The 57671-nt window shown below is 71.3% G+C and carries 24 protein-coding genes and 3 pseudogenes (2 of these 27 only partly in view); 17 read left to right on the top strand and 10 right to left on the bottom strand.

Annotated elements, in window-relative coordinates:
- Positions 1 to 1900, top strand: the 3' portion of a protein-coding gene (locus tag ACIA8F_RS10280; protein WP_399377834.1) for a BTAD domain-containing putative transcriptional regulator. Its footprint begins 362 nt before the window's first position; only the last 1900 of its 2262 coding nucleotides appear in the window; the start codon falls outside the window, past its left edge; the stop codon is at positions 1898 to 1900.
- Here ACIA8F_RS10280 and ACIA8F_RS10275 read toward each other — a convergent pair.
- The 3 genes from ACIA8F_RS10275 to ACIA8F_RS10265 form a co-directional block, all read right to left on the bottom strand.
- Positions 1887 to 2243 (bottom strand): nuclear transport factor 2 family protein, encoded by a 357-nt coding sequence (locus ACIA8F_RS10275; RefSeq protein WP_399377833.1) that lies wholly within the window; start codon positions 2241 to 2243, stop codon positions 1887 to 1889. The genes ACIA8F_RS10280 and ACIA8F_RS10275 overlap by 14 nt on opposite strands.
- 148 nt (positions 2244 to 2391) lie before the next feature.
- Positions 2392 to 19524 (bottom strand): SDR family NAD(P)-dependent oxidoreductase, encoded by a 17133-nt coding sequence (locus ACIA8F_RS10270; RefSeq protein WP_399377832.1) that lies wholly within the window; start codon positions 19522 to 19524, stop codon positions 2392 to 2394.
- A gap of 59 nt (positions 19525 to 19583) precedes the next feature.
- The gene (locus tag ACIA8F_RS10265; RefSeq protein WP_399377831.1) at positions 19584 to 21209 is read right to left on the bottom strand and encodes an aspartate aminotransferase family protein; all 1626 of its coding nucleotides are present in this window, start codon (positions 21207 to 21209) and stop codon (positions 19584 to 19586) included.
- 312 nt (positions 21210 to 21521) lie between these two features.
- Here ACIA8F_RS10265 and ACIA8F_RS10260 point away from each other — a divergent pair.
- From ACIA8F_RS10260 to ACIA8F_RS10215, 10 genes and pseudogenes are all read left to right on the top strand, one after another.
- Positions 21522 to 26354, top strand: a pseudogene (locus tag ACIA8F_RS10260) (SDR family NAD(P)-dependent oxidoreductase); the annotation flags it as partial.
- A 64-nt stretch (positions 26355 to 26418) separates the two neighbouring features.
- Positions 26419 to 32088, top strand: a pseudogene (locus ACIA8F_RS10255) (thioester reductase domain-containing protein); the annotation flags it as partial.
- Positions 32075 to 33421 (top strand): FAD-dependent oxidoreductase, encoded by a 1347-nt coding sequence (locus ACIA8F_RS10250; protein WP_399377830.1) that lies wholly within the window; start codon positions 32075 to 32077, stop codon positions 33419 to 33421. The pseudogene ACIA8F_RS10255 and the gene ACIA8F_RS10250, both read left to right, overlap by 14 nt.
- Before the next feature lie 189 nt (positions 33422 to 33610).
- Entirely contained in the window at positions 33611 to 34036 is a 426-nt protein-coding gene (locus tag ACIA8F_RS10245) for a YybH family protein (RefSeq protein WP_399377829.1), read from the top strand.
- Positions 34037 to 34152: 116 nt separating this feature from the next.
- A complete protein-coding gene (locus ACIA8F_RS10240) occupies positions 34153 to 35046 on the top strand; it encodes an NAD(P)-dependent oxidoreductase (protein ID WP_399377828.1) in 894 nt (297 codons plus the stop codon).
- Between the two features lie 228 nt (positions 35047 to 35274).
- Positions 35275 to 36723, top strand: coding sequence for a flavin monoamine oxidase family protein (locus ACIA8F_RS10235; protein ID WP_399377827.1), 1449 nt, complete (start codon positions 35275 to 35277; stop codon positions 36721 to 36723).
- Between the two features lie 41 nt (positions 36724 to 36764).
- Positions 36765 to 37946, top strand: coding sequence for a cytochrome P450 (locus ACIA8F_RS10230; protein ID WP_399377826.1), 1182 nt, complete (start codon positions 36765 to 36767; stop codon positions 37944 to 37946).
- A 247-nt stretch (positions 37947 to 38193) separates the two neighbouring features.
- Positions 38194 to 38961: a thioesterase II family protein gene (locus ACIA8F_RS10225; RefSeq protein ID WP_399377825.1), complete on the top strand. Its 768-nt coding sequence runs from the start codon at positions 38194 to 38196 to the stop codon at positions 38959 to 38961.
- A gap of 12 nt (positions 38962 to 38973) precedes the next feature.
- The gene (locus tag ACIA8F_RS10220; protein ID WP_399377824.1) at positions 38974 to 39876 is read left to right on the top strand and encodes a metallophosphoesterase family protein; all 903 of its coding nucleotides are present in this window, start codon (positions 38974 to 38976) and stop codon (positions 39874 to 39876) included.
- The gene (locus tag ACIA8F_RS10215; protein WP_399377823.1) at positions 39873 to 40604 is read left to right on the top strand and encodes a 4'-phosphopantetheinyl transferase; all 732 of its coding nucleotides are present in this window, start codon (positions 39873 to 39875) and stop codon (positions 40602 to 40604) included. Before ACIA8F_RS10220 ends, ACIA8F_RS10215 begins: the two co-directional genes overlap by 4 nt.
- A gap of 219 nt (positions 40605 to 40823) precedes the next feature.
- Here the strand turns inward: ACIA8F_RS10215 and ACIA8F_RS10210 are convergent, their stop codons facing one another.
- The 3 genes and pseudogenes from ACIA8F_RS10210 to ACIA8F_RS10200 all read right to left on the bottom strand — a co-directional run bounded on the left by ACIA8F_RS10210 (position 40824) and on the right by ACIA8F_RS10200 (position 43163).
- Positions 40824 to 41306: an SMI1/KNR4 family protein gene (locus ACIA8F_RS10210; RefSeq protein WP_399377873.1), complete on the bottom strand. Its 483-nt coding sequence runs from the start codon at positions 41304 to 41306 to the stop codon at positions 40824 to 40826.
- A gap of 178 nt (positions 41307 to 41484) precedes the next feature.
- Positions 41485 to 41676 (bottom strand): annotated as a pseudogene (locus ACIA8F_RS10205) (CorA family divalent cation transporter); the annotation flags it as partial.
- Positions 41677 to 41987: 311 nt separating this feature from the next.
- The gene (locus ACIA8F_RS10200) at positions 41988 to 43163 is read right to left on the bottom strand and encodes a hypothetical protein (protein WP_399377822.1); all 1176 of its coding nucleotides are present in this window, start codon (positions 43161 to 43163) and stop codon (positions 41988 to 41990) included.
- A 462-nt stretch (positions 43164 to 43625) separates the two neighbouring features.
- On the opposite strand from ACIA8F_RS10200, the gene ACIA8F_RS10195 reads away from it, so the two are divergent.
- The 5 genes from ACIA8F_RS10195 (at position 43626) to ACIA8F_RS10175 (ending at position 48513) form a co-directional block, all read left to right on the top strand.
- Complete coding sequence (locus ACIA8F_RS10195; RefSeq protein WP_399377821.1) at positions 43626 to 44615, top strand: hypothetical protein; 990 nt, start codon at positions 43626 to 43628, stop codon at positions 44613 to 44615.
- Positions 44612 to 45229: a hypothetical protein gene (locus ACIA8F_RS10190; RefSeq protein ID WP_399377820.1), complete on the top strand. Its 618-nt coding sequence runs from the start codon at positions 44612 to 44614 to the stop codon at positions 45227 to 45229. The genes ACIA8F_RS10195 and ACIA8F_RS10190 overlap by 4 nt, the downstream gene beginning before the upstream one ends.
- A 209-nt stretch (positions 45230 to 45438) precedes the next feature.
- Positions 45439 to 46497, top strand: coding sequence for a HesA/MoeB/ThiF family protein (locus ACIA8F_RS10185; RefSeq protein ID WP_399377819.1), 1059 nt, complete (start codon positions 45439 to 45441; stop codon positions 46495 to 46497).
- A complete protein-coding gene (locus tag ACIA8F_RS10180; protein WP_399377818.1) occupies positions 46443 to 46979 on the top strand; it encodes a Mov34/MPN/PAD-1 family protein in 537 nt (178 codons plus the stop codon). The genes ACIA8F_RS10185 and ACIA8F_RS10180 overlap by 55 nt, the downstream gene beginning before the upstream one ends.
- Positions 46980 to 47037: 58 nt before the next feature.
- Positions 47038 to 48513: an SAVED domain-containing protein gene (locus ACIA8F_RS10175; RefSeq protein ID WP_399377817.1), complete on the top strand. Its 1476-nt coding sequence runs from the start codon at positions 47038 to 47040 to the stop codon at positions 48511 to 48513.
- 628 nt (positions 48514 to 49141) lie between these two features.
- Here ACIA8F_RS10175 and ACIA8F_RS10170 read toward each other — a convergent pair.
- The 3 genes from ACIA8F_RS10170 to ACIA8F_RS10160 form a co-directional block, all read right to left on the bottom strand.
- The gene (locus ACIA8F_RS10170) at positions 49142 to 50056 is read right to left on the bottom strand and encodes a hypothetical protein (protein ID WP_399377816.1); all 915 of its coding nucleotides are present in this window, start codon (positions 50054 to 50056) and stop codon (positions 49142 to 49144) included.
- Positions 50053 to 54711, bottom strand: a complete 4659-nt coding sequence (locus ACIA8F_RS10165; protein WP_399377815.1) for an AAA domain-containing protein — start codon at positions 54709 to 54711, stop codon at positions 50053 to 50055. Before ACIA8F_RS10165 ends, ACIA8F_RS10170 begins: the two co-directional genes overlap by 4 nt.
- Before the next feature lie 455 nt (positions 54712 to 55166).
- On the bottom strand, positions 55167 to 56525 hold the full coding sequence (locus ACIA8F_RS10160; RefSeq protein WP_399377814.1) for a hypothetical protein: 1359 nt from the start codon (positions 56523 to 56525) through the stop codon (positions 55167 to 55169).
- 266 nt (positions 56526 to 56791) lie between these two features.
- On the opposite strand from ACIA8F_RS10160, the gene ACIA8F_RS10155 reads away from it, so the two are divergent.
- Positions 56792 to 57493, top strand: coding sequence for a restriction endonuclease (locus ACIA8F_RS10155; RefSeq protein ID WP_399377813.1), 702 nt, complete (start codon positions 56792 to 56794; stop codon positions 57491 to 57493).
- A 55-nt stretch (positions 57494 to 57548) separates the two neighbouring features.
- Here the strand turns inward: ACIA8F_RS10155 and ACIA8F_RS10150 are convergent, their stop codons facing one another.
- Positions 57549 to 57671, bottom strand: the 3' portion of a protein-coding gene (locus tag ACIA8F_RS10150) for a hypothetical protein (protein WP_399377812.1). Its footprint extends 903 nt past the window's final position; the window shows 123 of its 1026 coding nt (coding positions 904–1026); its start codon lies beyond the right edge, outside the window; it ends in the stop codon at positions 57549 to 57551.

Here is a 57671-nt window from a genome sequence, read left to right as displayed (position 1 = left end):
CGGGCTCCCGGCCGAGGCCGCCGTGATCCTGCGGGACGCGCTGGACCTGTGGCGCGGAGACCTCCTGGCCGATCTCGTGGAAGCCGGGATCGTCTGGCCCGAGTCGAACATCGTCGAGAACTCGCGCATCGACGCCCAGGAGCTGTACTTCGAGGCCAAGCTGGACTGCGGCCATCACCGTGAAGCGATCAGCGGCATCGAGGCGCTGGTGGAGGCCGAGCCGCTACGGGAACGGGCCCGCGGGCTGCTCATGCTGGCCCTGTACCGTGCCGGCCGGCAGAGCGAGGCGCTGAACGTCTATCAGCGCACGCATAGCGAACTCGTGGACCGGCTCGGTCTGGAGCCCGGGCCGTGGCTGCGGGACCTGCAGCGCCGCATCCTGTCGCACGACCCGACGCTCAACGAGTTCTCCCAGGCAGAGCCGGGAGCCGAGGAGGGCGGCTGGACCGGCCGACCGGCAGACGTGAGTGCGCGGCCCGCTCCGGAGCCGCCTCCCGATCACGACGGACCCGTGCCCAGCCTGCTGAACACGACCGGCCGGTCGCAGCCTCCGGCCGGTTCCCCGGAGCGTTCGCACCGGCGCGAGGTGACGGTCATGATCGTCCGGGCGCATGTCGGAGCAGGGGCGGGAACTCCGCACCTCGTGGGTGTGGACGATCTCCTCGACGGGATACACACCCTCGTCAGGGCAGGGGTGGAGTGTTGCGGGGGAGAGGTGCTCGCATCCGTGGGCTCCGCGACGATCGCTCTCTTCGACCTCGACGATCCACGGGAGGGCGCCGCGCGCGCGGCGCAGCTCGCCCTGCTGCTGCGGGACAGCCTCGACGCGTCGGACGAGAACCGCCATGGCATCACGATCAGGGCCATGGTGGCGACCGGCGACCTCCAGCGGCACTTCGACCCGGCGCCCCGGCGCAACCGGGTCTCGGCCAACGGCACGCTGCTGGACCAGTGCTGGGAGATCTTCCCGCGGGTACCGGCCGGCATGATCTGGGTGTCCGACCGCACCAGGGCGCTGACCCTGGACCAGGTGTCCTACCTGACCATGGTCGCCGAGGAACTGCCGTACTGGATCGCCGCATCGCATGCGGTGGAGTACCCGGTCGACACCGAGCCCTTCATGGACCGGGATCACGAGATGGAGATCCTGCAGCGGACCTTCCAGCGGGTGGAAGAGCGCGGCCTTCCCCACCTCGTGACCATCCTCGGCGACCACGGGACGGGGAAGAGCCGGCTCCTGATGGAGTTCTGCCGACTGCTCGAGGAAGAGGCCCGCACCGCTCCCTTCGTCGTGAAGTACCGGGTGAGCAGGTCGGTGAGCATCGACCCGGCATCGGTCGTCGCTCAACTGCGGTCGCTCTTCCGCGAGACCAGCCCGCTGGGCCCGGTCGGCGCCGCCCGTCCGGACGGCCCGGAGGCTGGGGGCGGTGTGTACGAGGCGGAGCGCCTCGTGTACGAAATCGCCCGGAAGCACCCGGTCGTCATCGCGGCCGATGATCTGCACCTCGCCGACGAAGCCACGCTCGAATTCTTCGAAAGGCTCGTATCGGGAAGCCAGTCCGGGATGCTGCTCATCGTGGCCTGCGCGAACGAGGATTTCCACCGCAGCTCCCCCCAGTGGGGGCTGGGCCAGCTGAACAGCACCCGGATCCTACTCGAAACCCTGTCGGTCGATTCGGTCACCCGGCTCTTCGAGAATCTGATCGCGACCATCGGGGACTGCATCGCCGAATCCACCTGGGAGACGTTCCACCGGATATTCGGGGATCCGGATTCCGTATCGGCGAAAAGGGCGCGCCTGCTCAGGGCGTTGCCGCTGATTGTCGGGACGAACTCCTTTCCCGGTGATCATGCGTCCCATGTGTCTCATGCGCCCCGAGAGCGGGTCAGTAGCCGTTGAAGAATCCGGTCAGCCGGTTGATCCGGCCGTCCTCGAAGGAGGCGACGTCGAATCCGCTCACCACCGGGGTGCCGCCGTCGGGGCCGACCTGCCATGCGAAGTGCACCACGTCGTGATGGGTCAGCACCGGCCCCAGGGTGAAGGGCATCCCGGTGAAGTTCCGCTGTGCCACGGCGATGTAGTCGCTGATGGCCGCGGTGCCCTGGGCGACGATGTTCGGATCCGTGTATATCGCGTTCGGGGTGAAAACCTCCTCGACCAGGGCCTGTCGAGGCCGGTCGTCGGATTCATTCCAGATCGCGATGTATTTCCCGACCAGCCGGGCGACGTCATTCCTGTCCATGAATCAATACCTTATCAGTGAATTCGCCTGAATATTCGGTCTATTGGGGGATGGGGGAAGGGGAGGGGGAGGGGCCGGAGGGCTCCCGGGTCCGGTCGGATGGGGGAACCCACCCAGCCGGCAACCCGGGAGCCCTCCGGCGAGGCGTCTATCCCAGGTCGTCGACCATGGCGAACAGATCCTCGTCGGCCGCGTCCTCCAGGTCCCTGCCCGGCTCCTCGTCACGGGCGGCGCCGCCCGCCGGAGCGTGACCGGCCAGCTGTACCAGCCGTGCCACCGCGTCCGGGTCGAGCAGTCCGTCACGGATCAGCGTCTCCAGCTGGTCGAGAACGGGCGCTGCCTGCCTCGCCGCCGCGATGGTGCGCAGGTTCTCGGCCAGGGCCGCCGCCGTCGGATGGTCGAACACCAGGGTGGTCGGCAGGCGTTCGCCGGTGGCGGCCGCCAGTCGGTTGCGCAGTTCGACCGCCGTCAGCGAGTCGAAGCCCAGGTCGGTGAACGGCACGTCGGAGGCGATCGCCGACACCTCGTCGTGGCCCAGGGCGGCGGCGACCTCGCGGCGGACCAGTTCGAGCACGGCCCCCGGACGGTCCCACGGGATGCCGACCGGCTGCTGGGCCGCCCGGGCCAGACCGGCCCGCGGTGCGGCAGCGGGTGCGGTACGGGGCATGAGGCCCCGCAGGACCGAGGGCGGGTGCGGGGCGGAGGCGAGCGCGACCCGGTCGACCCCCGTCACGGCGAACACCGGGCGCAGGGCGTCGTCCGCGGCCGGGCCGGCGAGCTCCGCGGTGGCGAGGTCGAAGGCGGCCAGTGCCTCCGGCACCGCGATCGGACGCAGCCCGAGCCCGAGGATCCGTCGCAGGTCCGCATCCGAGAGCCCGTCGCCCATCCCGGTCTCCCACAGTCCCCAGGCCAGCGAGACCGTGGGCAGGCCGAGCGAGGTGCGGTACTCGGCCAGGGCATCCAGGAAGGTGTTCCCCGCCGCGTAGTTCGCCTGTCCTGCCGTACCGAGCAGTCCCGCGATCGACGAGTAGAGCACCACGGGCCGATCGCCGGCCGCTTCGTGCAGGTGCCAGGCGGCATCGATCTTGGGCCGGAGCACGGAGTCGACCTGCTCGGGCGTGAGCCCCTCCAGCGTTCCGTCGGACAGCGTCCCGGCGGCGTGCACGAAGGCGACGGGCCGGTGGAGCGCCACGAGTTCGGCCAGCGCTTCGCGGTCGGTCACGTCGCAGGCCGCCGCGATGATCCTGACACCGTCCCCGGCGCCTTCGAGATCCGGCGCCTTGCCGCTCCGGCTGACCAGCAGCAGCGAACGGGCGCCGTGCCGGGCCACCAGGTGCGCGGCCAGCTCCGAGCCCAGCGCGCCGCTCGCCCCGGTGATCATCACCGTGCCCTCGGCCCAGGGGAACGTGGGACCGTCCCCGCCCTCGCCCTGCGTGACGGCCGGCCGGTCACCGGCCGGGCGCTCGTACCGGACCAGCCGCGGGACGAGGAGCTCCCCTCCCACGATGCGGACCTGGGGCTCGTCCGAGCCCTCGGCCCCGGCCAGGACCTCGGCGACGGTGTCCCGTACGTCCGCGGAGCCGTCCCAGTCCGGAAGGTCCACCAGGACGAACCGGCCCGGGTGTTCGGCCGCGGCGCTGAGGACCAGGCCGCGGACGCCGGCATGCGCCAGGTCGGAGCCGATGGCCACCGCGAGCTTGCCGGTGGCGTCACCGGCAAGCCGGTCGCGCAGCGCCCCGAGGGTGTGGTGGACGGCGTGGCGGGCCCGCTGAGGCAGGTCGCCGGTACCGGAATCGACCAGGAGCACCTCGTACCCGGCGCCGGCCACCGACGTGCCGACCGGCTCGCCGGACCGCTCGGGCCTGCGCCACACCGGGGTGTACAGCAGGTTCTCCCCGGCCGCCGCGCCGCCCGGGAGACCGGTGAGCGGGCGCAGCGCCAGCTCGTCCACCTCGGCCAGGACGCGGCCGTCGTCGCCATCGGTCACCAGCAGGCGTACCGTGTCCGGGCCCGTGGGTGTGATCCGGGCCCGCAGGGCGGCGCCCGGCGCCGCCACGGGGGCGTGGAAGCGCACCCCGCTCCAGGCGAACGGCAGGGTGGCCGGCCGGTCCCCGGCGACGCCGGGCAGCAGCGCGTGCAACGCCGCGTCCAGCAGCGCCGGGTGCACGGCGAACCCCGTACCGGCCGGGGCCGTCCCGGCCGCCACCTCGACCTCGGCGAACAGTTCGTCGCCGTTGCGCAGCAGGCGCCGCAGCCCCTGGAAGGCGGGGCCGTACGCGTACCCGTGCTCGGCGACCCGGTCGTACATCCCGGTGAGGTCGATCTCCGTCGAGCCCTCCGGCCACGGACCGGCCTCCGTCGCGGCCGGGTGGGCCCCCGGGCGCAGGGTTCCGGCGGCGTGCCGGGTCCACGGAAGGTCGCCGGAGCCGGGATCGCCGCTCCGGGAGAACAGCGTGACTTCGGTGCCGTCGACGACCATCTGGAGGGTGAGCGCACCGGACTCCGGTACGACCAGGGGCTCGGTCACGGTGAACTCCGCGAGCGGGCCCGCCGATGCGGCCAGTTCGACCAGCGCCGTACCGGGGACGATCACGATGCCCCGCACCCGGTGGTCGGCCAGCCACGGATGGGCGGCGAGCGAGAGCCGGCCGGTCGAGACGGTGGCGCCGCCTTCGCCCGTACCGCCCGTGGCCAGGTCCACCGCCGCATCCAGCAGCGGGTGTCCGGCGGAGCGCAGACCGGCGCCGACCACGTCGGCCCGTCCGGCCGGGTCGAGCCAGAACCGCTTGCGCTGGAACGCGTACGTGGGTGCGTCCACCGCTTCGGCGCCGGGGAACACCGCGCTCCAGTCGATCCCGGCACCCCGGGTGAACAGGGTACCGAGCGCACCGGCCACGGAGTCCGCCTCGGGCCGGCCGGCCCGCCGCAGCGGTACCGCGACCGGGCTGTCGGCCTCGTCGGCGGGGAACGCGGCCGCGACCATGCCGGTGAGCACCGCATCGGGTCCCACCTCCAGGACCGTGCGCACACCCTGGTCCCGGGCGGTCAGCACCGCTTCGTGGAAGCGGACCGTCGCCCGCACCTGGTTCACCCAGTACTCAGGGTCGGTCCACTCCTCGGCGCTCGCTCCGGTGACCGTGGAGATCGCGGGGATCTCCGGGGCGCGGTAGGCGAGTTCCCGGGCGACCGCCCGGAAGTCCGCCAGCATCGGCTCCATCAGCGGGGAGTGGAAGGCGTGGCTGACCGACAGCCGCTTGGTGCGCCTGCCCCGTGCGGTGAACTCCGATGCGACGAAGGGCAGCAGGGCCTCCTCGGCGCCGGACAGCACGACCGAGGCGGGACCGTTGACCGCGGCGACCGCGACCCCGTCAGGCAGGACCAGCTCGTCCAGTCCGGCGGCGGCCGTCTCGACGGCGACCATCGCGCCGCCGCGCGGCAGGGCCTGCATGAGGCGGCCGCGGGCGGCGACCAGCCTGGCCGCGTCCGGCAGCGACAGCACCCCGGCGACGTGTGCGGCGGCCAGCTCGCCGATCGAGTGGCCGAGTACCACGTCGGGCCGGATCCCCCACGATTCCACGAGGCGGAACAGCGCGACCTCGACGGCGAACAGCGCGGGCTGCGCCGTCCCGGTCTCGTCCAGGCCCGATCCGTCGGCGATCGCCGTCCGCACCGTCGACCGGAGCGAGGTGTCGAAGTGCGCGCAGACCGCGTCGAAGGCTGCCGCGAACACCGGATACGCGGCGGCCAGTTCGAGACCCATGCCGATCCGCTGGGCACCCTGTCCGGTGAACGCGAAGGCCAGCCGGCCTCCGGCCACGCGGACCGGGACCGCGTCCCGCAGCGCCGCGGGGCTCGTCGCCGCGATCCGGTACGTCATGGCGGAACGGGTGGCCAGGGTGTACGCCTCGTCCGCCGTGGACAAGGACGCGACCCGCTCCGCCTGTTCGGCGAGCGCCTGCTCGGTACGGGCGGACAGCACCCAGGGGACCGGGGGCCGGGCGGGGCCGGCCGGAACCGCGGATACCGGTGCCCCGGAGCCCCCTGCCCCGGAGGCGGGAGCCGGTGCGGCCTCGGCCTCCTCCAGCACCACGTGCGCGTTGGTGCCGCCGAAGCCGAAGGAGGACACGCCGGCCCGACGGGGCTGTGCGCCCCGCGGCCACGGGCGGGCCTCGGTCAGCAGCTCGACGCTGCCCTGCGACCAGTCGACGTGCCGGGACGGGGCGGCGACGTGCAGGGTCGCCGGGGCGATCCCGTGCCGCATGGCCTGGACGACCTTGATGATCCCGCCGACGCCCGCCGCCGCCTGGGCGTGTCCGATGTTCGACTTCAGCGAGCCCAGCAGCAGGGGGCGCTCCCGGTCCCGGCCGTACGTGGCCATCACGGCCTGCGCCTCGATCGGGTCGCCGAGCCTGGTCCCCGTACCGTGCGCCTCCAGCAGTTCCACGTCGGCGGGGGAGAGGTCGGCGGAGTCGAGCGCCGCCATGATCACCCGCTCCTGGGCGGGACCGCTCGGCGCCGTCAGCCCGTTCGAGGCACCGTCGGAATTCACCGCCGAGCCGCGCAGGACGGCGAGCACCCGGTGCCCGTTGCGCCGGGCGTCCGACAGCTTCTCCAGCAGCAGCATGCCCGCGCCCTCCGACCAGCCGGTGCCGTCGGCGTCGTCGGAGAACGACTTGCACCGGCCGTCCTCGGACAGCCCGCGCAGCCGGGAGAACTCCACGAACGCCGTCGGCGTGGCCATCACCGTCGCGCCGCCCGCCACGGCGAGCTCGCACTCCCCGCGGCGCAGTGCGCTCGCGGCCAGGTGCACCGCGACCAGGGAGGACGAGCACGCGGTGTCCACGGTGAGGGTCGGCCCCTCGAACCCGAAGGTGTACGCGAGCCTGCCGGAGGCGATGCTTCCGGCGCTGCCGCTGTACAGGTAGCCCTGCACCCCCTCCGCAGGCAGGTCCGGCCGCGAGCCGTAGTCGCTGTACATCACGCCGACGAACACCCCGGTCCGGCTGCCGCGCAGGTCCTGCGGGTCCAGGCCCGCCTGCTCCACGGCCTCCCAGGTGGTCTCCAGCAGCTGCCGCTGCTGCGGGTCCACGGCCATCGCCTCCCGCGGCGACAGGCCGAAGAACTCCGCGTCGAAGCGGTCGGCGTCGTGCAGGAACCCGCCCCGGCGGGTCGTGGAGGTGCCGGGGTGGTCCGCGTCGGGGTGGAACAGCTCGGCCGGCCAGCCGCGGTTCACCGGGAAGTCCGACGTGGCGTCACGACCGTCGGCCACCAGCCGCCACAGGTCCTGCGGCGAGGCGACCCCGCCCGGGTAGCGGCAGGCCATCCCGACGATCGCGATCGGCTCGTCGTGGCCGTTCGCGGCCGCCACGGGCCGGTCCCGGTCCGGAGCGCGGAGCCCCGGCTCCTCGGCCGTGACGAGCCCGAGCAGGTGCTCGGTCAGCGAGGCAGGGGTGGGGTGGTCGAACACGATGGTCGCGGACAGCCGGCGGCCGATCGCGGCGCCGAGCTGGTTGCGCAGCTCGACGGCTGTGAGCGAGTCGAAGCCGAGCTCGCTGAACGAGCGGTCCTCCTCGATCTCGGAGGCGTCGGCGTGGCCGAGGACCGCGGCGATCTGGTCGCGGACGATCTCCCGGAGGGCCGCGGGGCTGACGCCCGGCGCGTCCGCGCCGTCCTGGCCGGGCGTGTGGTCCCGTACGGCCGCCGTCGTGACGGTGGCCGGTCCGGCCAGGTTGCGCAGTACCGCGGGGAGGTCGGTCCGCCCCCGGAGCGCGGAGCGGTCGAACCGGGTCAGGGCCAGCACCGCGGCGCCGTCGCCGACGGCCGGGTCGAGGGAGGCGTCGAACAGGCCGAGCGCCTCCGCGGTGTCCAGCGGATGCAGGCCGGAGCGGGCCAGCCGCTGGATGTCCGTGTCGGTCAGCTGCTCGGAGATGGTGCTGGCCTGCGCCCACAGGCCCCAGGCCAGCGAGACCGCAGGATGTCCGAGGCTGCGGCGGTGCTCGGCGAGGGCGTCCAGGAAGGTGTTGGCCGCCGCGTAGTTCGCCTGGCCCGCGGTGCCGAGCAGCCCGGCGACCGAGGAGTACAGGAACAACGGCCGGTCGCCGGCCAGTTCGTGCAGGTGCCAGGCCGCGTCCACCTTCGGGCGCAGCACCGCGTCGACCTGCTCGGCCGTCATCCCGGTCAGGGTGGAGTCGGCGACGACGCCCGCGGTGTGCACCACAGCGGCCGGCTCGTGCTCGGCGAAGACACGTTCGAGGGCCTGTCGGTCGGTCGCGTCGGCGGCCACCAGACTCACGGCCGCGCCGAGGCCCGCCAGCTCGTCCCGCAGGTCGGCGGCGCCGGGCGCCGCTTCGCCCCGCCGGCTGACGAGCACCAGGTCCCGCACCCCGTGTCGTACGACCAGGTGCCTGGCCAGCACCGTGCCGAGGGTTCCGGTCGCGCCGGTGACCAGGACCGGACCCGCGGACAGGTCCACCCCGGGGGCCGCGGCGTCCGCCGGGGACCCGCCCGGGCGTGCCAGCCGCGGCACCAGGATCCTGTCCCCGCGGATCGCCAGTTCCGGCTCCGGGGTCCGCAGGGCGGCCTCCAGCAGCGCCCCGTCGGCGGATGCGCCGGCCTCGATCAGCACGAACCTGCCGGGGTTCTCCGCCTGGGCGGTGCGGATCAGGCCGCGCAGCGCGGCGTGTGACAGGCCCGGGGTGATCACGAAGGCGTGCCGGCGCCGGTCGTCCTCGGCGAGGACGGCCCTGAGTTCCGCCAGCACGGAGTGGACCAAGGCCCTGGCAGCCGTCGGCACGTCGTGTTCCGCGTGCCGGGTGTGTTCCGGCAGGTCCGCCACAGGGTGCACGACGGCCGGTTCGAGGGAGGCGTCGGGGTCGGCGGCATCCTGCCAGACCACGGTGTGCATCCCCGTCGGCGCGTGGCCCGCGCCGACGGGCAGCAGCGCCAGTTCGTCCACCGTCAGCACCGCGCGACCGTCGCGGTCGTGGATCACCAGGCCCGCCGTGTTCCCGCGGACCGTGACCCGCGCGCTCAGCGCCGTCGCTCCGGTCGCGTACCGGGTCACCCCGGTCCAGGAGAACGGCAGCACCGGCCGGGCGCCGGGATCGACGACTCCGGGGAGCAGCACGTGCAGCACCGCGTCGAGCAGCGCCGGGTGTACGCCGTACCGGGCCGCTTCGCCGTGGTACCGCTGCGGCAACTCCACCTCGACGAACCGTTCGTCGCCGGCCTGGCGCACCTCGCGCAGGCCCTGGAATGCCGGGCCGTAGTGGTAGCCGTGCTCCCCGAGCCGCTCGTACACCCCGGCCAGGTCGGCCTCGGTGCCGGCCGGTTCCGGTGCGGCCGGGGGCTCCTGCGACCCGGGCACGAGCACGCCGTGGGCGTGCCGGGTCCACGCGGCCGGCTCGCCGCTCCCGGCCGGCGGACCGGAGTGGATCGTCAGCGCGCGGCTGCCGTCCGGCTCCGGGGCCTCGACCCGGACCTGGACCGCCACGGCTCCTTCCTCGGGTACCACCAGCGGTGCGGTGAAGGTGAGTTCGGCCAGTGCGGGGCAGCCCACCCGGGCCCCGGCGTGCAGAGCCATGTCCAGCAGCGCCGTGCCGGGTACGAGGACCTCCCCGCGGATCCGGTGGTCGCCGATCCAGCCGCCGGCGCCGATCTCGCCGCCCAGTACGGTCGCGCCGTCGACCAGGCCGACCACGGTGTCCAGCAGCGGATGCGCGGACGACGGGGTCTCCAGCCAGTACCGGCGGTGCTGGAACGGGTAGCGCGGCAGCGGCACCGGCGCGGTCGTGCGCAGCACGGCCGACCAGTCCACCGGTACGCCCCGGACGTGCAGGGCCCCGAGGGCGGTGAACGCGGTGTCCGCGTCGCCGCGTCCGGAACGCAGCATCGGCAGGGAGGTGCCGGCACCCGTGGCGCCGCCCGTGCCGGGAGCCTCGTCCGCGAGCGCCTGTCCGACCATGGCCGTCAGCACTCCGTCCGGGCCGAGTTCGACGAACTCGGTGACACCGGCGCGTCGCAGGGTGCGCACGCCGTCGAAGAAGCGGACCGCTTCCCGGACATGGGTCACCCAGTAGTCCGGCGATGTCAGCTGCCCCGCGGTGGCGATCTTCCCGGTGACGTTCGAGACGACCGGGATCCGCGGCTCGTGGAAGGCCACGGTGTCCAGCTCGGCGCGGAAGCCGGCCAGCGCCTCGTCCATGTGGGCCGAGTGGAAGGCGTGGCTGACCGACAGCCGCCGGGTCCGTCGGCCCCGGTCCGTCCAGAGCGCGATCATCGAGGTCACCGCGTCGTCGTCACCGGAGACCACGACGGACCGGGGGCCGTTCACCCCGGCGATCGCCGCCCCGGCGGCCAGGGATGCGAGCACCTCCTCCTCGGAGGCCTCCAGCGCGGCCATCGCCCCGTCCTCGCGGGCGGACTGCATGGCAGCCCCCCGGGAGGTGACCAGGCGGCAGGCATCGGCCAGGTCGAACACGCCGGCCACGTGCGCCGCGGCCACCTCTCCGACCGAATGCCCGAGCAGGTAGTCAGGGGTGACGCCGTGGTGCTCGGCGAACCGGTAGAGCGCCACCTCCACGGCGAACAGCGCGGCCTGGGTGTAGGCCGTCCGGTCGAGCAGGGCCGCGTCGGCGCTCTCCGGCTCGGCGAACAGGACGGCGGTCAGCGGCCGGTCGAGCACCGGGTCGATGTGCGCGGCCACCGCGTCGAGCGCGGCACGGAAGACGTCGGACCGCTCGTACAGCTCGCGTCCCATTCCGGCCCGCTGCGCGCCCTGCCCGGTGAACAGGAAGGCCGTCGCACCGCGGCCGGTGCCGTGCCCCTGGACGACGCCCGCGGCAGCGGTGCCCGCCGCGACGGCGTCCAGGCCGCGCAGCAGGGATTCCCGGTCGGCGCCGAGGACGACGGCCCGCCGGTCCAGCAGGGCGCGCCGCCCGGAGAGCGTGCCGGCGACGTCGGCGAGGCCGAGGTCCGGGTGTCCGTCGAGGTGGGCGCGCAGCTCGGCGGCCCGCTCCCGCAGGGCCTGGTCGGTGCGGGCCGACAGCACCAGCGGCACCACGGGCGGGACCGTGCCGGGCAGGACGCCCGTACCGGCGGGGACCGGGGCGGGCCCGGCCTGTTCGAGGATGACGTGGGCATTGGTGCCGCTGATCCCGAACGCCGACACCGCGGCACGGCGCGGCCGGCCGAGGTCCGGCCACTCCTGCTGCTCGCCGAGCAGCTCGATCGCGCCCGCGGACCAGTCCACGTGCGGCGACGGCTCGCCCAGGTGCAGGGTGCGCGGCTGGACGCCGTGCCGCATCGCCTGGACCATCTTGATCACGCCGCCCACACCGGCGGCGGCTTGGGCGTGTCCGAGGTTCGACTTCAGCGAACCCAGGCGGGCGGGCTCCTCGCGGTCCTGCCCGTACGTGGCCAGCAGGGCCTGGGCCTCGATCGGGTCGCCGAGCCGGGTGCCGGTACCGTGCGCCTCGATCAGGTCGACGTCGCCGGCGGAGAGGCCGGCGTCGGTGAGGGCGGCTCGGATCACCCGCTCCTGCGAGGGCCCGTTCGGTGCCGTCAGCCCGTTGGAGGCGCCGTCGGAGTTCACCGCGGAACCGCGCAGTACGGCCAGCACCTGGTGCCCGTTGCGCCGTGCGTCCTCCAGCCGCTCCACCAGGAGCAGGCCGACCCCCTCCGACCAGCCGGTTCCGTCGGCGTCGGCCGAGAAGGACCTGCACCGGCCGTCGGTCGACAACCCCTTCTGCCGGGAGAACTCCACGAACGTGCTCGGCCCGGACATGACCGTGACGCCTCCCGCCAGGGCCAGGTCCACCTCGCCCGAGCGCAGCGAGCTCGCGGCCAGGTGCAGTGCGACCAGGGAGGACGAGCACGCGGTGTCCACCGTGATCGCCGGCCCCTCCAGGCCGTAGTTGTACGCCAGCCGGCCGGAGATCACGCTGGAGGTGTTGCCCGCCAGCAGGAAGCCCTCCACCTCCCGCGGGGTGACCGCCAGGCGCGAGGCGTAGTCGTCGTACATCACGCCGGTGAACACGCCGGTCCGGCTGCCGCGCAGGACGGCCGGGTCGATCCCGGCGTGCTCGAAGGTCTCCCAGGCCGTCTCCAGCAGCATCCGCTGCTGCGGGTCGGTGGCCAGCGCCTCGCGCGGCGACATGTCGAAGAACGCCGCGTCGAACAGGTCCGCCTCGTGCAGGAACCCGCCGCGCCGGGTGTAACTGGTGCCGAGGTGGTCCGGGTCGGGGTGGTACAGCCCGTCCAGGTCCCAGCCGCGGTTGGTCGGGAACTCGGAGATGGCGTCCCGTCCGTCCAGCACCAGCTGCCACAGGTCGTCGGCGGATCGGACTCCACCGGGGAACCGGCAGGCCATGCCGACGATCGCGATCGGTTCGTCGGTACGGCCGCGGTTCTTCCGCGGCCGCCGGGTACCGCCGGCCTGCTGCCGGTCCCCGGCCGTGCCCGCGTCCTCGGCCAGGAAGGCGGCCAGGGCCTGCGGCGTGGGGTGGTCGAACACCAGGGTGGCGGGGAGCTGCCGGCCGGTGGCCGCGATCAGCCGGTTGCGCAGCTCGACGCCGGCCAGCGAGTCGAAGCCCTGTTCCCGGAAGGCCTTGCCCAGGTCGAGCGCGCTCGGGCTCGCCAGGCCCAGCACCCCGGCCGTGGTCGCCCGTACGAGCTCCTCGGCCTGCTTCGCGGTGAGGGCCTGCCCCGCGCGGGCGGTCGGAGCGGCCGCGGCGGGCCTGCGGCGGCGGACCAGCCCGGACAGCAGGGGCGGGACCGGGCCGGTTTCGGTGAGCAGGGACGGCCGGAGGAGCGCCGGGACCGGTAGCACGGTGTCCGCCGCGTCCGCGGACAGCGACCGGTCGAACAGGGCGAGCCCCTGTCCGGCGGTCAGCGGCGCCACCCCGGACCGGGTCCAGCGGCTCAGGTCGGAGGCGCCGAGGGACTGCCCCATGCCCTCTTCCCACAGGCCCCAGGCCAGCGACGTGCCGGGCAGGCCGAGGCCGCGGCGGTGCGCGGCCAGAGAGTCCAGGTAGGCGTTGGCAGCCGCGTAGTTGGCCTGGCCGGCCGTGCCGAGCAGACCGGAGATCGAGGAGAACAGGACGAGGGAGACCGGGTCGCGGTCGGCGGTGAGCTCGTGCAGGTACCGTGCGGCGTCCGCCTTGGCGGCCATGACCGTGCCGATCCGCTCCTCGGTGAGGGCGGTGATCGTGGCGTCGTCGAGCACCCCGGCGGTGTGGATCACCGCGGTCAGCGGATGGGCGGCCGGCAGGCCGTCGATCAACGCGGCCAGCGCGGTGCGGTCCGTCACGTCGACGGCCGCGATGCGCACGCCGTCCAGTTCCGCCGCCAGCTCGGTGGCACCGGGCGCGTCCGGGCCGCGGCGGCTGACGAGCAGCAGGTTCCGTACGCCGTGCCGGTGGTGGAGGTGCCGGGCGATCAGGGCACCCAGCCCGCCGGTGCCCCCGGTGATCAGGACCGTGCCGTCGGGGTTCCAACCGAACGCGGCCGCGGTGCCGCCGGCGGTCGCTGCGTCTTCGGGCACGGAGGTGCGGGGGACCGGTGCGGCGGACCTGGCGATCCGGGGCACCAGCAGTCCGCCGTCCCGTACGGCGAGCTGCGGCTCCCCGGTCCGTACGGCCGCGTCGGCGGCTTCCGCCGCGGTGGCGGTGCCGGAGACGTCGACCACGACGATCTGGTCGGGGTACTCGCTCTGGGCGGTGCGCGCCAGGCCCCACACCGCGCCCGCGGCCGGGTCGGCGACGGGTTCGCCCGGTGCGACGGCCACCGCGTTCCGGGTGACCAGCACCAGCCGGTCCCGCGCCTCGTGGTCGGCGGACACCCAGTCCCGGATCGCCGCGAGCGCGACGGCGGCCGCGGCGGCGGGGGTGCGGGACGGGACGATCTCGACCACGGTCGGACGCGGGGCGTCGCCGTCGGCGTCCCCGCTCCGAGCGGTGCGGGGCTGCCAGGCCAGCTCGTACAGCGGGACGGCGTCGGCCGAGGCCGGGGACGACGCCCGGAAGGCCAGCCCGTCGACGGTGGCGACCGCGGTGCCCGCCGCGTCGGCGATCAGCAGTTCGTACGTGTCGCCGCCGGCCGGGGTGAGCCGGGCGCGGAACTCCGTCCCGCCGACCGTGCCGGGGTGCAGGCGCACCCCGCTCCAGGCGAACGGGAGGCGTGTGCCCTCCCCGCCGTCGACCAGGCCCAGCACGATCGGGTGCAGCACCGCGTCCACCAGCGCCGGGTGCAGCAGGAATCCGGACTCCGCGCCGAAGTGCCCGTCCGGGATGCGGACCTCGGCGTACACGGTGTCACCGTCCCGGTACACCGCCCGCAGCCCGCGGAACGTGCCGGTGTAGTCGTATCCGCGCCCGGTCAGCAGCTCGTAGGCGTCCCCGACCGGTACCGGGTCGCCGGCGGGCGGCCACTCCGGCACGTCGTCCGTACCGGGCCCGGAATCCGGGTCGGCTTCGCCGATCAGTCCGGACGCGTGCCGCGTCCACTCCTGCTCGCCGTCCCGGCGTGAGTGCACCGCCAGCTGCCGGCCGTGCACGGTGACCTGGAGCTGCACCGCGCCGGAGGCGGGCAGCACGAGGGGGCTCTCCAGGGTCAGGTCCGCCACTTCGGGCAGGCCCACCCGCTCGCCGGCGAACAGCGCCATCTCCAGGAACGCCGTCCCGGGCAGCAGCACCGAACCGTTGATCACGTGCCCGGCGAGCCACGGGTGGTCGGCCAGCGACACGGTCCCGGCCAGTACCACCTCGTCCCGGTCGACCAGCTCCACCACCGAGTCGAGCAGGGGGTGACCGGAGGCGCCGCGCGCGGGACGCGGCGGCAGCCAGTACCGGTCGCGGCGGAAGGGGTGCGTGGGTTCCGTGCCCCGGGCCCGGGCCAGACCGGCGGCGAACACGCCCGCCTCGGAACCGGCGGACCGGCTCAGCGCGACGGCCCGCGCGACGCCGGCGGACCTGACCAGCGGGGTGAGCGCGGCCGACGGCCCGATCTCGACGAACAGGCCGGCGCCCGCCTCGCGCAGGGCCGACACGGCATCGTGGAACCGGACGGTGCCGCGGATCTGCGCGACCCAGTGGTCGGCGTACCCGGCCGTGTCGGCGGGCAGCGGCCGCCCGGTCACCGTGGAGATCACGGGAATCCGCGGCGGCCGGTAGTCGACCGACTCGGCCACCGTGCGGAACTCGTCGAGCACGTCGTCCATGTGGGGGGAGTGGAAGGCATGACTGACGGTCAGCCGGGTGACCCTGCGGCCGCGCTCCCGCCATCCTGCGGCGACGGTCTCGGCGGCGTCGGCATCGCCGGCGAGCACCACCGACGCCGGGCCGTTCACCGCGGCGACCACGACGCCGTCGACCAGGGTGCCGGCGACCTCGGCCTCGGTGGCCTCCACGGCGACCATCGCGCCGCCGGAGCGGGCCTGCTGCATCAGCCGGCCCCGGGCCGCCACCAGCTTCGCGGCGTCCGCCAGCGAGAACACCCCGGCCACGTAGGCCGCGGCGAGTTCGCCGATGGAGTGCCCGGCGAGCAGTTCGCCGGTCAGCCCCTGCTCGGCGGCGAGTTCGGCCAGCGCCACCTCGAAGGCGAACAGCGCGGGCTGGGTGTAGCGGGTCTGGTTCAGCTCCGGCGCGGCATCGGATCCGGCGCGGAACATCAGCTCCTTCAGCGGCCGGTCCAGGTGGAGGTCGAAGGCGGCGCACACTTCGTCGAGGGCACGCGCGAACACCGGGTACTGCTCGTACAGTTCGCGGCCCATGCCGGGACGCTGTGCCCCCTGGCCGGTGAACAGCAGAGCCGTCGGGGTCTGCTCTCCCTCCTCCAGGACGACGTGGGCGTTGGTGCCGCTGATGCCGAACGCGGACACCGCGGCGCGGATCGGGCGGCCGGCGCGCTGCCACTCCCGGGCCTCGGTCAGCAGCTCGACCCGGCCCGACTCCCAGTCCACCCGAGGGGTCGGGACGTCGGCGTGCAGGGTGCGGGGCAGCAGCCCGTGCCGCATCGCCTGCACCGTCTTGATCACGCCGGCGACGCCGGCGGCCGCCTGGGTGTGGCCGATGTTCGACTTCAGCGAGCCCAGGTACAGCGGGGCGTCGCGGTCCTGCCCGTAGGCGGCGAGGATCGCGTCGGCCTCGATCGGGTCGCCGAGCGAGGTGCCGGTGCCGTGGGCCTCCAGCAGGTCGACGTCCGAGCCGGACAGACCGGCGTCGGCCAGCGCGGCACCGATCAGCCGCTGCTGGGAGAGGCCGCTGGGCGCGGTCAGCCCGTTGGAGGAGCCGTCGGAGTTGATGGCGGTGCCCCGGACCACCGCGAGTACGGGGTGGCCGTGGCGGCGGGCGTCCTCCAGCCGCTCCAGCACGAGCATGCCCACGCCTTCGGACCAGCCGGTGCCGTCGGCGTCGGCGGAGAACGGCTTGCACCGCCCGTCGGCGGCCAGCCCGTGCTGCCGGGAGAACTCCTCGAACATGCCCGGTGTGGCCATCACGCTCACGCCGCCCGCGACGGCTGCGGACGCCTCGCCGCTGCGCAGGGCCCGTACCGCCAGGTGCAGGGCGACCAGCGAGGAGGAGCAGGCGGTGTCCACGGTGAGCGTCGGGCCCACGAAGCCGAACTGGTAGGCGATGCGGCCCGACAGCACGCTGGGCGTGGTCCCGGTGAGCACGTAACCCTTGACGTCTTCGCCGGCCTCGTGCATCCGGGGGCCGTAGTCGGAGGAGGTACCCCCGACGAACACGCCGGTACGGCTGCCCCGCAGGGACTTGGGGTCGATCCCGGCCCTCTCCAGCGCCTCCCAGGTGGTCTGCAGCAGCAGCCGCTGCTGCGGATCCATGGCCAGCGCCTCGCGGGGGGAGATGCCGAAGAACTCCGCGTCGAACTCGGCCGCGGTGTCGAGGAATCCGCCGACCCGGGAGTAGCCCTCACCGGGCTGCCAGCCGCGGTCGGCCGGGAACGCGCCGGTCACGTCCTGCTCCCGGGAGACCACGCGCCACAGGTCTTCCGGGGAGGCGAGTCCGCCCGGGAAGCGGCAGGCCATGCCGACGATCGCGATCGCGTCCTCGTCGCGGCCGGTGGCGGAGCCCGCCCGTGCGGACGGGCGGGGCGCTTCAGGGGCGCGCCCCGCGTGTCCGGGGTCGATCCCGGTCTCGGCGAAGTAGCCGATCAGCTCCTGGGGCGTCGGATAGTCGAACAGCAGACCGCTGGGCAGCGGCCGGCCGGTGGCCAGGGACAGACTGTCGATGAGCTCCACCGTCATGAGCGACGAGAAGCCGAGGTCCCGGAAGTTCGTGTCCAGCTCCACGCCCTGCGCGTCGCCCGCGCCGAGGGCCGCCGCCACCTGTTGCCTGACCAGGACGGCCGGGTCGGTGCCGCTGGCGTCGGAGGTACCGGTGCCCGGCGCCGGGGTGCCGCGCTCGCCGGTCCAGAACCGCTCCCGCTGGAACGGGTATCCCGGCAGCCGGACCCGTGCGGCGCGGACGTCCGCGTACGCCGGCGCCCAGTCGACGTCCGCGCCCTGGACGTACTCGGCCGCGAGGGCGGCCAGTTCGGCGGTCCGCGGGTCGGCGGGCTCGTCGCCGCGGCCCGCGGCGGTACCGGACGCCGCGTCCTGCCCGGCCCCGGGAGCGTCGTCCGAGACCACGTTCGGCGCGGGCGTCCCGTGGGCGACGGCGTCCAGTCCGGCGCGCAGGCCGTCGGCGTCCGAGGCGAGGACGACGGCCCGGTGCCGGAACGCCGTCCTGGTCGTGGCCAGGGAGAACCCCAGGTCGTACGGGGCGAAACCGGTGTCGCGCAACAGGGCGGCGTGCGCCCGCAGCGCGGCCGGGGTCCGGCCCGACACGGGTACCGGGACCAGCCGGGCGTCCGGCTCCGCGTCACCTGCCGCCCGGCCGGAAGTCTTCTGCCCGGAGGTCTTCTGCCCGGAGGTCCCCTGCCCGGTGGCCGTCTGCCCGGAGGCCGGCGGCTCGCTCAGGACCACGTGCGCGTTCGTGCCGCCCATGCCGAACGACGAGACGCCGGCGATCAGCGGCCGGTCCGGGTGCGGCCAGTCGGAGAGGCCCGTGTTGACCCGTAGCCCGAGATCCTCGAACGGGATCCGCGGATTCGGGGTGGCGAAGTTCAGGCTCGCGGGCAGGAGCCGGTTGCGGATCCCGAGCACGGTCTTGAGCAGCCCGGTGATGCCGGCGGCGCCCTCCAGATGCCCGATGTTGGTCTTCACCGACCCCACGAGCAGGGGGTCCGCTCCCGCAGCGGCCCCGTCCGCCTCCCGGCTCGAGAAGACCGCGCCCAGGGCGGCCGCCTCGATCGGATCGCCGACCGGTGTCCCGGTGCCGTGCAGTTCCACGTACTGCACCTGCTCCGGGGCGACGCCGGCCCGGCGCAGCGCGGCACGGATGACCCGCTCCTGCGCCTGGGGGCTGGGCACCGTCAGCCCGGGGGTGGCCCCGTCGTTGTTGACTGCGCTGCCCCGCACGACCGCGTAGACGTCGTCCCCGTCGGCCAGGGCCGTCGCCAGCGGCTTGAGCACCAGGGCCACGGCGCCCTCGCCGCGTGCGTAGCCGTTGGCGCGGGCGTCGAAGACGTAGCTGTGCCCGTCCGGGGACAGGCCGCCGAACCGCTGCGCACCCAGAGCGCCCTCCGCCAGGAGGTTGAGGTTGACGCCCGCCGCGATCGCGACCGGCGACTCGCCCGACCGTACGCTCTGGGTGGCCAGGTGGACGGCGACCAGCGACGACGACTGCGCCGTGTCCACCACGATGCTCGGCCCGCGCAGGTCCAGGGAGTAGGAGACCCGGTTGGCGATGACGCCCCGGTGCACACCGGTGTTCGTGTGCTGGGTGATCGATCCGTCGCCACCGCTCAGCACCAGGCCGGCGTAGTCGTCGCGGAGCGATCCCACGAACACCGAAGCGGCCGAGCCGGCCAGGGCGGCGGGGACGATCCCGGCGTCCTCCAGGGCCGCCCAGGCCAGCTCCAGCACCAGCCGTTGCTGCGGGTCCGTCGCCGCGGCTTCCCGCGCGGAGATCCCGAAGAACGCCGCGTCGAAGTCCCCGACCCCGTCGAGGAAGGCCCCGAAGCGGGTGCCGCCGTCGAACCGGACCGAATGCGAAATTCCGTCCCGCCGGTCGAGCGGCACCTCGGTTATCGCATGGCGACCGTCACTCAGCAGATTCCAGAATTCCGCTGCCCCGATCGCCCCGGGCAAACGGCAGGACACTCCGACGATCGCCACCGAATCGTCGAGAACGTCTTCGTGTCCGTCGTGCCATGTCGTCATCTGAATAGCTCTTTCCTTCATCATCCTGGACAGTCGCGATGCGGTTACCGCCGGAGTGCCTACGCGCCGGGCTCCCCGGCCGGATCCGCGGGAAGCAGGACGCCGCCGTTGTGGTCCCGGAGCACCGTCAACAGCCCGCGCAGCCCCGATTCCAGTCGCCCGATCTCGGCGTCCGTGATGTACACGGACGGCTCCAGCCGCAGCGTGTTCGTGGCACTCGCCGTCGGGAGGATCCGCAGGGCGTGCACGCGCAGCAGGTAGCCGGACAGCAGGTACCCGAGCAGCCCGGCACGCGCCTGCCCGGCGATGACCTCGTCGGGGGAGCCGGACAGGTCGTGGAAGTCCAGGCCGATCATCAGCCCCTTCCCGCGGACCTCCTTGATGACGGTCCCGAACTCCTGCTGCAGCTTGCGCAGCATGTCCGCCAGCCGGCTGCCGCGCTCGCCGGCCAGCTGGTAGGCCCTGCCGCCACCGGCCTCCAGGAGGTCGACCGTCCGGCAGGCGATCGACGTGGAGAAGGCGTCCTTCGCGAAGGTCGAGCTGTGCACCAGCTCGAACTCCTTGCGGTAGCGGGAGCCGCGCACCAGTGTCACGGCCGCCTTGGCCACGCCGCCGCCCAGGCTCTTGGCCAGCGTGATGTAGTCGCCCTGGAGGCCGATGTGCGAGGCGGCGAAGAACGCGCCGGTACGGCCCATGCCGCTCTGCACCTCGTCGACGATGATCGGGCAGTCGACCGTCTCGCAGGCCTCCCGGATGCGGCGCACGGTCTCCTGGTCGAACACCCGGATCCCCGCTTCGCCCTGCACCGGCTCCAGGACGAACGCGGCGATGACGGGCAGTTCGCGCTCGACGACGCGCACCGTGGCGCCGTCGACCGCGAGGTCGAACAGCGTGGAGCGGACCGACTCGATGGTCTTGGCGAGCGCGTCCGGCTCGTGCACCGGAACGAACCGGCACCGCGCGGCCAGCGACGCGAACGGGGTGCGGAAGCCGGGGTTGTGGGTCAGCTGGACGCTGCCGACGAGTTTCCCGTGGAAGGAGCCCTCGGGGGCCAGGAACACCGGCGCCGCCGCCAGGCGCGAGGCGTTGGCGCCGCGGATCCCGGCGATCACCTCGTCCGCCGCACTGCCGGGCACGAACCCGGCGGCCGCTACCAGGCGGTCGTAGGACCCGCCGGCGGCGAGCCCATCGGCGACGATCTCGCCGCCGGCGGCCAGCGCGGCACGCGCCGCCTCGATGTTCCCGTCGATCTCCGCGGCGAGTTCGGTCAGCTTGGCGCCCCGGTCGAACTCGGCGTGCTTCATCGCGATCTCGACCGCTTCGGCGCCGCTGTTGGCGAAGATCGCCGCATACGGCTCCGAGGTGGCGAACTCGCGCCGGATGACGGCGTTCAGCTTCTGCGCCAAGTCGTTGGCGTACGGGTGCTTGGAGAACTGCGCGTGGACCGGCACGCCCTGGTCCAGCAGCTCCTTCGCGTAGCCGACGACGTCGGGATTGCCGTGCCCGATGATGGTCGACCCGTAGCCGCCGACGAGGTCGAGCACCTCGACCTCCCGGCCCGTTTCGTCGCGGTAGAAAAGACTGTCCTTTTCCGCCCGGGAATAGTGAACGCTCAGTCCGAGCGAGGCGAGCAGACCCCCGAGATAGGGCTCCGCGAGGTCCTGGTCTTCGATGTCCGGGTTCATTTGGAGTCGAGTTCCCAATCTATGAGGGCTACTTGTGCGGAACCCTACCGACCTCGTCGTAACGGGTCTGTAATCGGACGCTAATTGGCGCATCAGTCCGTGGTCACGGGCTTCTCCCTGCCGGGAAAGAGCGCGGAATTACCGCCTCGCGGATGCTCTTGTCCGAGACTGTTCGAGGCTCTGAGTGGCATGAGAAGTTCTTCGGGAAAGGAAAATATCCGTGGACGGAACCGAGGAATCGGCCGGCGCCTCCCTCGAGGAGACCTCGGGAGTTGAGGGCGCGTGAGCACTGACGAGAACCAGCTCCGCCAGTACCTCAAGCGCGCGATCGCCGATGCCCAGACGAGCCGCAGGCGTCTGCGCGAGATCGAGGAGAAGGGCCGGGAGCCCATCGCGATCATCGGCATGGCCTGCCGGTACCCCGGCGGTGTGGACTCGCCGGAACGCCTGTGGCAGGTGGTCGCCGACGGCGTGGACGCGGTGACGTCCTTCCCCGAGCACCGGGGCTGGGCCTTGGACCGGCTCTACCACCCCGATCCCGACACCGTCGGCACGTCGTACACGGATCAGGGCGGATTCCTGCACGACGCGGACCGCTTCGACCCCGAGTTCTTCGGCATGTCCCCGCGGGAGGCCCTCGCCACCGACCCCCAGCAGCGCCTGCTGCTGGAGACGGCCTGGGAGAGCTTCGAACGCGCGGGAATCGCCACCGACACGGTCTCCGGCAGCCGGACGGGCGTGTTCATCGGGTCGATGTACCACGACTACGGATCCCGACCGCACCTGCCGCCCGAGGAGTTCGAGGGCTACCTGTACAGCGGAAGCGCGGGCAGCGTCGCCTCGGGCCGGCTGTCCTACGTCTTCGGCCTGGAGGGCCCCGCCGTCACCGTCGACACGGCCTGCTCCTCGTCCCTGGTCGCGGTCCACCTCGCGGCGGCCGCGCTGCGCCGCGGCGAGTGCGACCTTGCCCTCGCCGGCGGCGTGACCGTGATGTCCACGCCGCAGGCCTTCGTCGAATTCTCCCGGCTCCGCGGTCTGTCGGCGGACGGGCGCTGCAAGTCCTTCGCCGCGTCCGCCGACGGCACCGGCTGGGCCGAGGGCGCCGGCATCCTCCTCGTGGAGCGGCTGTCCGACGCCCGGCGCAACGGTCACCCGGTGCTCGCCGTGATCACCGGTTCCGCCATCAATCAGGACGGCGCCAGCAACGGGCTCAGCGCGCCCAACGGCCCCGCCCAGGAACGGGTGATCCGCCAGGCCCTCGACAGCGCGGGGCTCTCCACGGCCGACGTCGACATGGTCGAGGCGCACGGCACCGGAACGCCCCTCGGCGACCCGATCGAAGCCAATGCCCTGCTCGCCACCTACGGCCGGGGCCGCCCGGCCGACCAGCCGCTGCGGCTGGGATCGCTCAAGTCCAACGTCGGGCACACCCAGGCGGCCGCGGGCGTCGGCGGCATCATCAAGACGGTCGAGGCCATCCGCCACGGCGTCATGCCCAAGACCCTGCACGCCGACGACCCGACCCCGCACGTCGACTGGGACTCCGGCGCGCTGGCCCTGCTCGACGAGGCACGCGACTGGCCGGAGCTGGACCGGCCGCGCCGGGCCGCCGTCTCCGCCTTCGGGTTCAGCGGCACCAACGCGCACGTCATCGTCGAGCAGGCACCGCCGCCGTCCCACGAAGCCACCGGGGAGCCCGCCGGGGACCCCGCCGGGGAGCCCGCCGGGGAGCCGGTCGCCCGCGCCGCGGGGCCGGCGCCGGTCATGCCCTACCTGCTGTCCGCCCGGTCCCCCGAGGCACTGCGCGCCCAGGCCGAGCGCATCGGCGCGCTCCTCGCCGAGCACCCCGGCCTCGACCTGCTCGACCTCTCCTACTCGCTGGCCGCCACCCGTACGGCGATGCGGCACCGGGCCGTCGCACTCGCGGCCGGCCGGGACGAACTGGTCGAAGGCCTCGCCGCCCTGGCCGACGAGGAGTCCGGCACCCTCACCGGCACCAAGGACGAGGGCCGGATCGCGTTCATGTTCACCGGCGGAGGCGCCCAGCGCATCGGCATGGCCCGCGAACTCGCGGAAACCTTCCCGGTGTTCGAAGCGGCCTTCGACGAGGTCTGCGCGGTGCTGGACGAGCACCTGCCCCGACCGCTGCGCTCGGTGATCGATTCGGGCGACGAGCTGGACCAGATCGACTACACCCTCGCCGCCCTCTTCGCGGTCGGAGTGGCGCTGTTCCGCCTCTTCGAGGCGTGGGGGGTCCACCCCGACTACCTCATGGGCCACTCGACGGGCGAGCTGATCGCCGCCCACCTCGCGGGCGTGCTCTCGCTGCCCGACGCCGCCATCCTGGTGACCGCCCGCGGGCGCCTGATGCGGTCGCTGCCGGAAGGCGGCGCGATGATCGCCGTCGAGGCGACCGAGGAAGAGGTGCGCGAGACCCTCGACCCGGACGGGCGCGCCGTGATCGGCACGATCAACGGGCCGCGTGCCGTGGTCCTCTCGGGCGACGCGGACGCCGTGCACGCCGTTGCGGACATCTGGAAGGAGCGCGGCCGCTCCACCAAGGTGCTGCCGATCCTGCGGGCCTCCCACTCCCCCCGCATGGACCCGATGCTCGACGAGTTCCGCGCCATCGCCCAGGGCCTCACCTTCCACCGGCCCACGTTCGGCATCGTGTCCACGGTGACCGGCGAGGTGGAGCCCGGGGACGGCTGGAGCTCGCCCGAGTACTGGGTACAGCAGATCCGTCGGCCCGTCCGCTTCGTCGACGCGGTGCGCACCCTGGAGGCGCAGGGCGTGACCACCCTGCTGGAACTCGGCCCCGACGGGGTGCTCTCCGCGCTCGCGGCCGCAAGCGCGGAGCACGCGGTCGCGGTCCCCGCCATGCGCAGGAAGCAGCCCGAACCGCGGTCGCTGATGCACGCCCTCGGCGTGCTGCACAGCCGGGGCGTGCCCGTCGACTGGCAGGCGTTCTTCGCCGGCGCCGCGGTGCGCAAGGTCGACCTGCCGACCTACCCCTTCCAGCGCGAGCGGTACTGGCTGGACCCCTCGGCCGACGCCGCGGCCGCCGCCGGAGCGGCATCCGCCGGGCCGGACCCCCTCGGTACCCTGCACGAGGTCGGCTGGCTCCCGGACGTCGTACGGCCGTCCGCCCGGGCTGCTGCCTGGGCGCGGCTCGGGCCGGCCGCCGATCCGGCGGACGGCATCCCCCACCACGACGACCTGGCCTCCTTCGGGCAGTCGCTCGACGCCGGCGACCAGGTCCGGGCCCTCGTCGTACCGCCGGCCGCGAGCCCGGGCGACAACGCGGCCGACGCCCCGTACCGGCAGGCCCGCCGGACGCTGGTCCTCCTCCAGGAATGGCTGGCCGACGACCGCTTCACCGGTGTGCGCCTGGTCGTGGTCACCAGGGGAGCCGTCGCCACCACCGACTCCGAGGCGCCCGATCCGGCCGCCGCGGCGGTGTGGGGACTGGTCCGCTCGGCCCAGTCGGAAGCACCCGAGCGGATCCTGCTCGTGGATGTCGACACGGGCACGGGCACGGGCACGGACACGGGCACGGACACGGGCACGGGCACGGGCACGGGCACGGACACGGACACGGACACGGGCACGGGCACGGACACCGATACGGACACCGGCACGGGCACCAGGGCCGACCGCGCCGCCGAGCCGGTGACCGCGGCGCTGCTCTCCGCCCTGCTGTCCGCCGACGAGCCCCAGGCCGCCGTCCGGGGCGGCCGGGTCCTGGTCCCCCGCCTGGTCCGGATCCGCTCCTCCGCGGTCCGCACCGATGCGGGCACCGCGGTCTGGAACCCGGAAGGCACCGTCCTCGTCACCGGCGGTACCGGGGTGCTCGGCGCCACCGTCGCCCGCCACCTCGTCACCGAACACGGCGTCACACACCTGCTGCTGGCCGCACGCACGGGCGTCGAAGCGGCGGGGGCCGGCCACCTGCACGACGAGCTGACCGCGCTCGGCGCGACGGTCCGCATCGCCGCCTGCGACATCGGCGACCGCGAAGCCCTCGCCGCGCTGCTCGCCGAGGTCTCCGCCGACCGGCCGCTCGGCGGAATCGTGCACACGGCAGGGGTGCTGGACAACAGCCTGCTCACGGCGATGACCCTGCAGCAGTTGGACGCCGTCCTGCGCCCCAAGGCGGACGCCGCCCGGAACCTCCACGACCTGACGCGCGACGCCGACCTGTCGGCCTTCGTGCTGTTCTCCTCGACCGTCGGACTGTTCGGCGGTCCCGGCCAGGCGAACTACGCCGCCGCGAACGCGTACCTCGACGGGCTCGCCCAGCACCGGCGGGCGTGCGGTCTGCCCGCGACCTCGGTGGCCTGGGGCCTGTGGGACGTGGACGGCGGCATCAACGCGGCACTGGGCGACATCGACCGCGCCCGGTTCGCCGGGGACGGCTTCCTCCCGACGGGCGTGAAGGACGGTACGGCCCTGCTCGACACCGCGCTCTCCTCGGGCCGGCCCGCGGTGGTGGCCACGGCGTTCGACCCGGAGGTCATACGGTCGCTCGACCGGGTGCCCCCGCTGCTGCGGTCCCTCGTCCCCGCCCCGGCCCACCGTACGGACAGCTCCACCGAAGTACCCATGGCGCAGCGGATGTTCGACCTGACCGCTGCCGAGCGCACGGAGTTCGTCCTCGAACTGGTCCGCGGCAGGGTGGCCTCGGTCCTCGGCCTCGCGGACCCGTCCGCGATCGATCCCGAACAGCCCTTCCGGGAGCTCGGCTTCGACTCACTGACCGCGGTCGAGATGCGCAACAGGCTGAACACCATCACCGGCTCCCGGCTCCCGGCCACCGCGGTGTTCGACCACCCCACCCCGTCGAAGCTGGCCGCGTTCCTGCTGACGTGCCTCGCGCCCGCGGACGCGCCGGAACGGCGATCGACCGCGATCACCGCCCTGGACGAGCTGGAGCAGGTCCTCGCGGACGCGGAGGGCGACGGCGCCGACGGTGACCGCGACGAGATCACCGTACGGCTGCAGACCCTCCTGTCGCGGTGGCTGGAGACCGGCGAGCAGCCGGGCGAGGGGGCCGACGAGGACCCGGCCGATGCCCTCGCGTCGGCATCGACCGACGAACTCCTCGACTTCATCGACAACGAGCTCGGCCGTGCCCGGCACTGACGCCCCGACACCCGGAACAGGTAAATCCCCCATGGCGGATGAGAAGAAGCTCGCTGACTATCTGAAATGGGTCACCGCTGACCTGCGGAAGGCCCGGCAGCGCATCGCGGAACTGGAGTCCGGCCGCACCGAGCCGATCGCGATCGTAGGAATGGCCTGCCGCTATCCCGGCGGCGTGCGCTCGGCCGACGACCTGTGGCAACTCGTCGCGGACGGCCGGGACGGCATCACCGGGTTCCCCGCCGACCGCGGATGGGACCTCGACGCGCTCTACGACCCCGACCCGGACGTCCCGGGGACCACGTACACACGCGAAGGCGGCTTCCTCGACGGGGCGGCCGAATTCGACGCGGACTTCTTCGGCATCTCGCCGCGCGAGGCCCTTTCCATGGACCCCCAGCAGCGGGTGCTGCTGGAGACCGCCTGGGAGACCTTCGAGCACGCGAGGATCGACCCGACCACCCTCAAGGGCGCCGGCGTCGGTGTCTTCGTCGGCGCCGTGGAACAGTCCTACCTGGGGCTGGACGGCCCGGAGGAGTTCGAGGGCTACCTGCTGACGGGCAAGCTCGGCAGCGTCGTCTCGGGCCGGCTCTCCTACTCCTTCGGTTTCGAAGGCCCTTCCATGACCGTGGACACGGCGTGCTCCTCGTCCCTGGTCGCCATGCACCTCGCCGCCCAGTCGCTGCGCACCGGCGAATCCGGCCTCGCCCTCGCCGGCGGCGTCACGATCGCCGGAACCCCCGGCGGATTCGTCGACTTCTCCCGGCAGCGCGGTCTCGCACCCGACGGCCGGTGCAAGTCCTTCGCCGCCGCCGCCGACGGCACGAGCTGGTCGGAAGGCGTCGGCCTGATCCTCCTCGAACGGCTCGGGGACGCCGTCCGCAACGGACACCGGGTGCTGGCCGTCCTGCGGTCGTCGGCGGTCAACTCCGACGGCGCATCCAACGGGCTCACCGCCCCCAGCGGCCCCTCGCAGGAACGGGTGATCCGCACCGCGCTCACCGGCGCCCGGCTGGACGCCTCCGACGTCGACGCCGTCGAGGCCCACGGCACCGGCACCCGGCTCGGCGACCCCATCGAGGCCCAGGCGCTGCTGGCCACCTACGGCGCCGCCCACACCGCCGAACACCCCCTGCTCCTGGGTTCGCTGAAGTCCAACATCGGGCACTCGGTGGCCGCGGCCGGTGTCGGTGGTGTGATCAAGATGGTCCAGGCGCTACGGCACGCCGCGCTGCCGCGGACGCTGCACGTCGACGAGCCCACCCCGCTGGTCGACTGGTCTGCGGGCGCGGTCGAACTGCTCACCGAGCACCGCGCGTGGCCGCGGACCGGCAGGCCGCGCCGTGCCGCGGTGTCCGCGTTCGGCGTCAGCGGCACCAACGCCCACCTGATCCTGGAGCAGGCACCCGAGGAGCAGGCATCCGGGGAGCTGGCCGCCGCGGCGGAGGAGCCGCCGGCCGCGGCGCCGGCACCCGCCCCCGCGCTCGTGCCGCTGCCGCTGTCGGCCAGGAGCCGAACGGCGCTGTCCGCGCAGGCGCGCAGCCTGATGGCGTACGCGGAGGAACACCCCGGCCTGTCCGCCGCCGACCTCGCCTACTCGACGGCGACCACCCGCGCCGCCCTGCCCCACCGGGCCGTGGTCGTCGCCTCGGACACCGCCTCCCTGCTCGCCGCGCTCCGCCCGCTGGCCGAGGACGGAGCCCGTACGGCTGCCGCCGCGGCGCCCGGCAAGGGCAAGCTCGGCTTCCTCTTCACCGGCCAGGGAGCCCAGCGGGCCGCCATGGGCCGCCACCTGTACCAGGCGTTCCCGGCCTTCGCCGAGGCCTTCGACGCGGTGTGCGGTGAACTCGACCGGCACCTCGACGTGCCGCTGCGCGACGTCCTCGACGACGAGGAGGCGCTGGCCGAGACGGGGCACGCCCAGCCGGCGCTGTTCGCGCTGGAGGTCGCCCTGTTCCGGCTGTACGAGGCCTGGGGCATCACCCCGGACTACCTCGCCGGCCACTCGATCGGCGAACTGGCCGCCGCACACGCGGCCGGAGTGCTGTCCCTGCCCGACGCGGCGGCCGTGGTCGCCGCCCGGGGCCGGCTCATGCAGTCCCTGCCGGCGGGCGGCGCGATGGTCGCGCTGCAGGCCACCGAGGAGGAGATCACCCCGCTGCTTGCGAGGTCGGACGGCGCCGTGGCGCTCGCCGCCGTCAACGGCCCGGTGGCGACCGTGGTGTCCGGAGCCCTGGACGCCGTTCTGGAGCTCGCCGGGACCGTAAGGTCCTGGGGGCGGCGTACCAAGCAGCTGACGGTCAGCCACGCCTTCCACTCGCCGCTCATGGACCCGATGCTGGAGGAGTTCGGCCGGGTCCTGCGCAAGGTCACCCTGAACGCGCCGGCCATCCCCCTGGTGTCGACGCTCACCGGCCGCCTTGCCACCGAGGACGAACTCCGCTCGCCCGAGTACTGGGTCGACCAGGCGCGCAGGCCGGTCCGCTTCCACGACGCGGCCCGCACCCTCGCCGACCAGAACGTGACCGTCACGCTGGAACTCGGTCCGGCGGGCGTGCTCTCCGCCCTGATCGCCGAGAGCACCTCCCTCACCCCGGTCGCCGCGGTGCGCGGCGGCCGGGCCGAGGCGCACGACGCGCTCGCCGCGCTGGGCGGCCTGTGGTCGGCCGGAATCGCCGTGGACTGGCAGGCAGTCTTCGACGGAACCGGGGCACGGCGGGTGGACCTGCCGACCTATCCCTTCCAGCGCGCGCGGTACTGGCTGGAGCACGCGCGGGCCGCCGCGCCGACGGCCGGCCCCCGTGCGGGGGACTCGGTGCTCCGGGTCGGGTGGACCCCGTTCGAGCCGCTCGAGCCGGCCGCGCCGACGAGACTGGCGGCGCTGCACCTCGCCGGGGCCGACACCACCGGACTGCCTCGGCTCGCCGCCGGGGTGCCCTTCGGCGACGTGGCGGACGCCCTGGCCGCGCTGGGCTCGGACACGCCGTTCGACGCCCTGCTCGTGCCGCTGGCGTTCACCCTGGACGGTGATGTGGCGCGCCGGGCCCAGGACACCGCGCAGGAGGTGCTGGCGTTGGTCCAGTCGTGGCTGGCGGACGACCGGGCCGCCGACACCCCGCTCGTCGTCCTGACCCGCGGCGCGGTGGCTGCGGACGGCGCCGGCACGGACGTCTCGGACCTCGTGGCCGCCCCGCTGTGGGGACTGCTGCGCTCGGCGCAGTCGGAGGCCCCCGGCCGGATCGTGCTGATGGACCTCGACGAGGACCCCCAGTCGGCGGCGGCCGTGCCGTCGGTCCTGGCCTCCGGCCAGCCGCAGGCCGCCGTCCGCTCCGGCCGGATCCTCGTTCCGGGCCTCACCGACGCCCTGCCGGACGGCGAACCGGACGGCGAACCGGACGGCGACCCCCGGTGGCGCACCGGCGGCACCGTGCTGATCACCGGGGCGACCGGGGCGCTCGGCGGGCTGTTCGCCCGCCATCTGGTCCGTACGCACGGCGTCTCCCGGCTGCTGCTCGTCAGCCGCCGCGGGCCGGATGCGGCCGGCGCCGCCGAGCTGGCCTCGGAACTCACCGGACTCGGCGCCGACGTGCACGTCGCCGCCTGCGACCTCGCCGACCGGGCCGCGCTCGCCGGGCTGCTGGCGGGCATCCCCGCCGAGCACCCGCTCACCGCGGTCGTGCACGCGGCCGGCGTGCTCGACGACGGCATGATCCAGGACCTGACCCCGGACCGGCTGGCCGCTGTTCTGCGGCCCAAGGTGCACGCCGCGTGGAACCTGCACGAACTCACCCTCGACCGGGACCTGGACGCCTTCGTGCTGTTCTCGTCCGTGGCGGGCGTCATCGGCGGCACGGGCCAGGCCAACTACGCCGCCGCCAACACCTTCCTCGACGCGCTGGCCGCCCACCGGTCTGGAATCGGACTGCCGGCGACCTCACTGGCCTGGGGCCTGTGGGCGCACGAGCACGGCATGAGCGGGCACCTGTCCCGGACCGAACTCGACCGCATCGCCCGCTCCGGCCTGCTCGCCGTCACCGAGGAGACCGGCCCCGGACTGATGGACCTCGCGCTGCGCGCCGGCCGGCCCGCACTGGTGGTCACCCCGGTCGACCGGACCGCGCTGCGCGGCAACGCCCGGCGGGCGCCGTTGCTGCTGCGCCGACTGGTCCAGGACACCGGCCGGGACCCCGAGGGATCCGAGAACCAGGCCGAGCTCCGGCCGGAGAACCTGGCGGGACTGCCGCAGGAGCGGCGCCTGGAGGCCGTATCGCAGTTCGTCCACCGCGAAGTGGCCCTGGTATTGGGGCACTCCGGCACGGCCGCGGTCGAAGGCCACCGGCGGTTCTCCGACATCGGGTTCGACTCGCTGACATCGGTGGAGCTGCGCAACCGGCTCGCCGATGCCACGGGCTTGAAGCTGCCGCCCTCGCTGATCTTCGAGCACCCCACTCCGGCGGAGCTGGCCGGGCACCTGTCCGCCCTCCTCTCCGCCGCCACCGGGGAGGCCGCCGCCACCGGTTTCGACTACGCCGCCGAGATCCGCCTCGACGAGGACATCCGGCCGGCCGGCGAGATCAGCCGGGTGGCCGCCGACCCCCGCGAGATCCTGCTGACCGGAGCCACCGGATTCCTCGGCGCCTTCCTGCTCCGCGACCTGATGCGGTCGACCACGGCCACGGTGCACTGCCTGGTGCGGGGCACCGACCGGGCCGACGCGACCCGCCGACTGCACGAGAGCCTGGCCTGGTACCAGGTCCGGGACGACATCGACCCGGACCGGCTCGCCGTGACCGTGGGCGACCTGACGGCCCCGCGCCTGGGCCTGGCCGAGGCCGAGTTCGACGATCTCTCCCGCCGCGTCGACGTCGTCTACCACGCGGGCGCGACGGTCAGCTGGGTGCGGCCGTACAGCGAACTCGCGGCGGGGAACGTGGGCGGCACCCGGGAGGTGCTGCGGCTGGCCGCGGCGCACCGGACCGTTCCGGTGCACTACGTGTCGACCACCGGCGTGTTCCCGGCGCCCGGCCACGACGCCGCGCCGGCCGGCGTGGGCGACCCGACCGGCCCCGCGCACCTGCTGCACAACGGCTACCTGCGGAGCAAGTGGGTGGCCGAGCAGGTCATCGAGCTCGGCCGGAGCCGGGGACTGCCCGTCTCGGTCTACCGGGTGGACGTCGTGTGCGGCGACCGGGAGACCGGCGCCTGCCAGACCAAGGACTTCGTCTGGCTGAGCCTCAAGGGCCTGCTGGAGACCGGAGCGGTACCCGACAGCCTCGCCGGGGTCCTCCACATGGTGCCGGTGGACTACGTCAGCGCGGCGATCACGGCCCTCGCGGCCCGCGAGGACACCGCGAACCGGACCTTCCACCTCTACAACAGGCAGAACCAGACGTTCACCGAGTTCGTCGGCCACCTCCGCTCCTTGGGCTACGACCTGCCCCAACTCGACTGGGACACCTGGTCGGCCCGGGTGCGCGAGGACCGGAAGAACGCCGTCGTCCCGCTCCTCGACTCCTTCGAGGGGATGAATGCCGGCAGCGGTACCACCACCTACCCGCCGATCGACGTCTCGGAGACCGAGCACGCCCTGCGCGGTACCGGCATCACCTGCCCGGACATCGATCGGGACCTTTTCGGCAGGTACGTGAACTTTTTCGTCCGCGCGGGCTACTTCCCGTCCCGCGCGCCCGTTCGGGACGAGCAGAGGAGTGACCACCACCGTGGAGAAAACTGATCGTGAGCGCGTGATCGTGCTCGGTGCGAGCATGGCGGGCCTCCTGGCCGCGCACGTGCTGGCGGACCGCTACGCCGACGTCGTGGTGATCGACCGCGACGACCTCGCGGGGGACGACGCCGGCCGTGCGCACAGCGAAACCCGGCGGGGAGTCCCGCACGGCGGGCACCTGCACAACCTGCTGGCCGCCGGCCTGCTCGCCCTGGAGGACCTGATCCCCGGCATCACCGAGGAGTTGACCGCCGGCGGCGCGGTGGTCGGCGACGGCACCGCCAACGTGCGGTGGGTCGTCAACGGCACCCGCATGCCCAAGCCGCACTCCGGCCTCCCGCTGCTCTCCGTCAGCCGGCCGCACCTGGAGCGGCGGGTGCGCCGGCGGGTGCGCGCGCTGTCCAACGTGACCTTCCTGGAGCGGACCGAGGTCGTGGAGCTGTTGACCACGCCCGACCTGTCCTCGGTCGTCGGCGCCCGGGTCCTGCAGGGCGGCACCCACCGCGACCTCACCGCCGACCTCGTCGTGGACGCGACCGGGCGGCGCACCCGCACCCCCGCGTGGCTCGCGGAGTTCGGCTTCCCCTTGGTCGAGGAGGAGCAGCTCACCGTCAACGTCGGCTACACCACGCAGTACTACCGGTTCTCCGAGGACCGGATGCCCGGCGAGGTGTCCATAGACGTCGGAGGGTCGGCGGCCGTGCCGCGCGGGGCGCTCTGCGCCAAGATCGAGGACGGCTGCGCCGTGGTGACCGGCTACGGCATCGCCGGCGAGTACCCGCCCCGCGACACCGCCGGCTTCCACGACTTCCTGAAGTCGCTCGCCGCCACCGACATCTACGACGCGGTGCACGACCAGGAGACGCTCGGGGAGCCGCTGTCCTACCGCTTCCCGGCCAACCTGCGCCGCCGGTACGAGCGGATGGACTCCTTCCCCACCGGGCTGCTCGTCCTCGGCGACGCCGTCTGCAGCTTCAACCCGGTCTACGGGCAGGGCATGACGGTGGCCGCGCTCGGCGCCCGCGTGCTGCGCGACCACGTCTCCCGGCCGGCGCCCGTGGACCCGCGGGCGTACCTCGCCGACTACGCGGCCAAGGCGGTCGACCACGTGTGGGAGCTGACCACCGGCGCCGACCTCGTCTTCCCCGGCGTCGGCGGCGACCCCACCGAGGAGCAACTGGCCGAGTACGCCTACCTGGACCGGCTGCTGGACGCGGCGTCGAAGGACGGGCAGCTGCTGGTCGCCTATGCCCGGGTGGCGTTCCTCCTCGACCCGGCGGAGGCGCTGGTCGCCCCGGAGATCCAGGAAGCGGTCGAGCGGGTGTCCGGCCAGGCGGGTTAGGCGGCCCGGCCGTACGGGGAGGCCTCCCCGGCGGACGCGCCATCGGGCGGTCTTTCCCCGGTAATCGAACCGGTGCGCCGCAGGGCCGCACGCGATTACCGGCAGGAGACCGGATCGGGGAGTCCCCGCTGATAGCGTCCTTATCAATCTGTTCAAGTGCCGCAGAAAAACGAATGGAGAAATAGCCTCGTGAGCGACAGTATGTACACGCTGGTGACCGATATCGAAAAGCATCAGGAGGCGTTCGGAATAGCCTTCAACGCCGGTGACGCGGAAGCGGTCAACGCGATGTACACCGACGACGCGGTCGGAATGTGGGAGCCCGGATTCCCGGTCTATGGCGAGGCCCGCCGCGCGTACGTGGTCGACTTCCTGGCACAGCGCAAGCCCTCCGTGGAGGCGACCGTCCGCCAGCAGCTCGTGGTGGGCGACACCGCGATGCTCATCGTCGAGTGGCAGATGGAGGCCCTCGACGAGAACGGCGAGCCGGAGCACCTGGAGGGCGTCGCCATCGACGTCCTGCGCCAGGGCGCGGACGGCTACTGGCGCTACGTCGTGGACAACCCCTTCGGCGTGAGCGGCCCGTGGGACGCCGAGGGCGCCACCCAGGGCTGACCCGGAACGCCCGCACGGGGGGTCGCCGTACGGCACCCCCGATGCCGCACCGGCTCCGCCGCACCACCGATCACACCCACCGCGGCGCCTGCCGCACGAAGTACGGAGACACAGCCGTGACCACTCTTCCCGCCTCCGAATCCCCGGTCACCGTCATCGGCCTGGGGCTGATGGGTCAGGCCCTCGCCGCGGCCTTCCTGGAGAAGGGCCACCCGACCACCGTCTGGAACCGCTCGGCCGGCAAGGCCGAAGCCCTGGTCGCCGGCGGCGCCGTCCTCGCCGACTCGGTCCGCGGCGCCGTCGAGGCGAGCCCGCTCGTCGTCGTCTGCGTCTCGGACTACGACGCCGTGCACGCCCTGCTGGACCCGATCGGCCCCTCGCTGGCCGGCCGCACCCTGGTGAACCTGACCACGGCCGGCTCGACCCAGGCGCGGGAGACCGCCGCATGGGCGGCCAAGGCCGGCGCCGACTACATCGACGGCGCGATCCTCGCGCTCCCGCAGGCCATCGGCACCGCTGAGGCCACGCTGCTGTACGCCGGGCCGAAGGGCGGCTTCGAGAAGCACCAGGCCACGCTCCAGGCGCTCGGCGAGACCGGGACCGTCTACCTCGACGAGGACCACGGACTGTCCGCCCTGTACGACATGTCGGTGCTGAGCATCATGTGGGGCGTCCTGAACAGCTTCCTGCACGCCGCCGCCCTGCTCGGCACCGCGAACGTCAAGGCGACGACGTTCGCGGAGATGGCCACCACCGCGATCAACGTGACGGCGGACTACGTCTCCGCGTACGCGGAGCAGATCGACGAGGGGAAGTTCCCGGCCACCGACGCCACCGTCAACGTCCACGTGGGCGGTATGCAGCACCTGCTCGAGGAGAGCCGGGAGCTCGGCGTCAGCACCGACCTGCCGCGCTTCTTCCTGGAACTGGCGCAGCGCGCGGTGGCCGACGGCCACGCCGAGGACAGCTACGCGGCGATGATCAAGCAGTTCCGCAAGCCGACCGTCTGATCCTTTCTCCGCACCGCACCGCACCGCACCGCACCGCACCGCACCGCGCGGGCCGGGAATCCGGATCACACACATCGCCATCCGAATTCCCGGCCCTGCCCGGCCCGGGATCCCGCAGATGCTCGTACAGCACCACTCCTTGAATTCACCGTACGGGGGAAATTCGTGTCGAACAGGCAAGGTAGAAAGAAGACGGTCGCGTCCCATCATTCCTTCACCCGGAGGAATGTGCTCAGGACGAGTGGCCTGGCCATCGCGGGAACGGCCCTGAGCGCCGGCTTTCCCGGCATCGCGGAGGCCGCCGACGGAGCGGACTTCACCGGGCGCACCAGCTACGACGCCATCGTCGTGGGGGCCGGGCTCGCCGGTCTCACCGCGGCTCGCGAACTGCGGAAGAAGGGCCGCCGCGTCCTCGTGCTGGAGGCCCGCGGACGCATCGGCGGGCGAACCTGGACCGACACGTTCAACAGCTGGGAGATCGAGCGCGGCGGCGCCTGGGTCGACCCGCTGCAGCCGCACGTCTGGCGCGAGATATCGCGCTACAACCTGACGATCGTGGCCGACCAGGGGCCAGAGCGGGTACTCATGCCGACCCCGGGCGGGTTCACCGAGTCCGACCCGGTGGCGGCGTACACCCGACAGGGCGAGCTGTTCACGCCCTTCTTCGACGGCTCCCGCGAGTACTTCCCCAAGCCCTACGCGCCCTTCACCCGGGAAGACCTGATCACCCCGCTGGACCGCTTCTCCCTGCGCGACCGGCTGAACCAGCTGGCCTACTCGCCCGCGGACGAGCTGAGGATGACGAGCACCACCGGGCTGTACGGGTCACCCAGCTCGCGCGGCTCGATGCTGCAGCTCGCCCAGTGGTGGGCCCTGGCCGGCTGGAACTACACGGGCTTCTCCGGGGTCAACACCTACCGCCTGGCGCAGGGCACCATCGCGCTCGCCAACGCGATCCTGGCGGACGGGCAACCGGACCTGAAGCTCAACTCCCCGGTCGCCTCCGTCACCCAGCAGCCCGGGCGGGTGAAGGTGGTCACCCGGGCGGGAGCCGCCTACACCGCCGCCGAGGTCATCATGGCGGTTCCGGTCAACGTCTGGAAGGACATCGCCTTCAGTCCGGCGCTGCCGCGGGCGCACCGGGACGCCACCGCCCAGGGCTATGGCGTGCCGCGCCAGCGCAAGCTGTTCCTGGACCTGGCCACCCCTTCCGACCGGTTCATCGCCGAGGCGCCCGAAGGCTCTCCGTTCGTGATCATGGGCCGGCTGAACGACGACGCCCCCGTCGTCGCCTTCAGCGTCGACGGCACCCTCAACGTCGCCGACCGCGCCCATGTCGAGGCCGCGGTGCGGCAGATCCTGCCGTCGGCCACGCTGCGCGACTACACCGTCTCGGACTGGGAGGCGGACGAATTCTCCCGCGGCGGCCCCGCGTTCCGGCAGCCCTTCCAGCTGACGAGGCTGCACAAGGCGATCAATCAGCCCTTCGGGCCGGTGAAGTTCTGCGCCGACGACCTCGCCCTCGGCTGGATCGGCTACATGGACGGCGCCATCGAGTCCGGACTGCGGGCCGCCGGTTCGGCCACGCTGTCGCCGACACCGGGTACGGCGCCGACCGGCCGCGTGGCCATGCCCGCGGTCGACCGCAAGGTCTACCGCTCGGTGTTCGGCCTGTGACAACTACTCAGTTCCAGTCCGACCTTGGGGTATCCGTGCCAGTGACTGAAGAATCCGCGACCGAACCCGTGGACGCACTGTTCTCCTGGTTCCGCCAGATGCAGGAACAGCACACGGTCCACCGCGACGAGGAGTACGGGTGGCAGCTGTTCCGCCACGCCGACATCACCCGGGTGCTCACCGACCCGAAGACGTTCTCCTCGGACACGGTGCGCCTGTTCAACGAACCGCAGCCCGACCTCGACCTGTTCCTCACGGGAAACCTGGTCACCAACGACCCGCCCCACCACCGGAGGCTGCGCCGGGCCATCAACCAGGCCTTCACCCCGCGGGCGGTGGCGGGCCTCTCGGAGCGGATCACGCGGACCGTCGAATCCCTGCTCGACGAAGTGTCGGATTCGGACACCTTCGACCTCATCGACGCCGTGGCCTACCCGCTGCCGATCATCGTGGTCGCGGAAATGCTCGGCCTGCCGGCCGAGGACGTGCCGATGTTCCGGGGCTGGGGCGACGCCCTGGGCGCGCTGGACGCGGCGACCGTGCCGCCGAAGGTGATGGAATCGCAAGTCGCGCCTGCCATTCGCGAGATGAACGAGTACATCCTCGGGCACGTGCACCGGCGCCGCCGGAATCCGGCCGACGACCTCCTCACCGGGCTGGCCCACGCCGCCGTCGACGGCGAGCCGCTGCGGGACGCCGACCTGATCGGCCTGGTCGGCCTCACCCTGTTCGCCGGCCACGCCGCGTCCATGGCGATGATCGGCAACGCGATCCTCACCTTCGACCGCCACCCCGAGGAGCTCGCCGCGGTGCGCGCCGACCGCGAGCTGCTGCCCGGCGCCATCGAGGAACTGATGCGCCTGTACCCGCCGTTCTCCCGGATGGCGCGGGTGACGACCACCGAGACCGAGATCGCCGGGCAGAAGATCGGCAAGGACGAGCTGGTGACCCTGTGGGTCGGCGCGGCCAACCGGGACACGCAGCGCTTCACCGACCCCGACCGCTTCGACATCCACCGCGACACCGGCGGCCACATCGCCTTCGGGCAGGGCATCCACTTCTGCCTCGGCGCCCCGCTGGCCCGGCTGGAGGTCGGCATCGCGCTCAACGCGCTGTTCGACCGGTTCGACAAGATCTCCGTGGACTACTCGGCCGGCGTGGAGTTCGAGAACCCCATGCAGATCATCTGTCCCCGGCGGCTGCCGGTCCGCGTGACCCGTTGACCCCGATCCCGTACCAGGCGCGCGGGACCGCCGGCCGGACGGTCGCCGGGACCGCGTGAGGTGACCTGACGGGCGGGGCCCGCGGGTGGCCGGCCGGGGCAACCCCCGTGCCCCGGCCGGTCACCCGCGGCCCCCGCCCGCCGGCCGCCCCGCCGCCCGGCGAGCCGGTTCCGTACGGTGCGGCACCGCACTCGGCACCGGTGCACCGATGCGCCGTCAGTCAGCTCTGTGAAAGGCCTCCCTCCCCATGACCGTCGCACCGTCCCCCGACGACCTCTGGCTCAGGAACTTCCGCCCCGCACCCGATGCCGCCGTACGTCTGGCCTGCTTCCCGCACGCCGGCGGCTCGGCCAGCTTCTACTTCCCGATGGCCGGCGCCCTGACGCCGGACGTCGACGTCTTCGCGGTCCAGTACCCGGGACGCCAGGACCGGCGTTCCGAGCCGGTCGTCACCGACATCGGCGCGCTCGCCGACGAGGTCGCGGACCGGCTGGCCGCCCGGGCCGACGGCCGTCCGCTGGCCCTGTTCGGGCACAGCATGGGCTCGCTCGTCGCGTTCGAAGTCGCGGACCGCCTCCAGGACCGCGGCACGCCCGTCTCCGCACTGATCGTCTCCGGCCGCCGTGCCCCCCACCTGTACCGCGGGGACGACATCCGCACGCGGACCGACGAGGGGGTGGTCGCGGAGCTGCGCGAGCTGAGCGGAACGGACTCCGGGCTGCTGGGCGACGAGGAGATCATCCGTATGATCCTGCCCGCCGTGCGCGGCGACTACCAGGCCGTGGAAACGTATCTGCGGACCACCCCCGCCCGGCTGACCTGCCCCATCCTCGCCCTGGTGGGGGACAGCGACCCCCGCGTCGAGCCCGATGACGTGCGGGCCTGGGCGGACCACACCACCGCCGGATTCGACCTGAAGATCCTTCCCGGCGGCCACTTCTACCTGCTGCGGGAACAGGCCGCCGTGCTCGCGTCCGTCAGGGAGCGCCTGCGCACCCTGCCCGTCGCCCGCTGACGGCCGGCGCACATGCCCTACGAGACGCGCGGCTCCGCCCGCCCTCCCGCACGCCGACCCGGCGCCGGCGTGCTGGCGGCCATCAGCGACCTCCACGTCCACTACCCGGAGAACCGCCGGATCGTGGCGGACCTGCGGCCCGAGTCCGACGAGGACTGGCTGATCGTCGCGGGCGACGTCGGCGAGATCGTCGACGAGATCGCCTGGGCGTTGGAACTCCTCGCCGGCCGCTTCGCCAAGGTCGTCTGGGTGCCCGGCAACCACGAGCTGTGGACCGTGCGGGAGGACCCCGTCCGACTGCGCGGCGAACGGCGCTACCGCCACCTGGTGGATGTCTGCCGGTCCCTGGGCGTGGTCACCCCCGAAGACCCCTACCCCGTGTGGGAGGGCGAGGACGGCCCCTTGGTGATCGCCCCGCTGTTCCTGCTGTACGACTACACCTTCCGGCAGCCCGGCACGACCTCGAAGGAGGACGCTCTCGAACGGGCCGAGGCGGCGGGCGTGGTCTGCTCCGACGAGTTCTTCCTCGACCCCGAGCCGCACGGCAGCCGTGAGGCCTGGTGCCGGGCCCGCATCGCCTACACCGAGGCACGCCTGGCGGCGCTCCCGCCCGACGCCCGGACCGTTCTGGTCAACCACTTCCCGCTGGTACGGGACCCCACCGAGGTGCTGTGGAAGCCCGAGTTCGCGCTGTGGTGCGGCACCGAGGCCACCGCCGACTGGCACCGCCGGTTCCGCGCCGCCGCCGTCGTCTACGGGCACCTCCACATTCCGCGGACCCTGCACAAGGACGGCGTGCCGTTCGACGAGGTCTCGCTCGGCTACCCCCGTGAGTGGGGCCGCCGCGCCGCCCCGGCCGGGCGGCCCGTCCGCATCCGGCCCGCCGCTCCCGCGAGAACCACGGACCTCACATGATCGAGGAACTGCTGCCCATGGCCGTCGCGGCCCGCGGGTCCTTCGACCACCTGCCCGACTCGGTGCTCTACGAGGAGGAGAAGGCACTCGTCGCACACAGCGTGGAGCAGCGCCGCCGCGAGTTCGCCACGGTGCGCGGCTGCGCCCGCGACGCCCTCGCCGCGCTCGGGATGCCGCCCACGCCCATCCTGCCGGGCCCGCGGGGCGCGCCGAGGTGGCCCGCCGGGATCGTGGGCAGCATGACCCACGGCGGCGGCTACCAGGCGGCCGCCGTGGCGCGCGCTGACGACATGGTGTCCGTCGGCATCGACGCGGAGCCCAACGAGCCGCTCCCGTCCGCGGGGACACTGGCCCTGGTCACCCTCCCCGAGGAACGGCAGTGGCTGGCCCGCCGGCAGCTGCTGCGGCCCGACGTCTGCTGGGACCGACTGCTGTTCAGTGCGAAGGAGACCGTCTACAAGGCGTGGTTCCCCATCACCGGCCGATGGCTCGACTTCGAGGACGCCCTGATCACCATCGACCCGGACGCGGGAACCTTCCACGCCCGCCTGCTGGTGTCCGGGCCCGTGATCGACGGCATCCGACTGACCGGGTTCAGCGGCCGCTGGACGGCCCGGCGGGGACTGCTGCTCACCGCGATCGCCCTGCCCGCACCCGCCCGCGTGCGCCACACCCCGGCCCCCCACGGTCTCGGCACCGCCCACAGGGCACTGATGAGGAGCCGGTAGGGACGCCCCTGTCCGACGAGCCCTCCGATACCCCGACGATCACCGGGTCTGCGCGAAGAGCAGGAAGATCTTCGTGAGCTCCCACTAGTGGGTCCCCGCCTTCCCCGTGCCTCATGGCCAGAGGCTACGGAGATGCTCGAACGCGACAGAGGGCGCGGTGACTTGAGTGTTCCGTCATTCCCGTGATTCCGGCTGGTCGTGCGGGTGACGACGCTGGGTTCAGCGGCAGAGGTCCATGATGGTGTCGTCGAAGTCGGGGAACTCCTGGGCCGCCAGCTCGATCACGGCTGCCGCCGACCGGCGCTGGTGCGGGGCGAATCCTTCGGCGATGACTGCCAACTCCGGGTTGGGGTGTGCCTTCCAGCCCGGCTCGTAAGAGGTGGCGGCTTCCCAGGGGCCGAAGCCGTCTGCCAGCAGCCACAGGAAGTCGCCCAGGTCGCGTGCTACGACACCGGTCTCGCCCTCGGAGCCGAGGAAGACCACGGGCTGCTCGGCCAGGGGCCGGCCCGGACGGATGAGCCAGATCGCCGCGTAGCCGCCCGTGCCGTCCTGTCCGAACACGCGGAAGTCGTTGCCGTCCAGTTCGCTGTTCCCGGTCCATGCCTGGAACCAGTCGGTGGTCTCGGCAGCGGACAGGAAGGCCGGGAAGGGTTCGAAGTCGACCCCGGTCTTCCCGTCGGCGTAGTCGAATCGAATGGCCATCGCGGTGGCGAGCGCGGCGGGGAACTGGCGGTCATCGATGGGCTTCACGGAGACAGGCTAGACAGGGGGTCGGACATAGATTGTCGTTACCCCGCAACCGAGTGCCGTCCAAGGTGCTCTGCGGTGCGGGAGGGCCGGCCGCAAGGTGCTGAGTTGATCAATGGTGCTGTTGTGCGGTTTACAGCCAGTCACGCTTCTTGAAGATGACGTACAGGCTGACGCAGACCACGGCCATCAGGAGGATGGCGAACGGGTAGCCGGCTGCCCACTGGAGTTCGGGCATCGACTCGAAGTTCATGCCGTAGATCGTGCCCACCAGGGTGGGGGCGAAGAGGATGGCCGCCCAGGAGGAGATTTTCTTGAAGTCCTCGCCCTCAGCGAACTGACCTGCGCGGATCGCTGTAGGAGGCGGACTGACCTGCGGCTTCGCTCGTTTCTGGAGCTTTCACGGTGATGCCGTTTTGTGCGGTCGATTCTCCCCAGGCGCTCCCCAGTGCGGCTTCATTCCCCCCAGATTCTCCCCAGCGACAACTGCTCCCACAGCGTGCACCCGCTCGCAGGGCGTTGCCCTGCTGCACCTGCGCATACTGCGCAGCGCGACTCTTGATGTGGCAAAGCTCCTCGAACTCGCCCGGGTGTGTATCCTTTCGCCTCCTGGCTGCAGGGCATGCGTGGCGCTGTCTACCTCAGCGGCAGCTCGAATGCCGAGTGATGAACTATGTCGATCGGCTCTCTACTCCATACCCAACCCAGAGCCATAGCGATGGGAAGGGGGCCGTGGAAGAACAGCCGTCCTTCGACGGGTGCCGCTGTTCCGGTGCGGGTCGCCCACTCCTGGCGTGCTGCGCGCCAAGCACGGTTGATATGCATCGTTACCGCCACGAAGACTTCAGGGTCGTCCGGTAGGCCCAAGGCGCCGATCTCAAGGACAAGGTATGCGCCGAAGCCGTCGACATCCGGCTCCCCGCCGCTTCCCATGAGCTGGTATCCGACACGTGGTGAATCCGGGGCGGGGCGGCCGGTGGTGACAACCTGAAGTGCCTCGGTGACCATCGAGTCCAACGGAGCCAAACGTACGATGAGCGCAATGCGATGGGTTGCCTGACCTGGGGTGGCGGCTACTTCAACGAGGTGCGGCACCGGATTGGCGGCGTCGGCCAGATGTGCGGAGATCAGGCTTTGCTGACGTGGAGAGACAGGGCCCTGCAGTTCGGAGTCCAGCTGGATACCCAGAACCACCGGACGCCCCCTTCGGCGTGAGAGGTGCATCAGGCCCAGGGACAGCTGGGGATCGTCGGAGAGGCGCCGACCGAGAAGGAACCCGTCACTCAGGTGTGCAAGCGGATACAGTACGACGTCAGACTCGTCCCGATTGGTCTCCCTGAGCTCTTCGACCTGGGCATCGATCAGTCGGGCAGCGATGTCGACGACGGAGGCTGGAACACGTTCACCCTGTCCGGCGGGCCAGAGTACGGATCGGTCGATCACGAGAGTGTTGGTGTGGGCGCTTCGGGACGCGGCCTTGAACACGCCGACCCGTGAGCGCTGTGTCCGCTCCGGAGGGTAGAGCGAGAGAACGACTCCCAGCCCTCTCGGCTGATGCATCAGCCAGCCCATCAGCACTGTGGCCAGACCGGCAAGGAACACCAGCCCGAAGATCCAGACTTGGCTTGTCCACTGCTCGAGGATGGTTGGCACGACGCCCAGGGCGACCGCCGTAGCGCCCGCCATCAGCACTGTTCCCCCGCCTTCTCGTGACAACAGCAGACGTCTCAGCTGCCGCAGACCGCTATCCCGCATTTCCGCTCCCATCGAACCTGCCGTCAGTCGATCGAAGTGTCCCTGAAGTGCCCCCAAGAACGGGCACCTTCCTGCTGTATCCGGACGCGGAGAAGAAGGCAGTGACCCTTTGGTCTGCGACAGTCCAGCGCCGCGCCCGGATTGGTCGGACACCTGATCCGGTCTGCATAGCGTTTCGGTTCCGCCGATAAGGGAGTTCCCACCCTCGACCGGTCCCTACCTCGAGGTCGCGAGCCCATCCGGCACCAAGCGGAGCGTCTGCGGCGCTGCCCTGGGTGCTCACGCGCTTTCCCGACCCTGTCGCCATTCCACCCGCCGGCCGCCCAACGAGAACGGGCCCCGTCTACTCGGCCCCGGACGCCCGATTGCGCATCGTCCACTTGGGTGCGTTGTCAGTGGCGACGCCTACGCTGGATGAGAGCGGCCCGATGCCTCCCGAACACGGACGAAGCCTGCCCCACCAGGCGGCCGAACTCGGTGTGGAACACGGGCTGGACCCGCAAGGCCGAGGAGGCAGGTATGGGGATCGACGAATCGTTCGACGAGTTCCAGAAGAGCGTCAACGAGGACGTGGGCCAGACCAGGCTCGCCCGAGACCGGCGTGACCTGTTCAAGGCGGCGCTGAAGAGCGAGCCCGACGTCGCCGAGGCGTTCGGTTCCGGGTCCCTCAGCCGCAGCACCCAGCTCAGGCCCATCCACGACGTCGACATCATCGTTGTCCACGACGCCTCCCACCACCCCGGTTGGGGTAGCGCCGGCCTGAGTGCCGAACATGCCCTGGACCACACCCGCGGCCAGGTCAACCGACTCCTGGGCAAGACCAACGGCACTCACGGCAACGAAGTCAGACTGGCACTGCCGAGGAACCACGCAGTCAAGTGCTTCCTCGACGACCCCAAGGACGAGTCAGGGTTCACCGTCGACGTGATGCCTGCCCTCCGGCAGACTGACGGCACCCTCCTCATCCCGGAGAAGCTCACCCAGACCTGGGTACCCGCCGATCCCGAGCACCTGATCAACCTCGTGGCCAAACGCCAGCGAGACTGGGAGCACTTCCGCCCGCTCGTCCGCGTCCTCAAGCAGTGGCGCCACGACGTTCCGGTCACCGGCCGCGTCAAGTCACTCGTCATGGAAGTCCTCGCCCTGAACTGCATGCCCTCGTCCGGCAACCGGTCCAATGGGCTGCGTACCTTTTTCACCGCCGCCGCAGCACGTGTCCACGAGGGCGTGAGCGACCCCGCTGGCCTGTGCGGTGCGATCCAGCCCGACCTCGACTACATCGCCTTGCACACTGCGCTCACCGAAGCCGCCGAGCTCGCCGACCGGGCCTGCGCGGCCGCCGCGGCAGGCAACACCGACGATGCTCTTCGGCTGTGGCAGGAGATCCTGGGCGACTCCTTCCCCGCACCGTCCAAGCCCGCGAGCCCCATCACCGCAGCCCCGGCCCTCATCACCAGCGCACCGGCGCTCATCACCCCCCGGCCGATCAAGGACGCACCCCAGGGATGACGGCCACTCCCGGCCCTCAAAGGCCCATACGGCCGGCGCCCATCCCGTGGTGGGCCGCCGAGCCACGCCGCTTCGAACGAGACCAGCATGAGATCCCCGCCGCCTTCCCCGACCTCGCCTACGACGCCGAAGGCGGCGGAAGCTGGCAGGGCACACTGCCCCTGTGGCCGTTTGACCGGCCCCAGCCTGCACACCTGACCAACTGGACGGGCGACACAGGGCTCCGTTTTCTCATGGCCTACCGGCATTCCTATCCCATGGTGCCGCCCCACATCCTTCCCCTCGACCCGCTTCCTGAGCTGGCCGAGTGGACGCAGTCACGCTGGCACGTCAACGGCGACGGCACCCTCTGTCTGCTGCGCTCCGACGATCTGTGGACAGGCCGCGCGTCCGTCGTCGACCTGCTTATTAAAGCCGCCGCCTGGAGAGTGGAGCACGCGCTGATGAAGCACGGGGTGATCCCGCAGATGTCCGAATGCGGCATCGCCGAAGATGACCGCTTCGACCACTTCCTTACCAACCCGCCCCCCGCTGGCGCTAGCCATGACAGCCAGACCGCTCCGCCTGGCACGACGCCGGACGACCAAGACGCCCTGAGCGAGCCTTCGTGTTGATCCTCGTTCCCCGCCAGGCGGCAGTCACCATCCGCGAGGCCGGACCTTGGGGCCAGATAGCTCTGCGCCGCAACCATGAAAATCTGGCCGTTATCCGGGGAATCTCCACCCGCGATGGCGCAGTTCTCCCCGTAGACACAACACCCGGCCCAAACCTGCTCGCCGCTGGCGACGGCAGCTTGGCAGGCTGCTGGTACCGAGTAGCTCCCATGCTCCACCTCTACTGGCGTCAGCTGAGCGGCAGGCTAGGCGCAGGCATCCCCTTGTCCGCATTTCAGGAGCACCTCACCAGCGGGTTCAAGAACCCCGGTCTCAACCCGTACATCGCTCTGACTTGCGCCCCGGACCTGAAGGGCACTTTTCCCGAGCACGACGTGCCCGACGTTGTGGCCTGGCGCGTCGGGCGCGATGGCGCGTATCCCCTCAACTCCCTTGTCGAGCCCGAGACCACTGGCATCAGCCAGCTCCAGGACCACTGGCCTGTCAAAGATCTCGAGGCCGCCCATGTCACGCTCGTCGGCACCGGCAGCATCGGATCTGCAACCGCACATGCCCTCGCGGGCTACGGCATCGGACGCCTCACCCTCGTCGACCCGGACCGGCTCTCCTGGCACAACCTCGTACGCCACACCACTGCCCGCCGTCACGTCGGCCGCCCCAAAGTCACCGCCCTCGCCGAAGAGCTTGCCCCCCTGCGCCCCGACACCAAGGTCGTGCCCCTCGCCCTCGACATTGTCGACAACGCAGACCAGGTCAGACCGCTGCTCAACGACAGCGACCTCGTAGTCTGCGCTGCCGACGGCGTTGCTGCGCGTCGCGTGACGGGACACCTCGCGCGCCGCGCCGGTATCACCGCGGTCCTGGCCTGCGTCCTGCAGAACGGAGCCATCGGCGAAGTCCTCCGACTGCGGCCCTGGCCCCAACATGGATGCCTCACCTGTCGGCGCGAGGCTCTTGCCGTACAGGGCGGCATGGACCCCGAACCCGCACTCGACGCCGGATACGGAACCGGCACCACGCACCGGCCGATGACTGCGGTCGGTCCCGACCTCCACATTGTCGGTCACCTGGCCGCGAAGATCGCCATCGCCACCCTCCTCGAACGCGAAGGGCACCCCGACCAGCGCCTTCCCGGCGAGCACTGCATTGTCAGCCTGCGCCGACAACCCGACTGCGCGCCTCCCTTCGACCTCACCCGGACCGGGGAGATCCGATGGCTCCCCGCCACGCCTCCGCACCCCGGCTGCGCCACCTGCGAATCCGCGTGATGCTGCGGCCCGTTACCGCTGTACACCTCACGCCGCAAGCTGCCCGGGTCATCAGCGACGAACTCAGAACAGCTGATTCCACCAGGGAAACCGGAGGCATCCTGCTGGGACACCACACCGACGACACGGTGATCGTCCGGCACGCAGGAACCCCCGGACCCGGCGCGATCCAGACGCCTACCTACTTCTTGCGCGACTTGGAGCACGCCCAGACCACGGCCGATCGGGCCTACACCCAGGACCGCAGCGTCTGGATTGGCGAGTGGCATACCCACCCCAGCAGCCGACCGGTCCCCAGCGCCCAAGACACAGCCACCTACCGCCAACTCCTTGACGACCCCGAACTCGCTTTCCACAGCTTCATCGCCGTCATCCTTAGCCCTCGCACATCGCACTGGCACATGACCGCCTGGGCCTGCCGCAACGACGTCATCACCCGAGTTCCCGTGCACACAGTGCCGGAGCAAGTCGGCTATCAGTAGCAGCCAGATACCCGGCTCGACATACAACGAGCGCCCCGTCCCAACCTGGAGAACGCACATGGAGCCCCTGCCGGCCCCGAGTCCCACCAGCGTCAGGATCACTGGCGACCACTACCAGTGGCTCATCGCCTGGACCGGCTGCCTCACCCTCCTGCGTGAGAACGCCATCCATGCCGCCAACCCCGTCATTTCCGTCGGCGTCGAAGCCGACGACGCCGGCAACCTCGACGACGTGGTCCTGCTGCGCTGCACGCCACCCCACACCTACGTCCAGGTTAAGTACACCGTCAGTAGTGCCACACCCGTCAACGAGGAGTACCTGACCAAACCGAGCCCCACCGGTGGCCCGTCGATCCTGAAGAAGATTGCCAGGACCTGGCGCACTCTCACAGCCGACGGCATCGACGTTGACCTTGCGATCATCACCAACCGGGCGCCAGACCCGAACGATCCCCTCATCGCCGTGCGTGACTCCCGCACCCAGCTGCTCCTGCCGAAGGCGGCCGACGGCACCGCACGGTCGAAGACCGGCAAGGCACGAACCCGCTGGGCCGAGAACGCTGGCCTGAGCGAGATCGAACTCCACGGCCTGCTCTCCTGCCTGCGTTTCGACGTATCCCGAGAACTACCCCACGTACAAGAGCAGCTGCAGCTCCTGATGGCCGTCTCCGGACTTCGCCACGACAGCCATGCGGTCGATGAAGGTGCCAACTGGGTCGCCCAGCAGGTCCGCGACGGCCACCGAACCCTCACCCTCGACATGATCAGGGCAGCCGTCGACAGCCTCAACCTCAAGACGGGACCCGCTCGCGCAATCCTGTCGATCGCCACCCTTAAACCCGACCTGCTTGCCCACGAAGCCGACCACACCATCAACTGGGTCGAGCGGTTCGAAACCGACTCCGAGTACACCAAACGCCGCCCGCTCGCCCCCTCCACCTGGACACAACTTCAGGAAGAAATCGAGGCGGCCCCTGCCCACCTTCTTGGCAGCACCAACATCTCCGTGACAGGAAGCATCCGCCTTGCCCCCGCGTTCCTGACCGGCGCAGCCTTTCGTATGGTCAGCGGAGCGGACCTCGCTGTTCTCCAGCGCGGACAACTGTGGTCCACCAGTGACACCTACGACGCCGACTGCGACCCCATCGTCGAGGAACACGACATCGGCTACGGCGAGGACCTTGCCGTCGGCATCAACGTTACGGTCAGACCCGCCGACTTCACCCAAGACGTCGTCGACTACCTCCGAGAGCAGAACATCCCCGCATCCAAACTCCTCATCCTCACCCCGCCTGCTGGGCCCAACGATGGCTCCGTCTCCGACAGCCACGCCGCCAATGCCCTCGCCGTCGGCATTCGCGACGCCCTTCGTCGTCCCACCCGCACCACCCCCCGAATCCATCTCTTTCTCGCCTGCCCCATGGGACTCGCCCTCCTTCTCGGCCACCGATGGAACCGGCTGCGCCCCACCGTGGTGTACGAAGACGTCCGGACAGCACAGGGCTACGAGCCAGCCTTCGTCATCCCTGCCTGATTGCAACGCGTCCGGGCACCACATGCGGAGGTGCGGGGGAGAAGGATTGCAGGTGCTCGCTGGTCATCTGCTGCTGCAGTCCCACCAAGTGCGCCATGGCTGAGTCCCGTTCCGCCTCTTGCTGCGCCCGCTCGGCCTGCCGACGAGACCGTTCCAGCTGTGCGTCAGAGGGGGCGGTTGCCCGCGGACGCGAGCCGGAGCGTGTCGTGCGACTCGTACTGGTCCGAGGCGCCCGCCGCCCAGCGTGGTGGGGGCGTAGAACGGTCCCATCCCCGAGGGAAGCTCGGTCCGCTCACCGCCCACATTCACCCTGGCCGTCCTTGGCCCCATGAGTGTTCGTACCCCTCGGGTCGAGACGCGCACGCTTATTCCGGGCACACCGACGCGGAATCCGAAGCCCTGGAGCCTCCCTCTCTACAGCAGGGAGTCTGTCACTGCCCAGAAACCGATACTCAGGGATCGCGGGAATCCAAGAGGTCAAGGGAAGGCAGACCGAGCCTCTCCCGAGTGGGAGCAGGCGAGGGCGGTGCGGAGGGGCTGGCGGCCCACTGAACGCAGAACTCTCGCCCTCGGATCGGCCACTGCGACCTGCTTGAAGGGCAGTGGCCGAACCAACCGCGCCCCGACGTCAGGGTCGGCGTGCTGGCCGCGCTGCTGACGATGGCCGGGGCACGGGTCGGACGGGCGAGGCGGTTGGCTTTGGCGTGGTCGCTTTCGGCTGGTAGGCGGCGAGGTCGTTCAGGACTGCCTCGACCACGGGCCAGCACATGTTCAGTGTGTCGCGGTCAGGGGTGTGGGCATCCCGGATCTCTTGTCGCGGATGGACGAAGTTGCGATACCTGCGCAGCTCGTGGCAGAAGCGCTCGACGTCAGCACCGATCCACCCGGCGACGTGGCAGGTCCTGATCAAAATGTCGAGGGTCACTTTGTCCGCTGATGTGCTGCCGAGTCGTGAGGCATCGCGCTCGCGGACCACTTGGACCATGACGCCTTCCAGCAGGCTGTCGAGCATGATGATGGCGGCCACGTGAGCGCCATTGGCGTAGCAGGTGCGTGCCTCGTCCAAGCGGTGTTGGAGCAGGGCGGCCATTTTCCCATCACTGATGAGATCGGTCATGGCTGTGCTGAGTTCGGCAGGGCCCCGGCTACCTGGGTGGGCAAGGGAGGTGTCGCAGGCGACGAGACGGGGGCGGCCGCCAGGATTCTCCAGGCGTGCTCCCTCGTAGACCAGAAAGGCGTTGACCGCGGAGACAACAGCAGGGAGCTGGTCAGGCTCGTCAAGGTATTCGCGAGGGTCGGCCAGGCGAAGCAGGACCCGTTCCAGCTCGGTGGGCTCTTCTCGGCGTTCGCTGAGCCGGGCGAGCGTCCATTCCATCCTGTACTCGCCGTTGTACTCCGGCACCCGCTGCCAGCCGGCGTGTTCCAGGAAGCGCGCGATCTCGAAACCCTTGCGGTAGTAGAGGTGGTCGTCGCCGCAGATGACGCGCGCGAGCTCCTCCAGGGTGTTGGCGTCGAGGATGCCGAGTGGGGACTGCGCAGTCATGCCGAGCCTTCCGTGCTGTCGTCGGTTTCGTCGTCTACTTCGTTGTCTTCTGCCTTGCGGAGCGTGTTGGCCAGATCGTCCGTACCCGGGTCCTCGGGTGCCTCCGCCGTGTCGTCGGCCAGGCCCTCGTCGGAGGAGAGGTCGAAGGGGGTCCACTGCACGCTGGTGGGTGTGGCGGACGAACGGGTCCGGTCACTGGTCCCCTCGAATGTGGCCGGATGGATGCCAAGTCGTTCGAGCTCATCCCACAGGCCGGACAACGCCTCCTCAGGGTCGAATCGGAACTCGCTCTCGCGAATCCGCCAGAACGTCCAGCCGACGCGTTGGAGTTCACGGTCGCGCCGTTGGTCATGCCGGATCTGCTCGGGTGTCGAGTGATACCGGTCGCCGTCGCACTCCACGGCCAGGCGCCCACGTGCCCCTACGACGACGAGGTCGAGGCGCTTGTTCCCTGCCGGATACTGCGGGACGACGTGATATCCGCGGGCCTTCAGGTGCAGGTAGACCTGCTGCTCGAAGAGCGATTCGAAGGGCTTCTGCGGCACATCGCCCGCTACCACTCCGATGTCTTCGGAGCCGGCAAGTGCGGATGGCGGGTTCTCCATATAGGACAGGAGGTTGAGTCGCATGTCCTCCCTCTTCAATCGGTCCGGCGGTACCGAGTAGAAGAGCCACATCTGGTCCTGTGCCCGGGACGCGGCGACGTTGTATGCCTGTCGTTCGCTGCGGGCACCTCCCGTGATGCGCGGCGGATCGGTGACGACCATCGACAGCAGGATGACGTGCCTTTCGTCTCCCTGGAACGACGCCGGGCTGCCCACACGAATCTGGTGGCGTTCAAGCATCGGCGCCGGGATGCGTTCCTGGATGAGCTTTTCCAGGAGCTTGACCTGACCGATCGACCCCTGAAGGGTGATGACGCCCATGGACCGGTCGCGGTAGTCAGGGTCCGCTACGAGCCTGGCCAGGCAGTCGACGATGGCCTCGGCCTCCTTCGGGTTGCGGATCCTGCTGTCGCGCCCCTGGGTAACGGCCCCTTCAACGAACTGGGTCACGAGGGGGTCGAGGCGCTCACCGCCGTACTGGCGCAGAGGCTGCAGCTTGTTGTTGTAGAAGGTCTGCGAAGACCAGCCGATGATCTCCGGCATGCAACGGAAGTGCTCCTCCAACCGGATCACCTTCGGGAAGAAGGTGGACAGCAACTGGTAGAGGTTGGTGGAGGGTCCGTAGAGCGTGCGCAGCCTCGGAGGCATGTCCGGCAAGTGGGAGACGAGCCGGTCATGGATCGCCTGATGTCGGCCCATGCCACTGAGCGGGGGCGCGCATTGCTTATCGTCCCCCACGACGATGACGCGGGGCGCCAGCCACAGCAGGAACAGGGCGTCCATGCCGGCCTGACTAGCCTCGTCGACGATGACGACATCGAACGCGTCCCGCCTGGGCTGGACCATCTCGGCGACCTGGGAGATGGGCATGACCCACGCGGGGACTGCTTCCTGCGCCGTCTTCATAGCGTCGTACGCCGCGGCACGGTATCGGCCAGCACCGCGCCCCTTGCCCTTGCCGTACGAGGACATGTGGTTGCGGTACGCCTGGAGTGCCGACCGCTGCTCTTGCGTCATGCGATGCAGACAGTGCCACCTTCCCCAGGTGGCAGCGAGTTCACCGGTGATGTCCTCCAGGTGACGTTCACACTGCGCCAGTTCGCCTTCGACCTGACGTTCGCGTCCCGGTGTGCGCTGACGGTGGACGAAGGCAGAGGCCACCGCCCAGGCCCACGCCTCCGCCAGCGAGTCCAGGCGAGCTTCCCATGCCCGGTCACCAGGGTCGTGCGTCAGCTGGTCAGCGAGCAGCGGGTGGGCCCGGCGGACGCTTTCGAGTAGCACGGCGCATCGACGCCGGCGGTGTTCACGCCGATGAGCCTCGCGCAGCGCCTCAAGTTCCTTGGCGTATCGGTCGATGTCCTGCTCCCGAACGGCTTGGGCGGCGGCCACAGCTTCGGTGGTGGGGTGGGAGCTGTCCACCGGTGTGCGCAGTTGTTCCTCCCAAGCAAGCAACTGGGCCGTAGCCTCGTCTGCCGCTCGTCGGCCGGAGACCGCAGAGAGGGCGCCGGTGAAGTCCTGCCATGCCGACCTGGAAGTGAGGGCGATGTGCACCCCGTGATGTACGAGCAGCTCATCGATGCGCTCGCGGCCGGCGCCGAACGTGTCGACATGGTCCAGGCGTGCGTACGCCTCCGTCAGCGACGCGAGCCGAACTTCCAGCGGCCCTTCGGATACGGGCACCTGCACTTGGCCCCACCGCTCCGCAAGTGTGGCAACGGCGGAGCGGGCGCGGAGGTGAGCAAGGGCGGCGTCGAGATCCTCCAGGGTTTCGGGTGAGTGACCGTTCACGGTGCACGAGTCGAGGAGGTCCTGCGCGGCCTTCTGCGCCCGCGAGGCGCGGAAGCTGCCGCGGACTCGCAGTTTGCCACCCGAGACGAGGTGCTCGCGCAGCGCAGAACCCGCCGTGAGCATCGCATCCCCTTGTTCCGTGGAGAGCTGCCCGGGCACGGTGACGCGCGTCATCCCCTGTTCGTTCAGCCGTTCGGAGATGTCGGCGAGTTGATTGGCAAGTCCGGACACGCGACGCCACAGCGCGAGGTTCTCACGGGAGAGTCGGTCGGTGAGGGCCTTGGTGGCCCACTTGCCCTCATCCCATTGTGTGGCCTGCGGAGACAGACCCAGGTGGTGCAGAGCCGTACGGCAGGAATCCACGAGGGAGGTCAGCTCATCGGTGACAGAGCTGTCGAGCCTGGCAAGATCGCCGCGGATGCGGACCGCCCCGGAGGACAGGCCCTCGTCGGTGACGCGGCTGGCTGAGAGTGCCTGGGCCAAGGCTTCGGGGGAGGGGAGGCCGTCGGGGTCTGGCAGAGTGCCACCGGCGCGTGGCTCAGCCGCACCGTCGCGCAGCAGGCTCAGCAGTTCCACCGCTTGCGCGGGGGACAGCGGAGGGACAGACGGGGTCGGGCCGTCAGCCGGCACAAGACCGATCCAGGAGTGATGTCCGGCGCTTTCTTGCACACGCTGCACAATTGCGGCGAGAGTGCCGGCGTATCCCGGTGCGATCTCCGGGTGCCGGTAGACCTCGGCCTCCCGCAGCGCGATCACCTGTTCGGTGAGCGCGCTGATCCTTCCCCGCACCTCCTCCCGGCGGGCGGAGAGTCGATGGATCTCGTCCTGCAGTTGCTCGGGGTCGCTCGCGGCGACCTGATCGGTGAGAGCGTTGACCGTGCGTTCCAGCTCGTCCGCCCCGTCCTGCCGTGCCGAGCTCAGCAGGAGGACGCACAGGTCCCGTACGGCGGGAGGAAGTTTGTCCCGCAGGACCGTCAGGGCCTGGTCGCGGGCGCTGGTCACCAAGACCCTCTGCCCCTGCGCCAGCAGAGCGGAGACCAGATTGGCGATCGTGTGGGTCTTACCGGTGCCCGGTGGGCCTTGAACCACCACGCCCGTGTCGTGCTCCAGCCGCCGCAGGACACTGCGTTGACGTTCGTTGGTCTTTCCTGGGAAGAGCGGGTCGTCCCCGAATAGAGGCGGAATCTCGCGGCCGTCCCAGTTCACGCGCTCTTCGGAGTTCAGGGGCAGTACCAGCTGGGCGAGGCCCAGAGGCGCGTGTCCCTCGGAGGACACGCTGTCCGCGATCCGGTCGTAGAAGCCCAGCAGAGCATTGCGGTCCCGTGGACGCAGCACAAGTGCGGGAGCGTACGTGAGACGCGCGCCTGCTTCGGGCTCGCGGGGCGGCTGCCACTCGGCACTGAAGGACACGGGCCGTTGCAGTACCCGCTCCTGCCACTGGGCCAACTGCTCCAAGGCCTCAGATCCAAGCAGGTGCAGTGACTGGGCCGCGATCTCCTCGGTGAGCGCGGCCGAGCGTTCGGGCGCCCAGCCGTCATCGGTGTCGAGGAATGATTGATCCTCCAGCCGCACGGCTCCCTCGGCCATGAGCCGCACTGTGAGCCTGGCGGTCTTCCGGTCTACCAAGGTCTCCACGCGGTGGGTGAGCAGGTGACGGTGAAGGGCGTCGCCACGTGGATCGCTCCAAGTCAAGAGCCCTGTGGCGAGCACGAGTTCTAGCTGATCATCCTGCTGGGTCAGCTTCTGGTGCCACCCGTAGACCTGGTCGTACAGCTCCCGAAGGGCTCGCTCCGCGCGCTCCCTCTCCGCCCACTTCCGCCAGCGCGTCAGCCAGGGACCGTAGGCTCGGAGTACCTCGTCGGAATCCTCTCGGCGGACGGTCTGCTCCGCCGCCTGTTCCCAGGACTGGCTGCCGTCCGCAGCTCGCACCAGTTCCTGCCCCGGTCCTTCAGCTTCAAGCGGCGGGTCACCGCCGTCCGCGTCCTGGCAGCGTTCCGTGGAGACCCATCCATCCAGCAGATCCGGGAGTGGGGGTGGCGATGTCTGCGGAACGTGGTCAAGCGTGAACAGCAGCCCGTCGAGGCGGTCGGACGGGCGTCGTACCGAGGGGGGCATGGCGACCAGCCATAACCGCTCCCTTGAGCGGCGGTCATCACGAAGTCGTTGGTTGCTGCTCTGAACGACCTCCTTGAGGAAGCCGATCAGACTCGCGGTCTGGCCGATGACGTCGGGGTTCTTCGCGTGACGTCGCGGTACGTTCACTTTTCTCCTCCCGGCTGGTGGCGAACGTTCCAGGATCGGGATGAGCAGTAGCAGGGGCAACCTGTCTCTGGAAAATGGCGAAATATGAGCTTCATGTGGGCTGAATCACCTTGATCCCAGCGAGTACCTCGTGGAGATCCGTCGACTTCCGGTACCCATGTCCCGATGCTCTTGGTATCCGTGGGGTCAATCAAGCCGGGAGTTCGGGAGAGTCGGTTGCGCGAGCGAGTTCCAGGCAGCCCCGATGACGCAGCCCATCTAAAGGGGCGCATGGGTGGGGATGACAGGGTGTAAGGCTGCTCGGTTGACGGAGTAGGGCCATCTGGGTGCTTGCCGAGGGGGCGGCACTCTGAGCAGTCGAGGGCTGGTAGGAGAACGCGAAGCGTCGTCGGCGACATCCCACCCCTTGGTGTCGCCCCCCTTGCTTCCAGGGAGCGACACCGGCCATGCGGCCCTCAGGCCTGTGGCAACACCCGCATGGCGAGCACAGAGCCGTCCTGGTGGACGGATACGGGGCCGTCCCACTCCGAATCCCAGGCGAGGAGGGGCCAGCTCCTGCGCTGGGCGTGGATCTCCGTGCGGTACTGCTCGACACGGCCTTCCGCGAGGTGGCGGAAGAGATCGTTCGCGACCCCGGAGAATGCCTCGACCCGCGTCCTGTTGAGGCGGAACACATGGTCGGTGCCAACGAAGTCGATGTCGAGGAGCCGTTGGTTCGCGTCCTGGACGCTGTCGGTGGCGGCGTGGGTGGGGTCGGTGAAGTGGCGCTGGCCCTGCCGTTTGGTCAGGTACTGGGCCGTAGCGGCGCCGTCGCCAGCGAAGGCCGTCAGTCCGGCCGCCGCGGTTCGGGCGAGGACCTGCCGGAACCAGGCATAGTGCTCCGGCTGTACATGGAAGCCGAGCTGTGACTCCAGTTTCCGCTCGCCCTCGGCCGGCGGTTGGATGCCCGGGAAGATGTTCGCGTCCTCGAGGCGGTGGTCAAGGCGGGTGCCGGGGGCATCCATCGAGCCGGTCAGTCGGCCACCAGTTCCGCGGGCCTGCAAGGCGTGCACCGTGAGCACGCCCTCAGTGGGGAGTTCCGTACTGAACACGAGGGCCGGTGTCTCGTCCCACGGGCCGATGTGGACCGCCTCGACGTGCGCAGAAGCGGACGCGAGCTGGATGTGAGAGGCTGCGGCATTGCTGTGGTTGCCCTTGCAGGCGATCGGAAGGACCCTCGGCGCCTCTCCGGGCTTCCATATCTCGGCGAAGAACTGTGGCCGGTAGCGGTAGCCGGATCGATGGCCCGAGTCGCGACTGGTCAAAGCCCAGCCTGCCCGCAGTGCGGTGTCCGCGGGGACGATCGAGACCGAGTGGTCCGGGTAGCGGCGGCTCAGGAGCTGCCGGGCAAGGGTCAGGGCGAAGCCGGTTCCAAGTTCTCCGGACTGGATCGCCTTGTAGTAGTCAGCCGTCTCCCGCCCCTCCGCGGAGAGGGTCATGAACGAGTTGATGCTGCCGGCCAGAGCCTGGCTGTATTTCAGGGAACCCCAGTGCTCGGCGAGTCCACGGCTGGCGCCCCGCCGCGAGAGGGCGATGCCTTGGCCGAGGGTGTGTAGCACGTCCCAGGGCGTCAGCTGGACGGTCCGGTCCAGCTCCTTCGCGGGGATGGGCCGGAGCTCGGGCTTTCGCCGGAGCTGGTCGAGTTCCTTCTCCTCGCGTGCCTTGTCATCCTCGGCTGCGGCGTCGTCGACGCTGCCGACCAAGGCCGAACTGGAGTGGATCGAGATGTTCGACGGCTGGACGAGGTCCTTGAGTACGTCAGCGGCTGGCTTCAACCTGTTCCCCCTACGGCTTCCACGGGTCAGACCAACCTCGCAAGCTACGTGCTGCAGGAGGGGCGCACACAGGGCGTATGCGGGCACATGACGATGCAGGTCCCCACCGCCGGGAGTGGCGCGCTGGCAACCGTCTCTCTCAGGGCCGCCTCGCTGGCCTCGGCTGCATCCCGGGAAGTCGCAGGGAACGAGCCATGGCCGGCGGGCGCCCTTACTGACACGCGTCGTCTTGCCCAGACTGCTGCTCGAAGACGAGGAGGAACTGGGTGACAGCACGCAGGAAGCGTCGGTCGGCATCGCGGAAGCGCCGGGAGGCCCGGCTCAAGGCGGGTGCCTGGAGCGGCGTCGCTGCATTGGCGCTGCTCCTGGCGTTCTGGTCGACGATCTGGCCCTATGTGGTGGGAGTGTTGATCCTCGGCGCGGTCGGAGGCGGAGGCTGGTGGCTGTGGAAGACGGATCGCCTGGTCCGGGGGAACGATCGGCGGTGGCGCCACGAGGAAGCCGTCAGGGCGGGCCATAGGACGCTCGCCGAGGTCGACGCGATGGACGGCACGCAGTTCGAGGCCTTCGTGGCCGATCTCTGCCGGCGGGATGGTTGTACGGATGTCCGCCGAGTCGGCGGCACAGGCGACAACGGTGCCGACGTGCGTGGACGGCTGCCCGATGGCCGCACGATGGTGATCCAGTGCAAGCGGTACAACCCGAAGCGGAAGATCTCCAATGGAGAGGTCCGTAACCTCCTCGGCTCGCAGATGCACTTCAAGGCCGAAGTTGCCGTCTTCGTCACCACCGCGTACTTCAGCGGCCCCGCCGAACGCTGTGCCCTGCAGAACGATGTCGTGGCCGTCCACCGTGATCATCTTGGACTGTGGAACAACGGTGCGGCGCTCCCGTCTCTTAAGGCGGTGAATGGCGCCGGTCAGGGCGACCGGCGGCAACGCGCCCTGCGGAAAGAGACGTACGAGTAGCTCCCCCCTGATAGCTGGACTCTGAAGTCAGTCCCAACCAAGAGCGGTCGTAGTTTCACGATGTCAGCTCGGTCAGCGCTGTACACAACAAGGTCGTGTCCTCGATCGCGCGGCGGCATGTCGGGTCGTCGAGGGTGAGGCGCTGTCCGACACGGAGGGGTGTGCGGGGGACGCGGGC

Origin of the sequence: Streptomyces sp. NPDC051563, from assembly GCF_044454225.1 — a bacterium.
Lineage (GTDB): Bacteria > Actinomycetota > Actinomycetes > Streptomycetales > Streptomycetaceae > Streptomyces.
The sequence above is the reverse complement of the archived record's forward strand: the minus strand, read 5'-3'. Positions and strand labels throughout refer to the sequence as shown.

Coding starts and splice junctions, on each gene's coding strand:
- ACIA8F_RS10185 (WP_399377819.1), top strand. CDS start 45,439: ATGCTCCACCTCTACTGGCGTCAGCTGAGCGGCAGGCTAGGCGCAGGC.
- ACIA8F_RS10270 (WP_399377832.1), bottom strand. CDS start 19,524: ATGACGACATGGCACGACGGACACGAAGACGTTCTCGACGATTCGGTG.
- ACIA8F_RS10180 (WP_399377818.1), top strand. CDS start 46,443: ATGGCTCCCCGCCACGCCTCCGCACCCCGGCTGCGCCACCTGCGAATC.
- ACIA8F_RS10215 (WP_399377823.1), top strand. CDS start 39,873: ATGATCGAGGAACTGCTGCCCATGGCCGTCGCGGCCCGCGGGTCCTTC.
- ACIA8F_RS10170 (WP_399377816.1), bottom strand. CDS start 50,056: ATGACTGCGCAGTCCCCACTCGGCATCCTCGACGCCAACACCCTGGAG.
- ACIA8F_RS10195 (WP_399377821.1), top strand. CDS start 43,626: ATGGGGATCGACGAATCGTTCGACGAGTTCCAGAAGAGCGTCAACGAG.
- ACIA8F_RS10175 (WP_399377817.1), top strand. CDS start 47,038: ATGGAGCCCCTGCCGGCCCCGAGTCCCACCAGCGTCAGGATCACTGGC.
- ACIA8F_RS10225 (WP_399377825.1), top strand. CDS start 38,194: ATGACCGTCGCACCGTCCCCCGACGACCTCTGGCTCAGGAACTTCCGC.
- ACIA8F_RS10190 (WP_399377820.1), top strand. CDS start 44,612: ATGACGGCCACTCCCGGCCCTCAAAGGCCCATACGGCCGGCGCCCATC.
- ACIA8F_RS10265 (WP_399377831.1), bottom strand. CDS start 21,209: ATGAACCCGGACATCGAAGACCAGGACCTCGCGGAGCCCTATCTCGGG.
- ACIA8F_RS10210 (WP_399377873.1), bottom strand. CDS start 41,306: ATGGCCATTCGATTCGACTACGCCGACGGGAAGACCGGGGTCGACTTC.
- ACIA8F_RS10275 (WP_399377833.1), bottom strand. CDS start 2,243: ATGGACAGGAATGACGTCGCCCGGCTGGTCGGGAAATACATCGCGATC.
- ACIA8F_RS10220 (WP_399377824.1), top strand. CDS start 38,974: ATGCCCTACGAGACGCGCGGCTCCGCCCGCCCTCCCGCACGCCGACCC.